We start from the raw sequence: 46535 nt of genomic DNA, 5'->3' as shown, positions 1-46535 counted from the left end.
ATAAAGCAAAGGCGCGACTGCCCGTCGCACAAATAAGGACCGCTATTTTAGCGGTCCTTATTTCTATAATCATAATATTTTAATATCTCTGTCTTGGAGGTGGGCACTTCTTCGGTTATATTTCCATCCTCGTCTTTATAAACCTCATACTCCTGATAAGTTTCAAGAATATAACCATCCTTTTTTTCACGTTTCACCAGTTTCTCTACCATCTCCGGCATGTCCTCCGGCGGCTCTACGCTGGCTTGAACCGCATGGACCGGCTGATCAGCTGTATAGGACAATTTTTTATTTATAAAAGAATATGGTGAATCCAGATAGGCACTTAAACCAATGGTAATTAGCAAACCACAGACAATTAAGTAGGTTTTTATTTTCATGCGTTCCGAGCTCCTTTAATAAATGAATTCTCGTAACCCATTTTATGCTCGTCCGATGAACATATGCCTTTAGCTTTTAAATATTTGCAGGTTTCACACGCGGCCTGAAAAATAAAAACATGAAAAATGCCAAGATGGTGATTATAGCGCCTGAAATATAAGGTAGACCAATCGCCAGCGAAAACAGCCAGCCTCCAAGCGGCGGTCCAATAATACGGCCCAACGAGTCAAAGGATGACAAAAGCCCAGTTGAACTTCCATGTCCTGCGGATGATGTCTTCGTCAGCAGTGAAGAAACACTTGGCCGGATTACGCCATTTCCTAATCCAAAAATGGTTAAATAGATTGCCGCTGTCGTAAAATTATCTACAAGTAGTATAAGCCCAAACCCAATGGCAGAAACAATCATTCCACCTTGAATAACGGCACTTTCTCCATATTTCTTTGTTAACCTGCCTACAAGTCCTCCTTGTACCAGCGCGCCGCCAAACCCCATTATCATGAAGATATATCCCAGTTGTGTTGAATCAAGACCCGCTTTTTCAGCAGCAAAATAGGCAAAAGTGGCTTCCAAACCTGAAAGGGATAAGGAAATGAATAATTGTACGAAAAATAAGACGGAAACTTCACGGGTAAAGGCTTTCCAGATGGAGCTTTTTTCTTCAGAAGCCTGTCCTGTTACGTGTTTTGACTCCTTTAATAAAAGAAATACAAGTACAAGGGTGATGGCTGCGGATCCACTAGCAAGGAAAAAAGGCATACTCAAGCTGATTTTAGAAAAAATACCGCCGACAGCCGGTCCAAAAACAAAGCCAAGGCCAACCGCAGCACCGATGATGCCCATTCCTTTTCCGCGGTTCTCTTCCGTTGTAATGTCAGCAACGTATGCCATTGCAGTAGGCATATTAGCGGATGAAAGTATTCCTCCTAAAATTCTGGCGACAAACAGCATCCAAAGCTCGGTTGAAATCGCTTGAATAAAGAATGAAAGGGCAAGACCAGTAATCCCTATCATCATGACCGGTTTTCGGCCAATTCGGTCAGATAGGCGCCCCCACATTGGTGCAAAGATCAGCTGCATCAAGGAATAGACTGCCATTAACAGCCCAAGTTCTGTAGGATTAGCCCCCATTTCCTCCGCATAAAATGGCAGGACCGGGATGATGATGCCAAACCCGACCATTACTAAAAACATGACAACAAATAGAATCGGTAAAGCAGTCTTTTTCTGCAAAGGATGTCAACTCCTTCAAATAAATCCAAATTCCACTAAATGAAACCCAATACTCATTATCACCTAGCATGCTAATATAATGCAACCATCATTTCCTGCTCTTCCTTACAAAAATGTAAGGTTCACTTCGATTTTCGTAAGGATTGATTATGGAAAAAAAGCCATTAATTTCCTATGATAAAACTAAGGATATTAGAAATGGGTGATATATATGGAATTAATATTAGAAGCAAAAGGGATAAACAAGGTGTTTGGCACAAAAAGGAACTCTTACACCGCTTTACACAATATAGATTTAAACATTACTAAGGGAGAATTCGTCGCAGTCATGGGGCCATCAGGTGCAGGGAAATCCACCCTGCTAAATGTTCTTTCAACCATTGAGAAGCCAACCTCCGGCCTCCTTCATTTCAATGGAAACAGCCTGACAAACATGAAGGAAGCAGAGCTCACTGATTTCAGAAGAGATCAAATGGGGTTTATTTTTCAGGATTATAACCTCCTGGATACTTTAACAGTGGAAGAGAATATTCTCCTTCCGCTGACCTTTAGTAAAACTCCGAAAATGGAAATGAAAAGATTAGTTCGCGAAGTGGCAAGAAAGTTCGGGATTGAAGAAATTTTGGAAAAGTTCCCGTATGAAATTTCAGGAGGGCAGCAGCAAAGGACCGCTGTATGCCGAGCAATCATCGGCCAGCCAAAGATTCTATTTGCTGATGAGCCTACCGGCGCACTGGATTCAAAGTCAGCCTATTATTTGCTGGAAACTTTATCGGAACTAAATAAGGAGCAGGAGGCAACCATCCTTATGGTTACCCACGACCCTTATGCCGCTAGCTTTTGTTCTCGTGTTGTGTTTATTAAAGATGGAACACTTTTCACCGAAATTCGAAAGGGTGAGCACTCGCGAAAGCATCTTTTCGGGCAAATTTTAGATATTCTCTCCAGTATAGGAGGCGGGCAATATGACGCTCTCTAAACTTGCTAGAAAGAATATCATCCGAAACATCCACAAATACTTGCTCTATCTTTATTCGATCGTCTTTAGTACGGCCATATACTTTACATTTGTTTCGTTTCAATACAATCAGCAGCTCCTAGATCGCACGGTTACGCTTGGAAAACTGGAGTCAGCTTTTTTGGCAGCATCTATGATTCTCATGATTTTCTCGGGTGTTTTCATATGGTATTCAAATTCGTTTTTTACGAGGATGCGGAAAAAAGAAGTCGGTTTATACGCCTTATATGGAATGAGCAAGAAAAAAATAGGCCTGCTGCTTTTTTATGAAAATATGATTATCGGGGCTCTGGCTTTAGTTATTGGTATTGGGGGCGGGATATTATTTTCGAAGTTGTTCATGATGATAATTTTTAAGTTAATGGGCTTTTCACTCGAAGTGTCTTTTACACTATCAAGCAAGGCACTGCTGCAGACAATTGTGGTGTTTCTTATCATATTATTGGTAACCTCCATCCATAGCTACCGATTAATCTATCGCTTTTCGCTTGCTGAGTTATTTAAAGCTGACCGTAAAGGAGAGAGACTCGCCAATGGATCGATCGTCACAAGTTTATTAGCCATTGTTCTAATCGGAATTTCGTACGTGTTATTCTGGAATCCTGAATCTTTCGTGATTATTAATAATACGGGTCTAAGGCTTGCAGCTGCAGTAATTTTCTTGGTTGCAGGGTCGTACTTTTTTATTAATTCCTTGGTAACATATTTGTTAAGGCTAATACAGAGAGTGCACTCGGTTTATTTGACAGGGAAGAACTTACTTGGGGTCACCAATTTATTATACCGTCTTAAAGGAAATGTCCTTATTTTGACTGTGATTTCCCTATTAACCAGTGTGACACTTTTCGCTTGCGGGACCATTCTGGGATTTTATTATCAGATTGAAAAGTTAACAAATGAGCAAAATCCATATAGCTATATGTTTAATATGAAGGATGAGCAAGTAAACAAGGAAATAGAGAATTTGATTCAAAGAGATTCATCTGGAAAGCTAAGCTATCAATACAATCTCGAGTATCTTCCTATTCAGCCGGATTTGTCCGATATGGAAAGGGTTCCTGATTTCTTTCAGACGATGTTGATTTCGGAAAAAAGCTACCAGGAATTAATGGAGAAGAGAGGGAAAAACGAATCCCTCCAAGTAAAGAGTAATGAGGCAGCTGCCTTCTTTGATGGAAACTTAGACGCAAAATCTGATCCGTACACAGGAAAAGAACTGGTGCTTCCAAGTGGTGAAAAATTAACGATTACCGCATATGAGGCGTATTCATTTGTTAATCAGGGGGAAATGCTTTTCCCACTCGTCATCAGCGATTCTCAATATGAAATATTAAAAAAGGGAACCTCACAACAGTATCTGCACATCTTTAAAATTGCTAATGAGAAATCCTTGAAAAATTTAGATGCGAAAATCAACAAGATTGTTAAACCGATGGAGTTTAATGACAATAACCCAATCTTTTCGAGCTATTACGGACAATATCATTACGGTCTTGAAACCTATGGCCTATTAATCTTTATTGGAGGATTTCTTGGTCTAGTGTTTATCGCAGCCACCGGAAGCATTATCTATTTCAAACAGTTGATGGAAGCCACATCTGATAAAGCCCGTTATCAGATTCTTGGAAAAATTGGCATTCCGGAAAAGGAAATAAAAAAGACGGTTGCACGACAAGTGGGCTTTGTGTTTTTTCTGCCATTGCTCCCCGCCATCAGCCATAGTGCAATGATTACCTATTTGATATCAGACTTTTTACAGATATCATTGCAGGTCCCCTTTACGATATTTCTTGGTGCGTATCTCGTTATTTATTTGATTTACTATCTAATGACCTTCGCCAGATATTATCGGTTAATAAAAACAAGCTCATGATGGATGAGCTTGTTTTTATAGCTTATGGAAGTTATTTGTTGCTTCAGGGAAATGTAGGGTGGCTTTTGTCCCAATACCCGAGGTGGATTCCAATGATAAATTATGGCCCAGTTTTTCAGCCGTTTTCATGGAGAGGTACAACCCCATACCAGTTGACCGATGATGTCCTCTGCCGTTTTTTCCGGTGAACCCTTTTTCAAAAACACGGGGGAGATCTTCAGCGGAAATCCCGATTCCGGAATCAAGGATGATTAGCTTCTTAGACTTTGGCTTTGTGATTATCGTAATCTTCCTGTTTTCCTTCGTGTATTTTAATGCGTTAGACAGGATTTGGCGGACAATGTAGGACAGGCCTTTTTTATCACTTAAAACAGTCATTGGCGAAATCTGTAAATCTAGTTTCATCATTCTTCCAATGAAGGTTTTTGATTCACCAATAACAATTTCCTTTATCAGCTTTTCCAAATCAATCTCTTGAATCAGATAGTCCTTGTTAAAATCGTGCAGGCGTGAAAAGTGAAGGGCCTGCTCCACATAGCTTTCGATTTTATCGATTTCTTCCTGCATGCTTGGTGAATCGATTTCTGTTTCCAAAAGGAGACGTGCAACGGCAATAGGGGTCTTGATTTCGTGAAACCATTCCGTCATAAATTCGAGCTGTTCTTTAGAAGCCTCATTACGCTCATGAATTTGTATTTCATAGCGTGTTTCTAATACTTTTAAATTTTGATAGTATTCCTGCTGTTCGTATGTAATTAAGGCAGGTGGATTTTCTAATGTAGAGGACTTCCATCTTTGGAGTTGAGCATTTTTCCTAAAATAAGTACCGATAAAATAACTGTTATAAAGGATTACAGCCAGCAATACTAAGTAAATAAGACTGCCAAAGGAGACCTTTAAGCTAGGCTCCACACTGATTAGAATGGAAACAACGGCAAGTATGAAATAGAATGTAATTAGCTGCCATTTTTCATCTAAAACGTAATATCTGAATTTCATGGAAGCATATATCCTTGTCGTTTTTTCGTTTCGATAAAATCGCTGAGACCCAAATCTTCCAATTTTCTGCGCAGACGTGCGATATTAACGGTTAGCGTGTTATCATCTATAAAATTTTCACTTTCCCATAAGGCTTGCATGATTTCATCACGAGTTACAATGGTTTCCTTCTTTTTCAATAATAAATAAAGAATCTGAAACTCATTTTTGGTTAGGTCTATTTCGCTGTTATGGTAAGAAATATTCCCCTTATTTAAATTAAGAATTAAGCCCCTATGCTCGATAACTTCTTTTTCCTCTTGCTGATAGGTGTAAGTCCTTCGCAAAATAGCATTCATCTTGGCAGTCAGTACCTCTAATGAGAAGGGCTTCTGGATAAAATCATCGCCCCCCATATTCATGGCCATGACGATATCCATATTTTGATTTCGAGAGGAGATGAAGATGATGGGCACATTGGACAGTTGTCTGATTTTGCTGCACCAATAAAAACCATCATAGATTGGTAAATTGATATCCAGCAGAACAAGATGGGGTTTAACTTCGATAAACTGTTCATCCAGGTGCTCAAAATTTGTTATCTTACTAGGTTCAAACCTCCATTTCAATAGGTGTTCAGAAATAATATCGCGTATTTTTGGATCATCCTCTACAATCATAACTTTAAACAAGATATTCCGCCCCTTCCATATGATTCTATTATACAAGGGAGAGGATGAATTTGGAAAAATTATCTTATTGGTAGGAAAAAAGTCGTGTTTTTCGATTCATAATATTAAAAAAATTTGGTATGATTACTGTGCGCAAATGCTTTTATTTTAAGATATGGGGATGAGGGACCATGCAAAAAAAGTGGGAAAAACAGATTGATCCTAATAATAAATACGGTGGAGCATTTATATTAGGTGATAGGAACATTGAAATTCCTGAAGCAGCAGTGGTTTCAGTCACAAGGGGAGAACATTTCAACATACCGCGCCTAATAATCAATGGCTTTTTAAACCAGATGATCATGAAGGCGATGAGCAAGAACGATAATTTGCTGTATGCGGAATTGAGAGGGCAATTAGAAGGCGGAATCGGCCAGACATTGACTGTCTGGAAAGCAGGTAAAGAAATGAATTCCTTCCGAACTGGAGGTATGCATAACTTTGCAAGGAAGTTTTTTAGCTGGGTGTTTTACAGTGGAAAGGTTCAATCCTACTTTTTAACATGGAAAGCAAACGGACAAATCCCGACTTATGAAGAAGCGTCAGAAATCGTAACCACCTATGGCCGACATTTTGATGGCGGTAAGCTAGTGAGAAAGGCCCAACAGCCGAAGGATTTAGACCATAAAAAACCAAGCTGATTTATGCTAGCTGTTTATTAGCTAAATGATAGATTATTTTTAGCAGTTGTTTAGCCCTGTGTGTAAACGATAGAATGTGATTGATATTAACCAAAAAAGCCGCCGATCCAATGATCGAGCGGCCGTAATCTCTCTATTTCACTGTTTTCCGCGTACTTTCCGATGCAAAGTCCGCGATGACAACAAGAATCATATAGCAAAGCAGCAGCAGGGTAATCTGCGTGTATTGAAAATAGCTCATGGCTAGTTTAAAATCCATGCCTAGACCGCCTGCACCAACGAATCCAACAACAATCGTGGTTCTCATAATCACTTCCCAGCGATATAACACATAGGTTAAAAACCTTGGCATAACAATGGGAAGAATCCCGTAAAACAATGTCTCAATCTTAGAGGCACCAGATGCAGCCAAGTTGCGAATCGGCCGTGGATCCATATCCTCAATTACCTCTGCCCATAGCTTTCCTAGAATTCCAAAATTGTGCAAAGCAAGGGCAAGTGCGCCCGGCAAAATACCCGGTTTTAAAATGAAAATAATCATCATCGCCCAGACCAATTCCGGAACGGAACGGGAAAAAATATAAACGAGACGGACCAGACCGTATAGCGGCCAATTGTACCATTTTTTCGAAATGGTCAGGTTACCGCTCGCAATATTACGCGCAGCTGGAATCACCGTTAAACAGGCTGCAATGGTCGAAAACCCAATCGCCATTACGCTCATTTCCAGCGTCTCATAGGTCAGTTTTAACGCAGAAGCCCAGCTTTCGGCATTGAAAAAGGCTGGATTGTTTTCATTTAAACCAATTAATCCTCCAAAAAACTTTCCTGCGTATTCCGCATTTTGATCAGAGAAAAGGTCAAATATATCGGCATGGTCGATAATATAAATATATATCCACGAACCTGCAATCAGCAATGACGCCAAAAGAGCGGCACGCCAGCCTGAACTGAAACCACGCTGGCGCTTTCGATCTGTTAAGCTTTTGCGGACAAAATTACTCCAAATATCCACAAGTACAACCAAGGCAATCAAATAAAATACATAGGTCCAAACTTGGTCGTATTTCAAATCTGCAAGCGAAAGTTGAATTTGATAGCCAAGACCGCCGAGACCGACAAAGCTCATAATTGCCGAAGAACGAATCGAGCATTCAAAACGGTACATCGTATAACTAATCATATCAGCCCAAACTAATGGCAAATACCCGTAAAAGAGGACCTCAAGTTTGGAGGCCCCGGCTGCCAATAAAGCTTTTATTGGCTCTATGGGTACATCATTTAGCATATCGGCGAAAATTCGGCCAAGAATCCCGCCGTATGGAATTGCTAAGGCAAATATGGCAGCAAACGGTGAGAAACCGATGGCAGACACGAACAGCCATGCCCAAACCAGTTCGTGAATCGAACGGGTAAATCCTAATATTCCTCTGAAAAACACCTTATTGGCAAGTCTAGATGCCCGTGAAGATGTTAACGTCCCCGATGCGAGGACGCCGACAATAAAAGCATAAATAATGGCTAGAGACATTCCTGCTACGGCATATGCCAAAGTAATCCAGGCGGCTTCAAGACCTTTCGATAAAACCTCAGAGCTTAAATCCGGTTGAAAGAGACCTTTAAAAATTTGCCCCAATGTTGGAATTCCGCCAGCATGGTACACCTCATCTGCATCCCATTTGACCGAAAACAAACTCCATCCGAAAACTGCCAACAAAATCAATGAAAGAATAAATCGTTTATGGAGCCGAAAGGAGGAGTTCCATTTATGCATGGCTCGAATGCTCCTTTAGACTGTACAGTTCGGTTAACATTTCATCGGTTACCTTTTCTGTAGGCAAATCAAAAAATATCGCACCGTTTTTTAAGGAAATGATTCTGTCAAAATATTTTCGTGCATATTCAACTGAATGTAGGCTGGCAATTAGCGTTTGGTTATCCTCTGAAACAATTTTAGTGAGCATCGACAGAACGTCATCAGCCCGTGCAGGGTCAAGGGAGGCAACTGGTTCATCTGCCAAAATAATCTCCGGTTTTTGAACCATTAGTCTGGCCAATGCAACACGCTGCTGCTCACCGCCGGAAAGGGTAGAGGTGATTTCATAAGCTTTATCCGCGAGACCGACACGTTCAAGTGCGCTAAGTGCCGCATCTTTTTCCTGTGGGACGAGCAGAGATATCAATGATTTCACGGTTCCCCATTCCGCTAATTTTCCCGCCAAGACGTTATGGATCACTGCTAGCGGACCGATTAGATCAAATTGCTGACGGATAACCCCAACCTTTTTCGCGAAGGCTTTTCCTTTTTTATAAGAAGAGATGTCCTGGCCGTCAATGACCATTTCACCACTTTCCAACGGTACGAGGCGGACAATTGAATTTAACAGCGTCGATTTTCCGGCGCCGCTCGGGCCAACCAATGCCACCAGTTCCCCTTGTTTAATGGTAAAAGAAAGGGAAGATAAGGCTATCTTCCGCTCATAATGTTTTGTTAAATTTTTCACATCAATCATGATTTTTGAAGTCATAGATGAAAACACCTACTATTTAATAATCTTTAATTCTTTTGCTACTTTTTCAATCTTGCTGTAGTTTTCGTTCTTAGTTTCGACAAACTTGTCAGTTTGGAATAAGTCGGCCATTTCCTTAGGCTCTCCATTGAAAGAAAGAAGGGCGTCCTTAATCTTTTGCTCCGCACCTTTGCCAAATTTCTTGTCGATATCCTTATTTATGGTCCAGTTATAGTCATAGTAAGGAGGTGTTGTGTAGAATACCTTTACCTTATTTGTATCTACTTTACCTTCTTTGACGGCTGCTTCCCAAACGGAAATATTTAAAGCGCCGGCCTGAAAGGAACCGGATTCGATTAACTTATATGTTGTGTCATGGGAGCCGGAAAAATTAGGCTTACCATTAAAGTCTTTGTTCGGGTCAATGCCCGCTTCTGAAAGGAAATAACGCGGCATTAAATGGCCGGATGTTGAACTTTCACTGCCAAACGTAAATGATTTCCCTTTTAAATCCTTCAAGGAATTAATGCCGGAATTAGGCTGAGTGATAAACACTGATTGGAATTCAGCATCCCGCGGCCGTTGAACGATGGATTTAGCCTCAGGAACAAGGTTTCTAGCCTGAACACTTGTTAATCCGCCAAACCAAGCCATGCTGATTTCACCTCGCTGGAATCCTGTTACTAACGCGGCATAATCAACAGAAGGAACGAACTCTACCTTTAGGCCAGTTTTCTCGTTTAAGTATTTAGCGACTGCATCCATGCCTTTTTGCAAGTCGGCGGCATTTTGGTCCGGAATGGCTCCGATTTTAAACACTTGATCTGTTTTTTGTTCTTTCTTGCCTTCACTAGATTTTTCATTATTGTTTTGACCACAGGCGGCTAATGAAAATACCATCATCACCAGGATCATTACAGAAAACCACTTTTTCATAAAAGATACCCACCTCAATTGTCAATTACTAAAAAATGAATAGAAATAAATATTAACCTTCCTAATTATAAGGAAATGTTAGTACGTAATAAATTCAATTTATCGATTTATTCAATGGATTAGTATCGATTATTCAAATAGATAAAACCCCTGACGGTCTGACAGGGGCACAAAATTTCAATTTATACAGTTTGCTGTGACGAAAAAATAATGTCAGCAGAAATGAATAGGTTTTGATTTAGGAGGCAATTTAAGGAAAAAAGGATAAATATATGATTGGATTAATTATCGCCATCCTCATTTTTAATTTTATCGCTTTTAAGGAAAATAGGGTTCTAACTGCCAATCAAATTGTTCACATTTGGTGCTTTACAATTGCCTTTCAAAGCACCTTCGATGTTTTGGTAGAAATTAAATACCACGCCTACTGGTATTTTGGTAAAGATGTGGAATGGGCTGGCATAATTCCGCATTTATTTGTGGTACCACCTGTTAATATGATTTTTTTAAATTGGTTTCCTTTTAAAGGACCTTTTGTTAAAAAATTATCTTTTATCATTTTATTTGTGATTGCGATCTTAGTTTACGAAATGATTACTCTATTTCCGGAACCTTGGGGCTACTTCCATTACGGCTGGTGGAAGCTTTGGCATGCTGCCATTTTAGACCCCATTTTGCTTTTAATATTATTGGGGTATTATAAATGGATATGCCGGTTGGAGAAAAGGTCGATTTGCCAACAATAGGATTGCATAGAGAGGCAGAGAAACGCTCTCTCTTTTTTTATTTTATTGATGAAATTGTATAAACAGGCTTGGCTGCTTGTACATATTCTAATAAAAACGGCATCCGCAAAAGGAGGGAGGGCAATGGGCATCTTCAAGGATGGTATCAGCATCGGAACCGTTTCAGGAGGAATCGTAAACTTTGGCGGGGCAGTGATTATTTCACCCATTTCGATTACCAATACCGTTTCAGGTTCAGGCTCCGGAAATACGGATACCGGTGGTTCAGGAAATTCAGCATTAACTGTCGCAAGCGATCTGCTTCAATCTATAGCTAATAATCAAGGATTGTTGGGATCAGGAAATACGGGACAATCCAGGGCAAGAAGTGCAGGAAATAGAGATAATAATATGGCCACAAATAGAAGACGGGGCCGATAGCAGCCCCGTCTGATTATTTTTTATGATTTATGATACTTTTAATCCTTTTGCTGTTTGAACTTGCGTCCGCTTAGCGGGTTTGATGACATTGAAGACAATGTTTAGAAAGATAGCTGTTAAGCTTCCAGCAACAATCCCGCTATTCGTAAGAATCTTAACACTCTCAGGAAGATGTGCAAATAAATCCGGAACGGTAGTTACACCTAAACCAACTCCAACAGAACAAGCAATGATTAATAGATTCTCTTGTGAAGAAAAATCTACTTTACTAAGCATCTTGATTCCAGAAGCAATGACCATCCCAAACATAGCAACCATTGCTCCGCCAAGTACAGCAGTCGGGATAACTGTTGTTAATGCCGCAATTTTCGGTACAAACCCTAGAAAAATTAAAATACCGCCCATTGTATAAATAACGCTCTTATCCTTAACCCCAGAAAACTGGACAAGCCCGACATTTTGTGAGTAAGTGGTGTACGGGAAGGAATTAAAGAATGCCCCAATCACACTTGCCAACCCTTCTGCCCGATATCCTTTTACTAAATCCTGTTCCGTTAATTTCCGGCCTGTGATATCACTTAAGGCAAAATAAACACCAGTTGATTCTACAAGACTTACAATCGCTACAATTGTCATCGTAATGATCGGTGCCAGTTCAAAAGAAGGAGTTGCAAAATGTAAAGGCGTTACCATATGAAACCACGATGCATCACCAACTGCAGAAAAATTTACTTTTCCCATGAACGCTGCAGCAATGGTACCTGCTATCAAGCCTAATAATATAGAAATAGCGCGTATGAAACCTTTAAAGAAACGATAAAGAATAATGATAAATAATAACGTACCAAATGCCAGCACAATGTTTGAAATCGAACCAAAATCAGGGCTGCCTTGACCGCCCGCAACATTATTCATTGCGACAGGAATTAGTGTCGTTCCAATAATCGTCACAACTGAACCCGTTACGACTGGAGGGAAGAAGTGAATTAGTTTACCAAAGTATTTCGCAATCAACATGACAATTAATCCGGAAACTAGGATCGAACCATAAATAGAGGACATGCCATACTGATTTCCAATGGCAATAATCGGGCCTACTGCCGTAAATGTACATCCAAGGACAATTGGAAGACCGATCCCAAAATAACGATTTTGCCATACCTGTAATAATGTAGCGATACCGCTCGTTAATATATCAAGAGAAACTAGATAGGCAAGCTGTTCGTTCGAAAGATTGAGGGCACCGCCAATAATAAGCGGAACAATAACTGCTCCTGCATACATAGCGAGAACATGCTGAATTCCAAGGGATGCTGTTTTAAGTGTTGAATTTTTCATTATACTAGCTCCTCTACTTTTTCAGATTTAAAAGTGACTTCACCGTTAGCGAGGGAAGCAACGCGGGCTAAAGATTCAACTCTTATTCCTTGGTCGCTTAGCATTTTGGCACCATCTTGGAAGGACTTTTCGATGACTATTCCTACTCCGGCCACTTGGGCGCCGCTTTGGTTGACAATATCAATTAATCCTAAGGCTGCCTGACCATTAGCAAGAAAGTCATCAATAATAAGAACTTTGTCCTCAGCATTTAAAAACTTTTGTGCAATCGAAATCTCGTTAGTTTCCTGCTTTGTAAAGGAATGAACAGAAGCAGTGATCAATCCTTTGGTTAATGTGAGTGATTTTCTTTTTCTGGCGAAAATAACTGGAATATTGAACTGTAGGCCCGTCATGACTGCAGGGGCAATGCCCGAAGATTCAATGGTGACAATTTTGGTGATACCCTCGTTAGCGAAACGCTTCGCAAACTCTTTGCCAATTTCAAGCATTAATTCCGGATCAATTTGATGGTTTAAAAAAGAATCAACTTTTAGGATTTGATCTGATAAAACTTGCCCGTCATTTTTGATTTTTTCCTGTAATAGTCTCATGTTGTACCCCCATTTTTAAAAATAAAAAACCCAAAGGCCGTCCCCACATCAAATTGAGTGAGGTAATGGCCTTTGGGCTTAGCGTCCGAAAGGAATAGAATGGAAGTACGCTTAAAAAGAAAAGCATCCGTTCTCATTACCCACTCATAGTCGAATCGTTTACGGCAATTCGGTAGAAACTTGCGGGCCATATTCCCGCGATTATATGAGTGAAGCCTTATTGAATTCATTTCAAATTATATCACGGTATATCGAGAAATCAATCACTTTTTTCGTAAAAAGCGAATAATGTGCTAATAATTTTTTTATTTTGTTCGTCTTTTAGAAACCCTTCCCGTAAGTATCATAGAAGGATTGAACAATTAACCCATTTCAGTTACTATGTAAAGTGTGCATATATATCTGAAAATTGTGAAAAGGGAAATAAATATCGCTAGAGGATACTAACCGGTTAGGATGTTTGGGCCTAATCATAATTTTCATATAAAGAATAATTGGAGGAATGAAAGATGGTTGAAAAAATCCGCCCCTATTGGCCAGCTGATGTACCTGCAAACTTTACCTATTTACAAGGTGAAAAACCACTTTTTGCTTATTTAGAGCACCATGGGAATGAGCGCCCAAATGACACTGCCTATATTTTTTATGGACAAGAGGTCACTTGGGGACAACTCTTGGAGTACGTGAATCGCTTTGCTGGCTATTTACATAAAAAAGGGGTTAAGAAAGGCAGCTGCATCGCCCTTTATTTGCAAAACTGTCCGCAATATATTATTGCTCATTTCGCCATACAAAAACTAGGTGGAACCGTTGTGCCACTGAACCCAATGTTTAAAGAAAATGAATTGGCCTATTATTTCGAAGAAGCACCGATTGAAGGGATTATAGCAGGTGCTGAAATATACCCTCTGGTCAAAAAAGCGATGGAAAAGTCCCGCAACCTGAGCTTTATCGTGACTGCTAACTATCAAGATTTTCTCCCAGAACAGCCCGAATGGAAGTTTCCAGAAGAATTGCTTGTACCGAAACAAAACCTCACAGAAACAGATAATTTCACCACGATCCTTCAAACTGAAAATCCTTACGAACAGACTGAACAAGTAGATTTATGGAATGATATTGGGTTAATGGTCTTTACCTCCGGTACCACCGGACGCCCAAAAGGAGCTATGCTCACATTTGGTAATGCCCTTTTTAAATCCGCAGCCGCTGCCCATTCAAACGTTATGAAGGACGATGAAATTTTATTGGCAAGTGCTCCATTATGCCATATTGCTGGTATGTTGATGGGTTTAAATTCAACCATTTATTCGGGGAGGCCATGTGTGTTATTTACTCGTTTTGATCCGCTTGCAACGGTTGACGCCATAGAAAAGTACCGTGTTTCCTATTGGTATAGCATCGCGCCGATGAATTGGGCCATTTTACAAATTCCAGGCATTGCCGAAAGAGACTTGTCCAGTTTAACAACCAATCTGGCCACCAGCTTTGGAGTTCAGGTCACACAAGAGCTTTCAGACAAATGGAAAGCGGTTACGAAGGGCTGCCCGTTATTCGAGGCTTCCTATGGTTTAAGTGAAACTCATACATGTGACACGTTTATGCCAAAGGATAAAGTGAAGTTTGGTTCCTGTGGAATCCCTATTTTTGATACAGAAATTCGCATCCTTCATATCGAAACAGGTGAGGAAGTGCCTGCAGGCGAGCAGGGTGAAATTGTCGTGAAAAATCCGGGTGTGTTTAAGGGGTATTTAAACCGGCCGGAAGCAACAGCCGAAACGCTTAGGGACGGTTGGGTTCATACTGGTGATATCGGACGCCTTGACGAGGATGGATATTTGTATTTCATGGGACGAGTAAAAGAAATGATAAAAAGCTCAGGCTACAGTATTTTTCCAGAAGACGTCGAAGCACTTCTCAATTTACATCCGGCTATTCGCCAATCAGCCGTTATCGGCGTGCCTGATCCTGTAAAAGGAGAAGTTGTCAAAGCATTTGTCGTACTGCAGGATTCAAATAAGGAAGGCTTGACTCCTGACGCGATCATCTCATGGGCAAAAGAAAACATGGCTGCGTATAAATATCCACGTTATATAGAATTCATTGATCAGCTGCCGGCAACATCATCCGGAAAGGTATTGCGAAAATTATTAAAAGAAGAGTAGGAGATTATACAATGGAGTTATTACAAAAATTATCAAAGGATTTACAGGAAAGAAAAGAAGCGGCACTTTTAGGTGGCGGATGTGATAAAATCGCTGCCCAGCACGAACGGGGACTATTAACTGCACGCGAAAGAATTGAAAAATTTGCTGACGCCGGCAGCTTTATGGAGCTTGGCATGTTAAATACATCCGATGTAAAGGGAACCGAACATAAAAGCTATGGGGATGGGCTAATCATTGGTGTCGGTAAAGTGAATGGCCGGTCAGCCGTTATTCAGGCTGGGGACAAGACTGTTTTTGCCGGGACGGAAGGTGCTGTTCACATGCGAAAATCCAAAAGTATCCATGAGTTTGCAGTTAAAAACGGCCTCCCAATGTTTACACTGCACGAAGGCGGAGGATTGCGGATGCCGGATGGAATGGGTTCAGACGGGTTCAGCGATAAACTTTTCCCGCGTGAGATGCTGACAGTTCACCGCCAAGTACCGACGATGACGGCCATCTTGGGAGACAGTTTTGGCGGTCCTACTTGGACTGCTGTTTCTTCTGATTTCGTCACCCAGCTGCAAGGAACCTGTATGGCGATTGCCGGACCACGGATGCTTGAGCTCGCGAACGGGCAGAGAATGATACCGGAAGAATTAGGCGGGGTCGATATTCATAACCGCTTTACCGGACAAATTGATGATGATGGGGCAACGGAAGAAGAATGCTTTGACAGGATGAAAACCTTTTTTTCCTACATGCCGCAAAACAGCGGTGAACGCCCGCAAATGAGACAGACGAATGATGATCCTTACCGCTTGGTAGATGAGGTTTTCAATATACTGCCGCAGCAAAACAACCGCGTCTATGATATGAAAAAAATTATTGAAACGATTGTTGATGATGGCATCTTTTACGAATATCAACGGAAATTCGGCAAAGGCTTGATTACATCGTTTGCCCATTTGAACGGGCATGTAGTCGGAATTATCGCCAACCAGCCAAACCAATTTGCCGGAGCACCTGGCTCGCATGAGTGTCAAAAGGCCACTGAGTTTATTTGTCTTTGTGATTCCTATCATATCCCTCTGATTTTTCTGCACGATACCCCAGGTTTCCGTATCAGCAGCGAAGCAGAAAAAGCAAAAATGCCAACAAAAATTATGGTCTGGAATCAGGCGTTAGCTTTATCAACTGTACCGAAAATCTCTGTTGTCATCCGTAAAAGTATCGGTGCTGCATACGGGAATATGTGCGGTCCGGGCATGGGCGGTGATTTAGTGGTCGCGTGGCCTAGCGCGGAAATTAATTTTACCGGACCAGAAGTCGGGGTGAATGTCGTGTTTGGCCGCGAATTGGCCCGCTCTGAAAATCCAAGTGAGGAACGGAAAAAACTTTTGGAACTTTGGTCATTTGATAGTTCACCATATAAAGCGGCAGCGAAGCATTTGATTGACGATGTCATCCAGCCCAATGAAACAAGAAAATTCCTTTGCCAGTCACTTGAATACTTATTAACCTCAAAGCGTGAAAAAAGCGAGAGGCTGCTAGCGACTTGGCCGACAGGTATATAAACTTTTGGAACCTTTCCATCGTGGAAGGGTTCTTTTTTTTGCGTCCTAAATGGGCAATCTAATAAAAAATATTTTTAAAAAAATGTCCACCTGGGGTGAACATTCTTGTGGAAATGTGATAAAGTATAGTAAATGAATCCTTTTATAACAGGGTTTATATGGAATGTAAATGTACGCCTCAGGAGGACAATTGTATTTTTTAAAAATACATAAACATCGTTTTTTATCATAAAGGAGGATTTGATATGTCCAGTAAAAAGCTAGAGCATTTTTTAAATGAAAATCTTGAGGATTTAAAGGGAAAAGGCCTATATAACGTCATCGATCCGCTTGAAAGTCCAAATGGACCGGTGATTACGATTAACGGCAAGGAACTTGTCAATCTTTCTTCCAATAATTATTTAGGATTAGCAACCGATGAACGGTTGAAAAAAGCTGCTGCCGAAGCGCTTGAAAAATACGGAGTGGGAGCAGGAGCTGTTAGGACTATTAATGGAACTCTCAAGCTTCATCTAGAGCTGGAGGAAAAATTAGCTGAGTTTAAACATACAGAAGCAGCCATAGCTTATCAATCAGGTTTTAATTGTAACATGGCTGCTATTTCCGCTGTCATGGATCAAAACGATGCGATATTATCAGATGAACTTAACCACGCCTCTATAATTGACGGCTGCAGACTGTCCAGAGCTAAGATCATCCGTTTCAACCACTCTGATATGGATGATTTGCGCGCCAAAGCCAAAGAAGCAGTCGAGTCTGGTCATTATAACAAAGTAATGGTCATTACCGATGGTGTTTTTTCGATGGACGGGGATATCGCGTTGCTGCCAGAAATTGTTAAAATTGCTGAGGAATTTGACTTGATTACCTATGTAGACGATGCACATGGTTCAGGTGTACTCGGTGAAGGTGCAGGGACGGTCAAACATTTTGGACTCTCCGATAAGATCGATTTTCAAATTGGTACTCTATCAAAAGCAATCGGAGTTGTCGGTGGTTATGTTGCCGGAAAGCAAAACTTAATTGATTGGCTGAAGGTTCGCAGCCGTCCGTTCTTATTTTCCACTTCCCTAACACCTGCTGATGTGGCTGCAAGCAAACGTGCAATCGAGATTTTAATGGAAAGTACTGAGCTTAATAAAAAGCTCTGGGAAAACGGAAACTATTTGAAAAAAGGATTAAAGGACTTGGGCTTTAATATTGGAAACAGTGAAACGCCGATTACTCCATGTATCATTGGCGATGAAAAATTAACTCAGGATTTTAGCAGACGGTTAAATGAAGAAGGGGTTTATGCGAAGGCAATCGTATTCCCGACCGTTCCTCGCGGTACAGGACGGGTCCGCAATATGCCGACAGCTGCCCATACGAAAGAAATGCTTGATAAGGCCATCGCCATTTACGAAAAAGTCGGCAAGGAATTAGGAATTATTTAAAGATTTTACTGACAGAGGATGATATAGATGAAACGTATATTGATAACGGGTGCTTTAGGGCAAATTGGTTCAGAGCTAACCTTAAAGCTGAGAGATATTTACGGGGCTGACAATGTCATCGCCACCGATATTAAGAAAAACAACAGCGAAGCGGCATTAAGCGGTCCATTTGAGGTTGTTGATGTGACTGATGGGAAAACAATGGTGGAGACTGCGCGAAAATATAAGGTGGATACGGTCATGCATTTAGCGGCCCTATTGTCGGCCACTGCCGAAGCAAAACCAGTTTTCGCTTGGAACTTGAATATGGGCGGACTGTTAAATGCGCTAGAGACAGCTCGCGAAATGAATGCACAATTTTTCACCCCAAGCTCTATTGGTGCTTTTGGTCCATCAACACCGAAAGACAATACGCCACAGGATACGATTATGCGCCCTACCACGATGTATGGTGTCAATAAAGTAGCCGGTGAACTTTTGGCGGATTATTACTTTGAAAAATTCGGTGTTGACACACGCGGTTTGCGTTTCCCTGGATTGATTTCCTATGTGGCACTCCCTGGAGGCGGTACTACCGACTACGCTGTGGAAATTTATTATGAAGCAGTAAAAAATGGGCGCTATACATCATATATCGATAAAGGCACCTATATGGACATGATGTATATGCCGGATGCATTGAATGCCATCGTGGATTTAATGGAAGCGGATGGTTCTAAGTTGAAACACCGCAATTCCTTTAACGTGTCTGCGATGAGTTTCGACCCGGAAGAAATCGCGGCAAGCATCAGAAAATATATACCTGGTTTTAAAATAAACTATAATGTAGACCCAGCCCGTCAAAAAATTGCCGAAAGCTGGCCAAATTCTATCGACTCCAGCGCAGCTAAGCAAGAATGGGGCTTCAAATACGACTATGATTTAGACAAAATGACCAAAGATATGCTTGATAAATTAAGTCAAAAATTTCAATTAAAAATCCCAAGTTAAAGAAAAACAGCGAAGCTCTCAAAGCTTCGCTGTTATCTTTTCACATAGATTAATTTGTCATTTTTCTCGGTTACTCGTCCAATGATGGAGGCATCTGCCAATCCACGTGAATGTAAGCCATCTACATAAAGCTTTGCATCTTTTTCGTTAATTGAGACAAGCAAACCCCCAGAAGTAATCGCATCACATAAAACAAGCTGCTCTTCAGGAAGTATGTCCTCGTACACAACATCATCAGATATCCATTTATGATTAGACTTAGAGCCGCCAGGGACTACACCATTTTTCGCTAATTCGATGGCCCCTTCAAGAATTGGCACCTGGTTAAATGAAATTTCAAAGCTCACATCACTCCCTCGTGCCATTTCACTTCCGTGTCCTAACAGGCCAAAGCCGGTTACATCGGTAACAGCACTTGGAGTATATGGGAAGAGCTCTTCAGCAGCGGTTTTATTCAGCATTGCCATTGTTTCTGTCACGGCTTGTTCTTGCTCCGGAGTTACGGCACTTCTTTTAATCCCGGTTGTCAAAATTCCAACTCCAATTGGTTTTGTCAATATAAGGATATCTCCTGGCTTTGCACCGACATTTTTCCAAACTTTTTCCGGATGGACAATTCCTGTCACGGATAACCCAAATTTCGGTTCCTGATCATCGATGGAATGGCCGCCAACCGTGAGGGCCCCAGCTTCTTTAACTTTATCTGCAGCACCGCGTAAAATATCTGCAAGCATATCCGCTCCGAGTTTTTTTATAGGGTAGCCGACGATATTCAATACAGTCTTCGGTTCTCCACCCATCGCGTACACATCGCTTAATGAATTTGCGGCCGCAATCTGGCCGAACATATACGGGTCGTCCACAATTGGAGTAAAGTAGTCTACTGTTTGAATCAGCGCAATCGTATCTGTTAATTGATACACACCCGCATCATCGCTAGTTTCATTCCCGACAAGTAATTCGGGAACAGGGTCTTGTTTTGGTAAAAGACGCAAAACTTGCGTCAGGTCCTCTGGACCAATTTTACAGCCTCAACCAGCCTTAGTTGATAAAGAGGTTAGGCGAATCTTTTCCTGCTCACTCATTATGTACACCTCCCATTAAATAGTATACCTATTATACTAATTGGTGCAAAATATTTGCGGAGTAATAGTTGAAAAGATAAAATATTTCTACCATATACATAATGAAAAGCAGGAGGTCATCAATGAAAAACTTTCATGTAATTGTTGAATTTTGCATGCAGTGAAACTACGCACCAAAAGCCGCGAGTTTCGCGGAGGAACTAATCACGCATTTCCGGCGTGATATTTCAAAATTGGAATTGATTCCAGCCTCGGGAGGAATCTTTGAGGTTACCGTTAATGGGGAAAAAATCTACTCTAAAGATGAAATAGGGTTATTCCCAGATACAGAAGACATTATTAAAATCATGGAGTCAAAATAACCAAAACCCTCACATTCAACTGTGAGGGTTTTAAATTGCCGGTAATTTTATTATGTAAACTGTGTAATAAAAAAGTAAATCAAGGCAGCGTAATATACCGATTTTTTCCTGAACCATTATTTATTTTTGATATAAAGATCTCTAAAACATTATTTTGAAAGGAAGCGTTTATACAATGATTAATTATAGAGAAAGGAAAGTCAATTGTGCGGGTCTTTTTTGGATGTCGTGATGGGAATGTGTAAGAATGTTTTTGCGCTGTAATGACAAGCTGTGTATTATCAGTTTTCACTTTAATCTCCGAACTGACATATTCATCTAATGATGCCTCAACAATCCAATCTGTTTCGGTTTCGTATATATCAATTCTGAATTGATATAAATCGCAATGGGTTGTAGATGGGTCCAAAAAATAATTTGTTAACCATTTTTCCATTTTCTCAAAATCTACAACAGAATTTCGAGGCAGGTTTTTCTTTTTCAAAATATTATTCCTCCTTACACGTTTCATTTTATTCAAGGAGCCGAAAAATGTTAAAAATGCTATAATAGGACAAAAGAAGGATTTTAAGGAGATATTTATTGCATGAAAGAAACCTTGCGGAGCATTCCACCTGTACATGAGCTTCAACATCACCCACAGTTTAAAGTGTTGATTGAACAAAATCAGCTTGATGCAGCAGCCCTGACTAGTCTTCTAAAAGACATTCTGGATGAGACTAGACAAGCTATCATCCGCCAACAGTGGCTAGGGCCATTGCCTGGAACGGAATCGTTTATTGATGAAATTTTTCAACAGCTGCAATATAAAATTAAAAAACAGCTTTCCTATACATTAGAAAAAGTTATTAATGCAACAGGCACGATTTTACATACCAACCTTGGCAGGGCTAGGTTAAGCAATGCCGCTATTCAACATGTAGTGGAAGTAGCTCAAAACTATTCCAATCTTGAATATAAGTTAAATGAAGGGGAACGTGGTTCTCGCCATAGTCATGTTGAAGCCTTGATTAAAGAGATTACTGGGGCCGAAGCAGCGATGGTCGTGAATAATAATGCTGCTGCTGTTTACCTCGTCTTAAGAGCCTTGGCCAAAAATAAAGAGGTCATTGTTTCAAGAGGACAGCTTGTTGAAATCGGCGGATCGTTTCGAATTTCTTCGATCATGGAGGAGAGCGGTGCGACATTAATCGAAGTTGGGACAACCAATAAAACTCATCTTTATGATTATGAAAATGCGGTGACACCCGACACGGCTATCATCATGAAAGTTCACACCAGCAATTTTAAGGTAATTGGTTTTACAAAATCGGTTGATTCAGAGGAATTAATTCAGCTTACAAAAACCCGTGAAGATGTTCTTTTCTATGAGGATTTAGGGAGCGGTGCGTTATTTGACCTTAGAAACCATGGAATTGGGGACGAGCCGGTAGTCAAAGAAGTAATCGGAATGGGTGCGGATGTTGTCACATTTAGCGGGGACAAGCTGTTAGGAGGCCCGCAGGCAGGAATTATTGCTGGGAAAAAGGCAATTATTGACCGATTGAAAAAACACCAGCTTGCACGAGTGGTGCGGGTAGATAAAATGACACTTGCGGCGCTTGAGGGTACATTATTAGATTATGCCCGTGGTGAAAAGACAATGAAAAATATTCCGGTCATCCGTGATTTATTAATGTCTGTCAATGAATTAGACGAAAGGGCAGCAAACTTTGTTACAAATTTGTTACAAAGGACAACTGCTTTTCAGGCAAATATTTTTCAAGCTACAAGTCAGGTCGGAGGAGGCACTATGCCGGATGTGGAATTGCCTGCAAGGGTTATCGCCTTAAGGCATGAATCCTTAACGGCCGAGCAGCTTGGCAGGAAGTTAAGAACGGAGTCTAAGCCTGCTATCATTGGCAGAATTCAAAAGGATGAATTTTTAATTGATTTGCGGACTGTTACTAAGGAGGAAGAGGAGCAGCTCCTAGATACATTGTTACATATTTAAGAAAAACGAAAGCATCGTTTCAGTGAATTCTGAATCGATGCTTTTTTCGATTTAGCTAATCGTTAAATTACATATCATGGCTTGAATTATGTTTTTGACGTGTATGGTTGCGATTTTTCACTTTTTTTGACCCGCTTAAAGGCTCCGGCTGGCCGGATTGTTTTGGGGCATTTCTGCGCATATCTGTCCCGTCATTTTTGTTGGTCATCATTATCCCTCCTCATCAGTTAGGATGCGGTCAATCATTCTTTTTATGTGCTGAATATTTTTTTTCGTTCTGTACAATTTAATGGGTAAACAATTTAAGGGGGAATCCTAAAGATGCAAAGAAATCCTTATAACAAGAATAAACAGGAAGCTTTTCAAGCTGCTCAGCAGGGGTTTGAGAATGCACAGGGACTTTTCGAAACGATTGTCAGCGACAGTGCCAGCTATGGACATCAATTAAAGCACTTAAAAAACGAAGTGAATGAGGCTTACCAGCAAATTGAGAATGCGCTCGAAGTGGCTTCTGAAACACAAAGGGAACAGCTTGAGAGATTCCAGCAGGATCTAAAACAAATTGTAACTGAGGTAAATGATTTTCAATAATAAGAAAAAGCGGGAATCCCGTCCCGCTTTTTCAATCCATTTCAAGCAATGAAAACATCTTTATTGATTCTTTTTACGTTTTTTATTGTTTCGTCTTTCCATTTCTGTAAGGGGTTCATTGGCCATCTCTTCATTATAGCCTGCACCCATACCTTGCGCACCAGCTGCATTCATTCCTGGTATGACATGCTTCGCCTTTCTTTTTGCCATTAACCTTCACCTCCTGTTAAAATTACTATCTCCATTCGGACGAAAATAATGACAAATAAAAGTTTTTTTGCCATAATGTAAGAGGGAATCCTTCGGATGGCAAAACAAAATTTTACATAGGTAATGATAGTTTTTTCAAAATATTCCGAACAAATTACATAAAAAACCATAAGAAAAACTTATCAATCACAATAACTTTCTTGTTATTTACTTATGTAATCGGTTGTATTAAGATTATTTTTGTGAGAAAAGTAAAAGCCGGATGGGGATTTTTCAACTTTTCGATTTTTGTATTTTTATGACGTATAAGGGGGTTACTACCATGGCGAAAAATGATGTGTTTAACGCACGATCTTCCTTTGACGTAAACGGCAAAACTTATCATTATTACCGTCTAAACGCTTTGGAAGAAGCAGGCATTGGCAACGTGTCCAAATTGCCTTATTCCGTAAAAGTATTACTTGAATCCGTGCTCCGCCAATATGATGGCCGTGTTATTACAAAAGAGCATGTTGAAAATCTTGCAAAATGGGGAACAGATGAACTTAAAGAGGTAGATGTACCTTTCAAGCCTTCCCGTGTAATCCTTCAGGACTTCACTGGTGTTCCTGCAGTCGTTGACCTTGCTTCCTTAAGAAAAGCAATGGCAGACCTTGGCGGCGACCCAGATAAAATCAATCCTGAAAAAACTGTTGACCTTGTTATCGACCATTCTGTACAGGTTGATGCATATGGTAACGAAAATGCATTAAAAGTTAACATGGATTTAGAATTTGAACGTAATGCTGAGCGTTACCAGTTCTTAAGCTGGGCACAAAAAGCATTCAATAACTACCGCGCAGTTCCTCCTGCAACTGGTATCGTTCACCAAGTTAACCTTGAGTACTTGGCTGATGTTGTACATGTTGCTGAAGTTGACGGCGAACTTGAAGCCTATCCAGATACACTTGTAGGTACTGACTCTCATACAACAATGATCAATGGTCTTGGCGTTCTTGGCTGGGGCGTTGGCGGTATCGAAGCAGAAGCAGGCATGCTTGGACAGCCTTCATACTTCCCAGTACCAGAGGTTGTAGGGGTTAAATTAACTGGTGAACTACCAAACGGTGCTACTGCTACTGACCTTGCATTAAAAGTAACACAAGTTCTTCGTAAGCATGGCGTAGTTGGCAAATTTGTTGAATTCTACGGACCAGGCGTTCCTTCATTACCGCTTGCTGACCGTGCGACAGTTGCGAACATGGCTCCTGAATACGGTGCAACTTGCGGATTCTTCGCAATCGATGAAGAATCACTTGGATATATGCGCTTAACAGGCCGCGATGAAGAAGCAATTAAAGTTGTTGAGGCATATTGCAAAGCTAACGGCTTATTCTTCTCACCAGCTGATGAGCCAGTTTATACTGACGTAGTCGAAATTAACCTTGCTGAAATCGAAGCAAATCTTTCTGGTCCTAAGCGTCCGCAGGATTTGATTCCACTTTCACAAATGAAGGAAGAATTCGTGAAAGCTGTTTCTGCTCCTCAAGGCAATCAAGGCTTCGGCTTAGGTTCTGATGAGCTTGAAAAGTCTGCAACCGTTAAATTTAACAACGGTGACGAAGCAGAAATCAAAACAGGTGCTGTTGCGATTGCTTCTATCACAAGCTGTACAAACACCTCTAACCCATATGTTCTAGTGGGTGCAGGTCTTGTTGCGAAGAAAGCTGTAGAACTTGGAATGGAAGTTCCTAAGTTTGTAAAAACTTCTTTGGCACCAGGATCTAAGGTTGTAACTGGTTACCTTCGTGATTCCGGCTTACTTCCATACCTTGAGCAAATCGGCTTTAACCTTGTTGGTTACGGCTGTACAACATGTATCGGTAACTCCGGTCCATTAAAAGAAGAAATCGAAAAAACAATCGCGGAAAATGACCTATTAGTTACTTCTGTTCTTTCCGGTAACCGTAACTTCGAAGGACGTATCCATCCACTTGTAAAAGCTAACTACCTAGCATCACCACCGCTAGTTGTTACTTATGCATTAGCTGGAACAGTTAACGTTGACTTTGAAAAAGATCCTATCGGAAAAGACAAAAACGGCAACGACGTCTTCTTCAAGGATATCTGGCCAACTACTGCTGAAGTAAATGAAGTAGTAAAACAAACTGTTACACCTGAACTGTTCCGTAGAGAATACGAGAACGTGTTTGGCGACAACGAGCGCTGGAATGAAATCAAGACAAGCAACGAGCCATTATATACTTGGGATGAGGATTCTACTTACATTGCAAATCCTCCATTCTTTGAAGGTCTATCTAAAGATCCTGGTGAAGTTGAGCCATTAACTGGACTTCGTATTGTTGGTAAGTTCGGTGACTCTGTAACAACTGACCATATTTCACCTGCAGGAGCGATCGGCAAAAATACTCCAGCTGGTAAATATTTATTGGAAAAAGGCGTTCAGCCACGTGACTTCAACTCTTACGGCTCCCGCCGTGGTAACCACGAAGTTATGATGCGCGGTACGTTCGCAAACATCCGTATCCGTAACCAAATCGCACCGGGCACAGAAGGCGGCTTCACAACTTACTGGCCAACAGGCGAAGTTATGTCCATTTACGATGCTTGCATGAAGTACAAAGAAGAAGGCACTGGCTTAATGGTTCTTGCTGGAAAAGACTACGGAATGGGATCTTCCCGTGACTGGGCTGCAAAAGGTACAAACCTATTAGGCATCAAAACTGTTCTTGCTGAAAGCTTTGAACGTATCCACCGTTCAAACCTTGTATTAATGGGCGTTCTTCCACTTCAATTCAAAGAAGGCGACAACGCAGAATCACTTGGTTTAACTGGCAAGGAAACATTTGAAGTTCAAGTTGGTGAGAACGTAAAACCTCGTGACCTTGTAAAAGTTACTGCTACTGCTGAAGATGGCAGCAAGAAGGAATTTGAAGTAGTTGTACGTTTTGACTCTGAAGTTGAAATCGACTACTACCGTCACGGTGGAATCCTGCAAATGGTTCTTCGTGAAAGATTACAAGGCTAATCCTTGAATGGTAAAACACCATGCGTGAATGCGCATGGTGTTTTTTGCGTTTTCTTATATTTGTCCAAGCACCTCACTTTTTAGCACCATATAATATCACATAAACCTATCGTGTTTTTACGAATATCATAAAGAGGAGTGGGTAATATGGCATGTGGTTGTGGCAAGTCATCTAAACAAGTAAGACCCAATAATGTAAATTATTATTCGCCAAATCGAAGAAATGTTTATAGAAGGCAACCAGATAATTTGAATAAACAAGAAGGTCAAAATCAAGTACAACAAGATAATAACAAAAATCAGAAGTAATCCATAAATCCTCATTTTGAATTTTGTTGACAATTTTGCTTATACTTGCTTAAAATTGGATTAATCAATCGTAAAGGAATGAACAAAGGACCGATGAAGTTTTAATCTTATTTTTCAGAACATGATTCGAATAAACGAAAAATGTTTGAACCTGAAGAATGGGATAAGTCTGTCCTTTTTTATGTCCTGATTATAAGCTGCTAATAACCTTCACATAGGTTTATTTTGTGTTGCTTTAATAAGACATTTCACTCTCTTCAGGTTCATGGAGGGAGTTTTTTTATGAACAAAAATTATGTTATTTTAAGTGTAAAAGGATTAGAAAAGAGTTTTCACTTACGAAGAATTATAGATAATATTCAGTTTGAAATAAAATTTGGCGATAGAATAGGTCTTGTTGGATACAACGGCAGCGGCAAAACGACATTGGCCAATCTCATCTTGGGGAAGGAAGAGCCGGATCGGGGCCACATAGAAAAATCACCTGATCTGAAAATCGGCTACCTTTCTCAATCAATTGATTATGAAGTGAATGATTTTCAGGAATCCTTAAAAATACGTGAGGTTTTTCAGCTCGCCAGCGAGTTAGGATTGAAAAAGGTTCAAAATTGGCAGGATGAAAGGCTGGAGCATTTAAGCGGCGGCGAAAAGTTAAAACTTGTTCTTTCAAGTATATGGGCTTCTAAACCGGACCTGTTAATTTTGGATGAACCGACAAACCACCTAGACTTTAAAGGTGTTAATTGGTTAATTTCTGAAATAGAAAAATTCCCGGGTTCTGTTTTGATAATCTCACATGACCGCCACTTTCTTGACCAAACTGTTAACCGGGTTTTTGAGTTGGAGGCTGGAAAGCTTCAGTTTTACCAAGGTAATTATAGTGAATACCGTAAGGAGAAGGAGCGTAAAAGAGCGAACCAACAGCATCAGTACGAAGTGCAGCAGCGCCAGATTGAGCGGGTAGAAGAGCAAATGGACCAATTAAAATCCTGGTCTGATAAAGCGCATAGAACCTCCACAAAAGAGGAAGGTTTTAAGGAATATCACCGGGTCAAAGCAAAGAAGCGTGACGCACAAATAAAGTCAAAAATGAAACGCCTGCAGAGTGAACTGGGCAAAAACAGGGTAGATAAACCTCTGGAAGAAACAAAGGTTCAATTTGAGTTTGACAGCTACGGAAAAAGAGGGAAGCGTATCATTGAGGCAAAAAAACTGTCTATGGCTTTTGATGGCAGATACCTTTTCCGAAGTTCCCAATTTTACATTAATTATGGAGAGCGGATTGGACTCCTTGGAAAAAATGGCTGCGGGAAAACAACGTTAATAAAAATTTTTATGGGATTGGTTTCACTGACCGACGGAGAATTGTGGAAGAGCGATTCGTTAAGAATTACTTACTTAAGCCAGGATGTTGCTGATTTACCTGTTGAAAAAACAGCAATCGAAGCATTGGGATTAACAGACCGGGATCACATTTTTAAAGCAAGAACTATGCTTGCCAACCTGGGGCTTAAGGAACAATTCATTACAAAACCTATTGGCACGTTAAGTCTTGGTGAACGGATCAGGGTTAAGCTTGTTGACATGCTATTGAAAGACTACGATGTCTTAATTCTGGATGAGCCGACTAATCATTTGGATTTGCCCAGTAGAGAACAGCTTGAAAAAACATTGTCTGAGTTTACTGGGACAATTATCACAGTTTCTCATGATTATTATTTTTTAAATAAACTTTGTGACCGGCTTTTGGTGTTTGATAATCAGCAAATAAAGCGATTTGAAATGGGACCGGAGGAGTTTTTTAATAAAAAGAATAAAAAAGATGAAGGGGACCAAAAAGAAACCCTAATGGTGATTGAAAACAAAATTGCTGCAGTACTAGGGGAGTTGGCACTTATTAACCGTCAAGATCCAAAGTACCCTCTATTAGATAAAGAATTTAATGAATTGTTAAAACAGAAAAGGAATCTGATTGGGTAACGGCCTCAGGGCTTTTCCCTTAACTGTCACAAAATCGCAATATGTATGCTTTGTTTCAACTGAGTTTATAGTGTAAAATCAGGGTAATTGGATTATGAAAAAAGGAGAGAATCGGGATGATGAAGAAAGTCATTGCTGCCGTGTTATTGATTTCGTTATTAACGGTAGCAATCGTCCAAGCAGTAAATAAAAAGGCAGAGAAACCCGAAACTGCAAACCCAACTGCAGCTGCTCAAAGCGGCCCGTCAATTGGCGCCAAAGCACCTGATTTTGAACTAAAAACATTGACTGGAGAAACCGTCAAGCTATCTGATTTAAAAGGTAAAAAAGTCATGCTGAACTTTTGGGCGACTTGGTGTCCGCCATGTAAAGCAGAGATGCCTGATATGGAACAGCTTCATAATGAAGCAGGTGACGATATAACTATCCTAGCAGTAAATATCGACCCGCAATTGGATGTTCAAGGATTTGTGAATGAATATAAAATAACGTTCCCAATCCTGCTTGACGCTGAGGATGCAGTAAATGAAAAGTATCAAGTCCTATCAATTCCATCAACATATTTTATTGATAGCAAAGGAGTCATTCAAAATAAATTCGTTGGTTCCATGAAGCTTGAGGAAATGAAGGAATTTACAAGCAAGTTAAAATAAACGTTGGATTAACTATCCAGCGTTTTTTTTTTGCTAATAAGAAAGTATAAACTTTCTGTCGAAAGCTTTATACTTTCTTAACGCATAAGTGCAACTAGGCCTCTGTCTTCGCCCTTAGGGGCTCGCCAATCGGCAAGTTTTCTTTATAAAAAAAATAAAGAATTAAATTTTCAAAAAGTTGTAATAATTTAAACCGTTATTGGTGATAATAACTGTTAGAATAGGACATAAGGAAGGTGATACAAATGAGAAAGCCAAGAAAACGTTCTTTTGCAGAACTAGTATCTGAAAATAAATCACAACTTTTAAAAGACCGTGCTGCAATGGAAAAAATTGAACAGCGCATTGAAGCAAAGCGCCTCGGTAAAGCTGAGTAATTAAAAAAGTTTACCATTCATTCATCTGTCCCCTTTGGACAAAATGTTAGTAAGGGGGGATTAGAATGGGTAAAGGTTATCAAACAAAACGCTTCCGTCCTACGCATGTGGGGACGCAGCCAAGACGTTCAACTGCTAATAAGGGTAATCAAATGGGCGATACATCCGGCCAACACGCCCAGGTTATGCAAACTAAAGGCGAGTAAATATAGAAAAACCAAGACCCGTGTGCAATTGCACTGGGTCTTTTTATTTTGTTAATGAAATTTTTTCTGTGATATTTTTTAGCCATCGATACAAACTATATCTGTAACATGAACAATTATTTAGGAGGAGTTTATATGCCTTATAACAACAAACCAAACCCAGATGATCGCAGTGATAATGTTGAGAAACTGCAAAACATGATCGAAAATACGATTCAAAATATGGAAGCAGCTGAAGAATCAATGGAACTTACGGACAGCGATACACAGCGCCGGCAAATTGAAGAAAAAAATCAGCGCAGACAAGAAAGCATCGAATCTTTCCGTTCAGAAATTAAGGATGAGGCTAAAAACAATCAGGGATAAAAAAGCAAAGGACCAGTTCATCAAGGACGGTCCTTTTTTGATTCGCAAATTTTATGTTATCAAGCCCGATATGTTAAGATAGAAGGGAATTTCTTATGAAGAGTTGATCCTATTGAAACATGAAATGAACCAAATAAAGAATTGGAAAATGGAACTTCAGCAAAACGGAACCATCAAGGATGAAGGGCCAATTATTGCTGCTTTGGAAAAAGAAAGAAATCCTTTAATCTTATCGGACCTATTAACCACAGCGGCATTATCAAGACTTGGACGTAATAACCAGGACAGCTTAGCCGTCCCATTGCTTAAAAAAGCTCTCCAGTTGGATCCTGATAATAAAAAGGCAATGGAATATCTTTTTCAAGCTGACTGGATAAAAATGAAGGATATCATCGCTCCACTCATATTTCCACCAATAAGGGAGACCGATAACCGAACTGCAAAGAAGAAAATTGCAGAGGAATACATAGAAATATGTAAAAGCTTTTTAGCCGAAGCAGAGGATGCACTGCACGATCTTGAATCAAAGTCTGGAACTCCTTCACGGATGGATCAGACTGAACCTTATCACCAGCTATATGTATTATTATCCTCGGCAATTGGAGAAACCGCCCAATTATTAAAGGCTGCCGAAGAATATGATCAATCGATTACTGGTGTTTTCCATACCTCCGTCTACTATGAGGATTTAAAAAATCATTTAGCCAACCTCGAAAAAATCAAAGTGAAATGGCAGGAGCTATTTATTGAAAGTAATCCTGAAAGCCAGTCTGAAAAAAAGGCGTTGGAACAGCTGAATGATATGGTTGGTATGGCCACGGTTAAAAAAAGAGTAAATGATTTCTATCAAGTATTAAAATACCAAAAACAGCGCAAAGAGCTTGGCTTTAAAATAAAGGATGAATTCAGCCTAAATATGATTTTAACGGGGAATCCGGGTACTGGAAAAACAACGGTTGCTCGGCTGCTTGCCAAAATCTATCATGAACTGGGCGTCCTCCCACAGGAAAAAGTGGTTGAGACCAACCGCTCGCAGCTTGTCGGATCCTTTGTCGGCCAAACTGAAGAAAACGTCCGAGCTGCAGTGGAAAGGGCAAAAGACGGAGTGTTATTTATTGACGAAGCCTATAGTCTGAAGCGGGAAGGCCAGAGTGGAAATGATTATGGACAAGCAGCCATCGACACTTTGGTTGCCTTGATGACAAGTGAGGAGTACGGCGGGAAATTTGCGGTAATATTAGCAGGATATACTGAAGAAATGCGCAGCTTTTTAGAGGCTAATATGGGACTTCGCAGCCGTTTCCCGCAATCTAATATGATTCATTTACCTAATTATTCAAATGAAGAGTTGATCCAAATCGCCGAAATGGCGGCTGCTGATAATGACTATTTGCTAACAGACGAAGCAAAAGTGGAAATCAAACATCGTCTTGATCGCGAGCGGGTGGACGAATCATTCGGAAATGCTAGAGCAGCTCGTAATATCGTGTTGGATGCCATTTTTAAAAAAGGATCAGAAAACATGAGCGAAGATGAAATTTTGAAATTTATCCTTTTAACAAAGGAAGATTTTCTTTTAGAACAGCCTGAGAGGAAAGAGTCCCCGCAGGATCAGCTTGATGCTTTAATAGGTCTTGGGCCATTAAAAGAAGAAATTCGTTCATTAGTTACATTTGTGAAAATGCAGCAATACCGCCGCAACAATGGTCTCCCGACCGTACCCATACAATTGCATTCCGTTTTTACCGGCAATCCAGGAACAGGAAAAACTACTGTAGCAAAAATCTATGCTGAGTTACTAAAGGAATGCGGTTTTTTAAAAAGAGGTCACTTAATTGTCACGAGTAGAGCGGATTTTGTGGCAGGATATGTAGGGCAAACGGCCGGTAAGTCCAAGAAGAAAATTAGGGAGGCTCTTGGCGGTGTTCTGTTCATTGATGAAGCCTATGCCCTCCTTGGGTCTACAGCAGGAGATTTTGGAAAAGAAGTAATCGATACGCTTGTTGATGAAATGACCAAGCATAATGATAATCTGGTTGTCATTTTAGCGGGTTATCCCGTTGAAATGAATGAATTATTGGAAAGCAACCCGGGGCTCCGTTCAAGGTTTAAAAAGTTTTTCTTTTTCCCTGATTATTCACCAGAGGAACTGCTGGAGATTATCGTTTCCTATGCTGGAAGTTATCAATACGAACTTACAGAAAGAGCTAAAGATATGCTTATACAGTCTATTGCGAAGGAAGCTTTCAAAGGAAACGGACGAATGGCAGCGAACCTGGTTGATGAAATGATTCAGGCCCAGGCCAAAAGATTAATCAATATAGAACACAGCGAAAATCTATTGGAAAAAGCACAGCTGCTTGAAGTGGAGGATGCAGAGGCGGCGCTTAAAAAGATAATGTAAAAGATACGATGAAGGGGACGAGAAAGAAATGGAAAACTATTTTATTTCTAAAAGGGAAATACATCTGTACTATGCGGACACAGATATGATGGGCGTAATTTATCACGCCAATTATCTGAAGTTCTTTGAATTGGGACGGACAGCGTTAATTGAAGACCTTGGCTACAACTATTTATCGATGGAGGAAGCCGGTTATTATGCGCCGGTTTACGATATTCAAATCACCTACAAAAAACCATTACGGTACGGCGATCAAGCATTCGTAAAAACCTGGGTCGCCCATAACGATGGAATTAAGACGATTTACGGCTATACAATCATAAATGGAAATGAGGAAGTATGCGCTGAAGGTACTTCGACCCACATTATTGTGAAAAAAGAAAATTTCCGGCCGACATCATTTAAAAAAGCATTTCCGGAATGGCACTTGAAATATGAGGAAATAAAGAAACGGGACTAATCACAGACCCAGGAGGTAATCAGGTTGGCGTTTGGCATTAAAAAACGGGACATTGATGAATGGAAAAGAAAAATTGATTCTGGAGAAATCGCCTTTCTTACTCATTATTGGCTTGACGACCGCTTCCCCGGCTATAAAACTGTCACAAAGGTCGGCTGCGAGGATTTGGATAAGCTGGCTGCCTGGGGCCAAAGATATGGGTTAAAGAAGGAATGGATCCATCACCGCAAGGACGGCTATTCTCATTTTGATTTAATCGGCCCTCGACAAAAAGATATTTTAATACAAGAGGGACAGTTAGAACATATTTGGGAATATAAAGAAAAAGGCTCACTTGAATAATAAGTGAGCCTTTTTCTTTCGCTAATAAGTATAAATTCAACTACGCCTCTTTCTTCGTCCTAAGGGACTCGCTAATCGGCGAGTTTTCATTTATATAGGAAGCACCATCAACCCGCTGATCAGCAGGAGAGCGATTATCGATGCATGAATGAAGATGGAAGGATAGATACTTTTTGTTTTTACAGTAATAATAGCAAAAAGGAATCCGATTAAAATAAACAGGATGGTTAATGTGAAGGTTTGGCTAAATAATGAAGTGTTGAAGCCAAAGGCGATGCTTGTCATGATGACCCCTATTTTATTGCCTGCAGTGAGTCTAAAATGGGGAAGGAGAAGCCCTCTCCACAACACTTCCTGCAATACAGCATAGGTAATCGAGAACAATAGAATATATAAAAAGGACTGCCCATTGACGGACATTTGGTTCATATATAAAAGGGTGGGAAAGCTTAATAAAATAATGATAGAAAGTATTATATAAAAAACTTGGGCGGATGAAGAAATAGAAGGCCTCCCAAAGTAGATGGACATTTTTCGCTTAAATTTAATTAAAACATAGTGAATCATGAAAATTGGGATTAGCAATAAAAGTTGATTAAACATCACAAAAGAAAATGCAGAAAATCGAAATCGTTCAAGGAACTGACTAGCGTAACCGACCATCAGATTTCCAAGAAAAAACGTTATCAGGACCCACGTGAAAACTCTGCTTTCTTCCTTCAAAAAGGCAATGAACAGCAACAATACAATCATGCAAGCAAAAAATGGAGTAAATATGCCTCTTGTGTAAAGAAAAGTCATGATCATAAATATAAAGCCTAAAATGATGCCAATGACATTTTTTTTCAGCACCATAAATCCCCCCATACGCCTTTTACTCAAACAAAAAGGCCCCGACCTATCGGAGCCATTGTACCATATGCTGCTGGATTTCTTGATATTTTTGCTCAGCTTTCGAAAGGCCAAACGTCCCGGCTGACTCAAGCGGCACTACACGATAATCTCGATTCGGATTCCTCGTTACAAATGTAGGATAAAATTTAGGATTTGAAAGTACAAGTGTACTTCCTTGATCCGTCGTCTGCTTGGTAACCTCAACTTCGGCCATTCCGCCAATATCTTTATAATCACCGTACTGAGCGGAAATGAAATTGCCTAAAGAGTAAACTACAAAGGTTTTTCTGCCGTCTGGATTATTAATCCATTCCATCGGCTGAAGAACATGCGGGTGGGAGCCAAAGATGATATCAGCCCCTTCTCCTGCCAGAAAGCGGGCCAGATCTTTTTGGTCAGTGGTCGGGATTCGCTGGTATTCATTACCCCAATGAATACTTACAACTACCACATCTGCATTGTCTTTGGCACGATGAATTTCTTCTTGCATATGATCGCGGTTAATCAGGTTGACTAGAAAGTCTTTTCCTTTTGGTACAGGAATTCCGTTGGTTCCATATGTATAGGAAAGAAAGGCGAGCTTAATCCCGTTTTTCTCAATAATTCTCAATGTTTCCCTATCCTTTTCATCGACAAAGCTGCCGACATAGGGGAGACCAATCGCATTTAGATAAGCCGCTTCCGACTGAATCCCGCGTTCGCCCTTGTCCAATGAATGATTGTTTGCATTGGAGACAATATCAACACCGTTCATAGCTAACGCATCAGCAACTGAGTGTGGACTATTAAAGGTCGGATAACTGGAAAGTCCAAGTTCTGTGCCGCCAAGAATGCTTTCCTGATTGGCGGTAAGTACATCGGGTTTTTCTAAAAGCGCTTTCACATTTTCAAACATTGGATCGAAATTATAGCTCGCCCCGTTAAAGGCATCCTGATATACAGGGCTATGAATTAGAATATCTCCTATGGCACCAACGGTTATTTTTTGAGACAACGAATGCTGGAGGTTTTCCATGGGCCGGGACTTGTGAATTGTTGTTGCGTAAACTTTTGCGGTATGATTAGATTGGCTTTGTTGTTTAATCAGGAGGACAGTAGCAAGGAGAGAACAGCCAATAATAATCAACAAGGACGGAATAATGGATTTTTTTTTCATCAATTCTTCTCCTATTATTATTTTGGTTTAATTGTTCTGTGTATCTTTTTATTCTTTGATAATACTATAAATTATTATCTGGCAAATTAAAACATATTTTGACAACATTTTTTTTAACGAGGATGTGATTACAATGTTTAAAGTAACGGAAGCGGCGTACCGAGTATTAATTAAAACCGTTAATAACGAGAAGAAAACGGTGGATGAGGAACTTTATCTGCGTTTAAGTATGGGGATTGGCTGAGGGGGGCCAAAGTTAAATCTGTCTCTGGAGGAGCGGAAAATTAAAGGAGACCTCACCTTTGAGTTTGAGGATTTAATTATAATCATTCATGAAAAGGATTTTGTGTATTTTGACCATACAAAGCTAGATTATGTTGAAGATGTAATGGGCAATAAAAAATTTCAATTGTTAAAGGTATAATTGAAAACTCGCCGATTGGCGAGTCCGATAGGACGGTTCATGAGGCGTAGTTGAAATTATGCATTAAGAAAAAAAGGCGGGGCCCTTTAAACGGGCTCCGCTGTCTTATTTAATCTTCCATTTCCTCAAAAAACTCGATTAATTCTTCAAAATTTCTTGTGACCTTGACGGGAGAATCTTCATTCGTTTCACCGGATAAAAATTCAATTATAAACTCGTTTACGTCATTGCTATCGGAAACAACACTAGTGTAAATATAGTCCTGGGCAGTTTTTTCCATCTTGTTTCCCTCCAGTCAGTAAGCTATCTTCCTATTTTTATTTTACTTTATAAAATTACTTACTGAATGGAAGGAATATGAAATTTATATGAAAATTTAAAAGGAACCAATGAGGTTCCTTTACAGCCATTTTATTTTCGGTTCTGTCTTATTCACGATTCTACGAATATTAGCACGGTGCCGGTAAATGACGAATGATGCCAACAGGGTGATTACAATAAGTAAAGGAATGTCCCATTTTTGTACGAACCCCATGGTAATGACATATATAATACCGATAATTCCAGCGATCATTGATGATAAAGAAACATATTTGCTAATGTAAAGACTTATAAAGAAAGCTGCTACCAGAGTCACGAACAAGATTGGGGCACTGAACAAAATGACGCCGCCAGATGTAGCAACCGCTTTACCACCCCGGAACCCCGCAAAGATGGGGTATGTATGTCCAATAACAGCCAGTACTCCTGGAATCAGTGGGTTCATATCAACATGAATTAGATAGGGCAGTGCTGCTGCTAGGGTCCCTTTTAAAATGTCAGCAATGGTAACGGCTAATCCCGCTTTCACTCCAAGTGTTCGAAATGTATTGGTTCCCCCTAAATTGCCACTGCCATGCTGGCGAATATCGGTTTTATAAAAAACTTTCCCGACAATTAAGCCAGAGGGGATGGAGCCGAGCAGGTAAGCAAGGATTAGAACAACGATAATTTGAATCATTAACTATTTCTCCTCCAAAAAAAGAATCCAGTTCTTCTATTTTACCATGTTATTTTGAAAAAACACTATCTCTTAAATAGTTTATGAGTCAAAACTCCTATAAAAATGTCTTCCCATATCATATGTCATACCGTACGATAGTATCTGGGGAGGAACAATATTTATGGCTCGAATAGAATATCAAAAAAGTAAGCCAATTTCACCAAAATGGCTGCATGGAGGATTGGCAGGAAGCATTTTCCTGATTATTTCCTCGGTTTTTTTATTTTTCTATCCTTTTGCATCAGAAGAGAAAAAGGTCTATTTTAACGGAAGCAGCCCTATTTTATTTAAAGGGGCACAGCAAGGCAATGCTTTAATTGAAGGGAACAATATCTATGTTCCATACCATTTTTTAAAAGAAAGTTTGGACCACTCCATCACCTACGATGAAAAATCGAAATCCGTCATTATTACCACTAAAGATAAAGTTGTGCAAATGCCGACCGATTCGTTAACGTATTTTGTCAACGAAAGGCCTGTTTCTTTACAGCTTTCGCCTATCAAATCGATGAACGGTGATATCTATCTGGCTCTTGACTCCATTCTTGCTTTTTACCCGATTCAGTATCATAGGCTTCCACAAACCGGTGCCATTTGGATTCAACAAGACGGGGAAACATATCAAACTGGAAGAATTATAGGTAAAGATATCAGTGGGGAAAAGCTTAGGCTTCGGACAAAAGCTTCGTGGCAATCCCCTTATACTGCAGAAATGAACAAAAAGGAAGCTGTTTCAATCGAGGGAGAAAAGGAAGATTTTTATCTTGTCAGGAAGGCTAACGGTATCAGCGGCTATATTAAGAAAGAGTATGTGAAAAAAGAAGAATCGGTGAAAATTTCGATTGTCCGTGAAAGTAAATCATTTCAACTGCCGAAAATAATCGGGCCAATCCATTTGACATGGGAAGCCGTTTATACTAAGAATCCAAATGCCGCTGCGATTCCTGAAATGGCTGGAATCAATGTGATTTCTCCAACTTGGTTTTCATTGGCGGGAGAAGATGGTTCCATCAAAAACCTAGCATCAATGGAATATAGCAAGTGGGCCCAGGCAAAGGGATTCCATGTGTGGGGAGTGTTTTCTAATTCCTTTGACCCGGTATTGACAAACAAAGCTTTCAAGGATTTTGAAACCCGACAGAACATCATTCGGCAATTGCTATATTTCAGCCAAATGTATCAGCTGCAGGGAATCAATTTTGATATCGAAAATGTGAATCCTGAGGACGGACCACTGGTTACACAATTAATAAGGGAGGCAGCCCCATATTTGCATGAAGCGGGTTTAACTGTATCAATGGATATTACATTTTCCGCCGGTAAGAATAACAATTGGTCCTCTTTCTACGAAAGGCCAAAGCTTGCCGACATTGCGGATTATTTAATAATCATGGCCTATGATGAACATACCCCAGCTACCGGCCCTGGCAGTGTGGCGAGTCTTCCATGGGTTGAGCGCAATTTGCAAATCCTGCTGACGGAGGTTCCGAAGGAGAAACTTATATTAGGGGTTCCATTGTACGCCCGGCTATGGAAAGAACAAACGAAAGCTGATGGTACGAAAGAGATCATTGCTCAGGCGCTTTCCATGGAGAAGGTGAAGGCATGGCTGACCGAGCGAGGATTGCAGCCTGCCTATGATGGGGAAAGCGGGCAAAATTATGCGGAATATTATGATGAAGCAGAGAAGGCCAATTATAAAATTTGGATTGAAGATGAAATGTCTTTAAAGAAGCGGGCTGAGATGGCAGTGAAATATCAATTAGCCGGTGTCGGAAGCTGGTCAAGACTTTTCGCTGACCAAACGGCATGGACTGCTCTTAACATCCTTTCAGAAAAAAATATCACCAAAAACGAATAACCGGCATTTACCGGTTCAGGCTGTCGAAAAACCATCGATAGCCTTTTATTTATCCACGTACTTTAACAATTAACAGCGTTAATTCGTTATAATAATATTATTTCAAAGCTTTTCAACAAGTCTGTTGATTGGCGCTCCAGGCACTTCGCTTTCCGCGGGCGGTACGGGGAGCCTCCTCGGCGCTAGCGCCTGTGGGGTCTCCCCTGCCCCGTACTCCCGCAGGAGTCTTCGTGCCTTCCGCGCCAATCAACAGGTGTTTCAATAAAGTCCTTCAACTTCAATAAAATAAGTGGTGAGTTTATATTTAGCCAAAACAGTTTAGCCAAAATGAAAATGAATTTGTTTCTATTGATGAAATTATTCCAGATGTGAAAAAAGTTCATCCTTTTTATATCAAGGACAATGGACCCTCATCTAATCCCGCATTCACTTTTAAATGGTGTTTATTGGGTATTTTTGGGGTATTTGTTCCGAAAGACAACTAGAACGAGAAAAAAACGAACATTACCTTACTGTTGGTTTTAGGCTTAAAAGTTCCATAGGATGGAAAATGTGTGTTGCAATACTTAGGTTGATTTGCCTCCCTGTTGATTGGAGTGGAGGGCACTCGACTCCTGCGGGATATAGAGGTCACTGGAGACCCCGGAGGCGCCAAAGCGTCGAGGAGGCTTCAGGACCTCCCCGCGGAAAGCGAGTGCCCGGAGCGGAAATCAACAGGCCCTTTAGCAGGGATCATCAATAAAAATTTGAAAAAAATTAAAATTCGCCTGAAAAATACCTTTTCTCGGGAATCTGAACCGGCATGTGCCGGTTTTTTGTTTTTTTATCCAATAAATTAGGGAGATTTAAAGGCAAATTCTTTACAGAAATATGGAGAATTTTCAAACCATTTGTTAATTCGTTTGAAGGTATGTATCTGTTTTTCTATAATTTAGCTAAAATAAATATAGAAACATAAAGAATAACCGGCCAATATTAATCCACTTGGTCGGTTTTATATATCAACCATGTTCACTAAGGGGTGAAAAAACATGAGGAATGAAAAGGAAAATACAAACTATCAAGAGCTGGCGGAACAATATGAAGCAATCAACAAAATGTTAGAAAACCGGTTACAAGAGGAAATCGCCAAGAACAAGGAAAAAGATCTTATTTTAATCCAGCAGGCAAAAATGGCAGCGGTGGGCGAAATGATTGCTGGCATCGGCGGCCAATGGCGCCAGCCTGTAAACAGTTTATTAATGTTAATCCAAGATATCAGAGCTGCCTTGGAATATGGTGAAATAAACGGTCAATACGTCGATCGATTTACAAGAGAAAGCATGATTCAGCTTGAAAGTATGTCGAGGACATTTAATGATTTTCGGAAATTCTATAAGCCAAATCTTGAAAAAAATCTGTTCTCTGTCAGTGAAGCCATTGAGGATGCGTTGTCAATCTTTTCAATTTGTCTCAAAAACCACGGGATCCAAGTGGACTTTATGTACAGGGGACAGCAAATGGCTTTCGGGTACCCAAATGATTTCAGTCAAATTGTCCTAAGTCTTTTAATGAACGCTAGGGACTCTTTTGTGGAGAAGGACATTAAGAACCGAAAAATAATCATAAAAATTTGCGAATCAGATAAGTATATTACGGCAGAATTTAAAGATAACGCAGGGGGAATTGAACCTTTCTTGCTAGCTAAGGTATTTGACCCTTATTTCACATCGAGAAGACATGGAACTGGACTTGGGCTTTATATGTCTAAAACCATGCTTGAAAATATGAGCGGCAATATTTCTATTGAAAATAATGGTGAGGGGGTCAGCGTTTGCATTTCGGTCCCTAAGGTTACTTCCGCTGTCAGACCAGAACTGAACCCGATTTAAGTTGGCTTCCGATTCGTTGGAAGCTTTTTCATTTTAGCTAATAAAAAAGCATAAGCGCAACTATGCCTCATGAACCACCCTTAGGGGCTCGCCAATCGGCGAGTTTTCTTTATAATTATAGTAAATTAAGATACAATAAGAAAAACAAAGTTTGTAGGAGTGAAGGTAATGGCAGTAGAATATCCAAGCCTTGAAGAAATGGGTGCTATTTTAAAAAAAGCGAAAAGGATTGCTGTGGTAGGTTTAAGCGATAAACCTGACAGGACTTCTTATCAAGTGTCCGAGGTCATGCAAGAGGCGGGATACGAGATCATCCCCGTAAACCCGACAATCGATGAGGTGCTCGGTGTAAAGGCTGTAAAAACATTAAAGGATATTGAGGGCCATGTAGATATTGTCAATGTTTTCCGCCGCTCCGAGCAATTATTCGATGTGGCAAAGGAATTTGTTGAAATCGATGCTGACGTATTTTGGGCTCAGCAAGGACTCGAGAATGAAGAAGCCTATCAATTTTTAAAGGAAAAGGGCTACACCGTCATTATGGACCGCTGCATTAAGGTTATCCATGCTTTAACAAGATCAAGATAACATGAAAAAAAGCTGCTAACGATACTGGCAGCTTTTTACTTTTTCTGTCCAAAATATAGGTGAATTAACCGTTCGAAAGACGATTGTTTAAAATTACTTAGTTGCTAAATCGAAATAAATCGCTAAAATAAAGCATAGACGCCAAATGAACTTATGGTAAAATTAAGTAACGAAACGTTTGTTCTATTATTGTTTACGGAAAGAAAAATACATTTTTTATAGATAGCAGGAATGTGTTTTTAGAATTGTTTTCTTTTTGTAGGGATGAAAGGGGTATTTTTAGTGGCAAGAAATCAACAAGCTTTTGAATACAATGATGATGCCATACAGGTACTAGAGGGACTAGAAGCAGTCAGAAAGCGTCCTGGAATGTACATTGGCAGCACCGATTCACGAGGACTGCATCATCTCGTCTATGAGATTGTCGATAACGCTGTCGATGAAGCGCTTGCAGGCTTCGGTGAACACATCATTGTCAAAATACACAAAGATAATTCGATCAGTGTCGTCGATAAAGGCCGCGGGATGCCGACGGGTATGCATAAAATGGGGAAACCGACACCAGAGGTCATCTTAACAGTACTGCATGCCGGGGGAAAATTCGGCCAAGGCGGATATAAAACAAGCGGCGGTTTGCACGGGGTTGGTGCTTCTGTCGTTAATGCATTGTCAGAATGGTTAATAGTCACCATTAAGAGAGACGGCTTTGTTTATGAACAACGTTTTGAGAATGGCGGTAAGCCTGTAACAACACTCGAAAAGATCGGCAAAACCAACCAAAGCGGAACAACGATCCATTTTAAGCCTGACACCACAATCTTTTCGACTACCACTTATAATTTTGAAACATTGGGTGAACGATTACGAGAATCTGCCTTTTTATTAAAAGGCTTAAAAATAGAAATCATCGATGATCGAAACAATCTTCATGAAGTTTTCCATTACGAAAATGGAATAGAGGCTTTTGTTGCCTATTTAAACGAGGAGAAGGATTCTCTTCATCCTGTATTCAGCTTTGAAGGCACACATAATGGCATTGAAGTCGATTTCGCCTTCCAATTTAATGATGGCTATTCTGAAAATGTTCTGTCATTCGTCAACAATGTCCGCACAAAGGATGGCGGTACCCACGAGGTTGGTGCTAAAACGGCGATGACGAGGGTATTCAACGATTATGCGCGCAAGGTTGGTTTGCTGAAGGAAAAGGATAAAAATCTTGATGGTGCCGATATTCGTGAAGGATTATCTGCGATTGTTTCCGTTCGTATCCCTGAAGAACTATTGCAATTTGAGGGTCAGACAAAAGGGAAATTAGGGACAAGCGAAGCACGGTCGGCTGTTGATTCTGTTGTTTCTGAGCATCTTTCTTACTTTTTGGAAGAAAATCCGGACATCAGTTCCCTGCTTGTTAAAAAGTCGATTAAAGCCTATCAGGCACGGGAAGCGGCCAGAAAAGCGCGTGAAGATGCCCGAAGCGGGAAAAAGCGCAAGCGCACTGAAACGGTATTGTCAGGGAAATTGACACCTGCCCAATCACGCAACCCGCAAAAAAATGAACTCTATTTGGTGGAGGGTGATTCCGCGGGGGGCTCAGCAAAGCAAGGCCGCGACCGCCGTTTCCAGGCTGTATTGCCGCTAAGAGGTAAGGTTATTAACACAGAAAAGGCCAAGCTTTCCGACATTTTTAAGAATGAAGAGATTAACACGATTATTTATGCTATTGGCGGCGGAGTCGGTTCTGATTTCAATATTGAAGATATCAACTACGACAAAATCATTATTATGACAGACGCTGATACGGACGGAGCGCATATCCAGGTTCTTTTGCTGACGTTCTTTTACCGCTATATGAAGCCGCTTGTAGAAGCGGGCCGAGTGTTCATCGCCCTTCCGCCGCTCTTTAAAGTCAGCCGCGGCACAGGCAAAAAAGAAATCATCGAGTATGCCTGGAATGAAGATGAACTGCAGACAGCCATCAAAAAGGTCGGCAGAGGTTATATTATTCAGCGTTATAAAGGTCTTGGCGAAATGAATGCCGACCAGCTTTGGGAAACAACGATGGACCCAGAAACTAGGACGCTGATTCGTGTGAAAATTGATGATGCTGCTCGTGCAGAACGCAGGATCACCACGCTAATGGGCGATAAAGTTGAACCGCGCCGCAAATGGATTGAAAGTAACGTCGCGTTCGGATTGGAAGAAGACGATACGATCCTAGAAAATGAAAATATCTCTGTTGCAGAAGAGGGGGTTGAAGGATGAGTGCAAGTGAAAAATTCCGCGACTTACCTCTAGAGGACGTCCTTGGCGACCGTTTTGGCCGCTATAGTAAATACATTATTCAGGACCGCGCTTTGCCAGATGCTAGAGACGGTTTAAAGCCGGTTCAGCGAAGAATTTTATATGCCATGCATGTCGAGGGCAATACCCATGACAAAGGCTTCCGGAAAGCCGCCAAAACCGTTGGTAATGTTATTGGTAACTACCACCCGCATGGCGATTCGTCTGTTTATGAAGCGATGGTGCGGATGAGCCAGGACTGGAAGGTTCGAAATGTCCTGGTAGAAATGCATGGAAATAACGGTAGTGTTGACGGGGATCCGCCGGCAGCGATGCGTTATACTGAGGCGCGGCTTTCGGCAATTGCTGCTGAATTATTGCGTGATATCGAAAAAGATACTGTTGATTTGATTCCTAACTTTGATGATACATCTAAGGAACCAACCGTTTTGCCGGCAGCGTTCCCGAACCTGCTCGTAAACGGATCAACAGGGATTTCAGCCGGTTATGCGACTGATATTCCGCCGCACCACCTTGGTGAGGTCATTGACGGTGTCATCATGCAAATGGATAACCCAGCCATCACGGTCGATGAATTAATGACAGTGATAAAAGGACCGGATTTTCCAACCGGCGGAATTATCCAAGGAATCGACGGGATTAAAAAAGCTTATGAAACTGGTAAAGGAAAAACCATCGTTCGCGGGAAAGCGGAAATTGAAGATGTCCGCGGCGGCCGACAGCAAATCGTAGTCACGGAAATTCCATACGAGATCAATAAAGCCAATCTCGTGAAAAAAATCGATGAATTCCGTCTCGACCGTAAAGTCGAAGGAATCTCAGAAGTTCGTGATGAAACAGACCGAACCGGCCTTAGAATCGTCATAGAACTTAAAAAAGATGCCGATGCAGCAGGAGTTTTGAACTATTTATATAAAAACAGCGACCTGCAAATTTCCTACAGCTTTAACATGGTCGCTATCCATAATAGACGGCCAAAACAAATGGGGCTTCGCGAACTGCTAGACGCCTATATTCAACATCAAAAAGAAGTCGTGACAAGAAGAACAACATTTGATTTAAACAAAGCAAGGGAACGTCAGCATATTGTTGAAGGCTTGATGAAGGCCTTATCCATACTTGATGAAGTGATTGCTACAATTCGGGCATCAAAAGATAAGCGTGATGCAAAAGATAACTTAATTGCGAAATACGCGTTCACAGAGCTTCAGTCAGAAGCAATTGTCTCTTTACAGCTTTATCGCTTAACAAATACCGACATTACGGCTTTAAGAAATGAAGCGGAAGAATTGGCCAAAAAAATCGAAGAACTGACTAGCATATTAGAAAGTGAGAAAAAGCTTCTTTCCGTTATTAAAAAAGAGTTAAAAGAAGTGAAAAAACGCTTTGCTGATGAACGCCGTACGAAAATTGAAGCAGAAATTCAAGAGCTGAAAATCAACCTAGAAGTTATGGTGCCAAGTGAAGATGTCATTGTGACCGTTACTGAACATGGCTATGTCAAACGGACGAGCCAGCGCTCTTATGCCGCTTCCAATGGACAGGATTTTGCCATGAAGGAATCAGACCGAATCTTAGCGCAGCTTGATATGAATACCCAGGATGTTCTGCTCCTATTCACGAATAAAGGGAATTACTTATATTGCCCAGTTCACGAACTTCCTGATATCCGCTGGAAAGACATGGGTCAGCACATCGCGAACATTATTCCAATTGACCGCGATGAAGATATTGTCCAAGCCATACCAGTAAAGGATTTTGAGACAAACGCGTTCCTTGTCTTTATCACCAGAAACGGTATGGTTAAGAAAACTGAACTGAAGCAATATCATGCACAGCGCTATTCCAAACCGCTGGTGGGCGTGAATCTGAAAGATGATGATCAGGTAATTGATGTCCATTTAACAGATGGTACAAAGGAAATATTCCTGATTTCACATTTAGGTTATGCCTTATGGTTTGACGAGGAAGAAGTAAGCATTGTTGGACAGCGGGCCGCCGGGGTGAAAGGAATAAATCTGAAAGATGGCGATTACGTGGTTGGCGGTCAGGTTCTTGAGCCAAATAGTACCGAATCCATTGTCGTGGCCACCCAGCGCGGTGCATTGAAACGAATGAAGCTACGTGAATTTGATAAAGCATCCCGAGCAAAACGGGGCGTTGTGATTCTTCGTGAACTAAAAGCCAATCCTCACCGAATAATGGGCTATGTAGCTGCTAAGGATCAGGATGAAATATTTATACTGACAGAAAAAGGCTATATTGAAACAATAAAAACTTCAGACATTAAATTTAGTGACCGCTACTCCAATGGCTCTTTCATTCTAGATGAAGGAGTAAATGGAAAGGTGACAAGAATTTGGAAGGTCGAAGGTAAAGAAATCCCAGCTGAATAATAATATTTTCAAAAGGACTCTCTTAAAAAAGAGGGTCCTTTTTTTCATCTTTTTTCCATTCTTGGGCATACTAACAAATAATCAATAG

The 46535-nt window shown here is 40.6% G+C and carries 42 protein-coding genes, 1 pseudogene and 1 riboswitch; of the genes and pseudogenes, 26 read left to right on the top strand and 17 right to left on the bottom strand.

The features are described 5' to 3' along the window. Positions 1-47: 47 nt before the first annotated feature. The gene (locus tag ACNQGS_RS25160; protein ID WP_491489715.1) at positions 48-380 is read right to left on the bottom strand and encodes a hypothetical protein; all 333 of its coding nucleotides are present in this window, start codon (positions 378-380) and stop codon (positions 48-50) included. 76 nt (positions 381-456) lie between these two features. After that, positions 457-1614 carry an MFS transporter gene (locus ACNQGS_RS25155; RefSeq protein ID WP_423802311.1) on the bottom strand — a complete coding sequence of 386 codons (1158 nt, stop codon included), beginning with the start codon at positions 1612-1614 and terminating at the stop codon, positions 457-459. Between the two features lie 211 nt (positions 1615-1825). On the opposite strand from ACNQGS_RS25155, the gene ACNQGS_RS25150 reads away from it, so the two are divergent. Together ACNQGS_RS25150 and ACNQGS_RS25145 are read left to right on the top strand one after the other, a co-directional pair. Continuing rightward, positions 1826-2593, top strand: a complete 768-nt coding sequence (locus tag ACNQGS_RS25150) for an ABC transporter ATP-binding protein (RefSeq protein WP_491489714.1) — start codon at positions 1826-1828, stop codon at positions 2591-2593. Continuing rightward, complete coding sequence (locus ACNQGS_RS25145; RefSeq protein WP_491489713.1) at positions 2580-4505, top strand: FtsX-like permease family protein; 1926 nt, start codon at positions 2580-2582, stop codon at positions 4503-4505. The genes ACNQGS_RS25150 and ACNQGS_RS25145 overlap by 14 nt, the downstream gene beginning before the upstream one ends. Positions 4506-4520: 15 nt before the next feature. Here the strand turns inward: ACNQGS_RS25145 and ACNQGS_RS25140 are convergent, their stop codons facing one another. After that, positions 4521-5504: a sensor histidine kinase gene (locus tag ACNQGS_RS25140; RefSeq protein WP_491489712.1), complete on the bottom strand. Its 984-nt coding sequence runs from the start codon at positions 5502-5504 to the stop codon at positions 4521-4523. Beyond that, complete coding sequence (locus ACNQGS_RS25135) at positions 5501-6175, bottom strand: response regulator transcription factor (protein WP_491489711.1); 675 nt, start codon at positions 6173-6175, stop codon at positions 5501-5503. Before ACNQGS_RS25135 ends, ACNQGS_RS25140 begins: the two co-directional genes overlap by 4 nt. Positions 6176-6345: 170 nt before the next feature. On the opposite strand from ACNQGS_RS25135, the gene ACNQGS_RS25130 reads away from it, so the two are divergent. Then, positions 6346-6855, top strand: a complete 510-nt coding sequence (locus tag ACNQGS_RS25130) for a hypothetical protein (RefSeq protein WP_491489710.1) — start codon at positions 6346-6348, stop codon at positions 6853-6855. A 133-nt stretch (positions 6856-6988) separates the two neighbouring features. Here ACNQGS_RS25130 and ACNQGS_RS25125 read toward each other — a convergent pair whose 3' ends face one another. Genes ACNQGS_RS25125 through ACNQGS_RS25115 form a run of 3 tightly spaced genes read right to left on the bottom strand, consistent with a single transcriptional unit; the run spans position 6989 to position 10301 of the window. Further along, positions 6989-8629: a PhnE/PtxC family ABC transporter permease gene (locus ACNQGS_RS25125; RefSeq protein WP_491489709.1), complete on the bottom strand. Its 1641-nt coding sequence runs from the start codon at positions 8627-8629 to the stop codon at positions 6989-6991. Beyond that, a complete protein-coding gene (gene phnC / locus ACNQGS_RS25120) occupies positions 8622-9383 on the bottom strand; it encodes a phosphonate ABC transporter ATP-binding protein (protein WP_491489708.1) in 762 nt (253 codons plus the stop codon). Before phnC ends, ACNQGS_RS25125 begins: the two co-directional genes overlap by 8 nt. Before the next feature lie 15 nt (positions 9384-9398). Then, complete coding sequence (locus tag ACNQGS_RS25115) at positions 9399-10301, bottom strand: putative selenate ABC transporter substrate-binding protein (RefSeq protein ID WP_491489707.1); 903 nt, start codon at positions 10299-10301, stop codon at positions 9399-9401. Between the two features lie 272 nt (positions 10302-10573). Between ACNQGS_RS25115 and ACNQGS_RS25110 the strand changes: the two genes are divergently transcribed. Both ACNQGS_RS25110 and ACNQGS_RS25105 read left to right on the top strand, forming a co-directional pair. Further along, positions 10574-11047, top strand: a complete 474-nt coding sequence (locus tag ACNQGS_RS25110) for a hypothetical protein (RefSeq protein ID WP_491489706.1) — start codon at positions 10574-10576, stop codon at positions 11045-11047. A gap of 123 nt (positions 11048-11170) precedes the next feature. Then, the gene (locus tag ACNQGS_RS25105; protein WP_491489705.1) at positions 11171-11467 is read left to right on the top strand and encodes a hypothetical protein; all 297 of its coding nucleotides are present in this window, start codon (positions 11171-11173) and stop codon (positions 11465-11467) included. Between the two features lie 27 nt (positions 11468-11494). Here ACNQGS_RS25105 and ACNQGS_RS25100 read toward each other — a convergent pair whose 3' ends face one another. Together ACNQGS_RS25100 and ACNQGS_RS25095 are read right to left on the bottom strand one after the other, a co-directional pair. Further along, on the bottom strand, positions 11495-12805 hold the full coding sequence (locus tag ACNQGS_RS25100) for a nucleobase:cation symporter-2 family protein (protein ID WP_423802322.1): 1311 nt from the start codon (positions 12803-12805) through the stop codon (positions 11495-11497). After that, positions 12805-13398, bottom strand: coding sequence for a xanthine phosphoribosyltransferase (locus tag ACNQGS_RS25095; RefSeq protein ID WP_491489704.1), 594 nt, complete (start codon positions 13396-13398; stop codon positions 12805-12807). Before ACNQGS_RS25095 ends, ACNQGS_RS25100 begins: the two co-directional genes overlap by 1 nt. A 127-nt stretch (positions 13399-13525) precedes the next feature. Beyond that, positions 13526-13627, bottom strand: a riboswitch (purine riboswitch). 280 nt (positions 13628-13907) lie between these two features. On the opposite strand from ACNQGS_RS25095, the gene ACNQGS_RS25090 reads away from it, so the two are divergent. From ACNQGS_RS25090 to ACNQGS_RS25075, 4 genes are all read left to right on the top strand, one after another. Next, positions 13908-15563, top strand: coding sequence for a class I adenylate-forming enzyme family protein (locus ACNQGS_RS25090; protein ID WP_491489703.1), 1656 nt, complete (start codon positions 13908-13910; stop codon positions 15561-15563). A gap of 11 nt (positions 15564-15574) precedes the next feature. After that, a complete protein-coding gene (locus ACNQGS_RS25085; protein ID WP_491489702.1) occupies positions 15575-17122 on the top strand; it encodes an acyl-CoA carboxylase subunit beta in 1548 nt (515 codons plus the stop codon). A gap of 245 nt (positions 17123-17367) precedes the next feature. After that, positions 17368-18558, top strand: a complete 1191-nt coding sequence (locus ACNQGS_RS25080; RefSeq protein ID WP_491489701.1) for a glycine C-acetyltransferase — start codon at positions 17368-17370, stop codon at positions 18556-18558. A gap of 27 nt (positions 18559-18585) precedes the next feature. Next, entirely contained in the window at positions 18586-19548 is a 963-nt protein-coding gene (locus ACNQGS_RS25075) for an L-threonine 3-dehydrogenase (protein ID WP_491489700.1), read from the top strand. 32 nt (positions 19549-19580) lie between these two features. On the opposite strand, the gene selD is transcribed toward ACNQGS_RS25075, so the two are convergent. Continuing rightward, positions 19581-20633 carry a selenide, water dikinase SelD gene (gene selD / locus ACNQGS_RS25070; protein ID WP_491489699.1) on the bottom strand — a complete coding sequence of 351 codons (1053 nt, stop codon included), beginning with the start codon at positions 20631-20633 and terminating at the stop codon, positions 19581-19583. A 176-nt stretch (positions 20634-20809) separates the two neighbouring features. On the opposite strand from selD, the pseudogene ACNQGS_RS25065 reads away from it, so the two are divergent. Next, positions 20810-20995: pseudogene (locus tag ACNQGS_RS25065) on the top strand (Rdx family protein); the annotation flags it as partial. Between the two features lie 79 nt (positions 20996-21074). Here the strand turns inward: ACNQGS_RS25065 and ACNQGS_RS25060 are convergent. Further along, complete coding sequence (locus ACNQGS_RS25060; protein ID WP_464494179.1) at positions 21075-21479, bottom strand: Hsp20/alpha crystallin family protein; 405 nt, start codon at positions 21477-21479, stop codon at positions 21075-21077. Positions 21480-21581: 102 nt separating this feature from the next. Between ACNQGS_RS25060 and selA the strand changes: the two genes are divergently transcribed. Next, positions 21582-22988 (top strand): L-seryl-tRNA(Sec) selenium transferase, encoded by a 1407-nt coding sequence (gene selA, locus ACNQGS_RS25055; protein ID WP_491489698.1) that lies wholly within the window; start codon positions 21582-21584, stop codon positions 22986-22988. A gap of 67 nt (positions 22989-23055) precedes the next feature. Here the strand turns inward: selA and ACNQGS_RS25050 are convergent, their stop codons facing one another. Then, entirely contained in the window at positions 23056-23196 is a 141-nt protein-coding gene (locus ACNQGS_RS25050; protein ID WP_213115690.1) for a small acid-soluble spore protein P, read from the bottom strand. A gap of 113 nt (positions 23197-23309) precedes the next feature. Here ACNQGS_RS25050 and ACNQGS_RS25045 point away from each other — a divergent pair, with 113 nt between their 5' ends. Next, positions 23310-23579 (top strand): DUF2524 family protein, encoded by a 270-nt coding sequence (locus ACNQGS_RS25045; RefSeq protein ID WP_491489697.1) that lies wholly within the window; start codon positions 23310-23312, stop codon positions 23577-23579. Positions 23580-23639: 60 nt separating this feature from the next. Here ACNQGS_RS25045 and sspO read toward each other — a convergent pair whose 3' ends face one another. Continuing rightward, positions 23640-23789 (bottom strand): small acid-soluble spore protein SspO, encoded by a 150-nt coding sequence (gene sspO / locus ACNQGS_RS25040; protein ID WP_213140096.1) that lies wholly within the window; start codon positions 23787-23789, stop codon positions 23640-23642. 322 nt (positions 23790-24111) lie between these two features. Here sspO and acnA point away from each other — a divergent pair, with 322 nt between their 5' ends. From acnA to ACNQGS_RS24995, 9 genes are all read left to right on the top strand, one after another. Then, positions 24112-26817 (top strand): aconitate hydratase AcnA, encoded by a 2706-nt coding sequence (gene acnA / locus ACNQGS_RS25035; RefSeq protein ID WP_491489696.1) that lies wholly within the window; start codon positions 24112-24114, stop codon positions 26815-26817. Positions 26818-27408: 591 nt separating this feature from the next. After that, the gene (gene abc-f, locus ACNQGS_RS25030) at positions 27409-29106 is read left to right on the top strand and encodes a ribosomal protection-like ABC-F family protein (protein ID WP_491489695.1); all 1698 of its coding nucleotides are present in this window, start codon (positions 27409-27411) and stop codon (positions 29104-29106) included. 116 nt (positions 29107-29222) lie between these two features. Further along, positions 29223-29759 (top strand): peroxiredoxin family protein, encoded by a 537-nt coding sequence (locus tag ACNQGS_RS25025; protein WP_491489694.1) that lies wholly within the window; start codon positions 29223-29225, stop codon positions 29757-29759. 245 nt (positions 29760-30004) lie between these two features. Then, complete coding sequence (locus tag ACNQGS_RS25020) at positions 30005-30136, top strand: FbpB family small basic protein (protein ID WP_066304847.1); 132 nt, start codon at positions 30005-30007, stop codon at positions 30134-30136. Between the two features lie 65 nt (positions 30137-30201). Next, a complete protein-coding gene (locus tag ACNQGS_RS25015) occupies positions 30202-30342 on the top strand; it encodes an acid-soluble spore protein N (protein WP_217034550.1) in 141 nt (46 codons plus the stop codon). A gap of 135 nt (positions 30343-30477) precedes the next feature. Continuing rightward, complete coding sequence (tlp, locus tag ACNQGS_RS25010; RefSeq protein WP_491489693.1) at positions 30478-30708, top strand: small acid-soluble spore protein Tlp; 231 nt, start codon at positions 30478-30480, stop codon at positions 30706-30708. A 124-nt stretch (positions 30709-30832) separates the two neighbouring features. Beyond that, entirely contained in the window at positions 30833-33112 is a 2280-nt protein-coding gene (locus ACNQGS_RS25005) for an AAA family ATPase (RefSeq protein ID WP_491489692.1), read from the top strand. 28 nt (positions 33113-33140) lie between these two features. Then, a complete protein-coding gene (locus ACNQGS_RS25000) occupies positions 33141-33572 on the top strand; it encodes an acyl-CoA thioesterase (protein WP_423802337.1) in 432 nt (143 codons plus the stop codon). 24 nt (positions 33573-33596) lie between these two features. Then, positions 33597-33914, top strand: a complete 318-nt coding sequence (locus tag ACNQGS_RS24995; protein WP_491489691.1) for a hypothetical protein — start codon at positions 33597-33599, stop codon at positions 33912-33914. Between the two features lie 90 nt (positions 33915-34004). On the opposite strand, the gene ACNQGS_RS24990 is transcribed toward ACNQGS_RS24995, so the two are convergent. The 4 genes from ACNQGS_RS24990 to plsY all read right to left on the bottom strand — a co-directional run bounded on the left by ACNQGS_RS24990 (position 34005) and on the right by plsY (position 37388). Then, positions 34005-34766 carry a CPBP family intramembrane glutamic endopeptidase gene (locus ACNQGS_RS24990; RefSeq protein WP_491489690.1) on the bottom strand — a complete coding sequence of 254 codons (762 nt, stop codon included), beginning with the start codon at positions 34764-34766 and terminating at the stop codon, positions 34005-34007. Positions 34767-34812: 46 nt separating this feature from the next. Then, positions 34813-35964 (bottom strand): CapA family protein, encoded by a 1152-nt coding sequence (locus tag ACNQGS_RS24985; RefSeq protein WP_491489689.1) that lies wholly within the window; start codon positions 35962-35964, stop codon positions 34813-34815. 533 nt (positions 35965-36497) lie between these two features. Then, positions 36498-36668 (bottom strand): hypothetical protein, encoded by a 171-nt coding sequence (locus tag ACNQGS_RS24980; protein WP_491489688.1) that lies wholly within the window; start codon positions 36666-36668, stop codon positions 36498-36500. 120 nt (positions 36669-36788) lie between these two features. After that, the gene (plsY, locus tag ACNQGS_RS24975; protein WP_213140086.1) at positions 36789-37388 is read right to left on the bottom strand and encodes a glycerol-3-phosphate 1-O-acyltransferase PlsY; all 600 of its coding nucleotides are present in this window, start codon (positions 37386-37388) and stop codon (positions 36789-36791) included. A 163-nt stretch (positions 37389-37551) separates the two neighbouring features. Between plsY and ACNQGS_RS24970 the strand changes: the two genes are divergently transcribed. The 5 genes from ACNQGS_RS24970 (at position 37552) to parC (ending at position 46447) form a co-directional block, all read left to right on the top strand. Continuing rightward, entirely contained in the window at positions 37552-39291 is a 1740-nt protein-coding gene (locus tag ACNQGS_RS24970) for a glycosyl hydrolase family 18 protein (protein ID WP_491489687.1), read from the top strand. Between the two features lie 1031 nt (positions 39292-40322). Continuing rightward, positions 40323-41162: a sensor histidine kinase gene (locus ACNQGS_RS24965; protein WP_491489686.1), complete on the top strand. Its 840-nt coding sequence runs from the start codon at positions 40323-40325 to the stop codon at positions 41160-41162. Positions 41163-41330: 168 nt separating this feature from the next. Next, entirely contained in the window at positions 41331-41750 is a 420-nt protein-coding gene (locus ACNQGS_RS24960; protein ID WP_491489685.1) for a CoA-binding protein, read from the top strand. A gap of 282 nt (positions 41751-42032) precedes the next feature. Then, entirely contained in the window at positions 42033-44012 is a 1980-nt protein-coding gene (parE, locus tag ACNQGS_RS24955) for a DNA topoisomerase IV subunit B (protein WP_423802345.1), read from the top strand. Next, positions 44009-46447: a DNA topoisomerase IV subunit A gene (gene parC / locus ACNQGS_RS24950; protein ID WP_491489684.1), complete on the top strand. Its 2439-nt coding sequence runs from the start codon at positions 44009-44011 to the stop codon at positions 46445-46447. The genes parE and parC overlap by 4 nt, the downstream gene beginning before the upstream one ends. Positions 46448-46535: the final 88 nt, after the last annotated feature.

The sequence above is a fragment of the Neobacillus sp. PVCKKU3 genome (genome assembly GCF_058323225.1).
Note: the sequence above shows the minus strand (reverse complement) of the source record. Positions and strands in the feature narration are given on the sequence as shown.

Excerpts from the sequence above, each read along its gene's own strand:
- ACNQGS_RS25050 (WP_213115690.1), bottom strand. The coding sequence starts at position 23,196 with ATGACCAACAAAAATGACGGGACAGATATGCGCAGAAATGCCCCAAAA.
- ACNQGS_RS24960 (WP_491489685.1), top strand. The coding sequence starts at position 41,331 with ATGGCAGTAGAATATCCAAGCCTTGAAGAAATGGGTGCTATTTTAAAA.
- ACNQGS_RS25150 (WP_491489714.1), top strand. The coding sequence starts at position 1,826 with ATGGAATTAATATTAGAAGCAAAAGGGATAAACAAGGTGTTTGGCACA.
- tlp (WP_491489693.1), top strand. The coding sequence starts at position 30,478 with ATGCCTTATAACAACAAACCAAACCCAGATGATCGCAGTGATAATGTT.
- ACNQGS_RS25145 (WP_491489713.1), top strand. The coding sequence starts at position 2,580 with ATGACGCTCTCTAAACTTGCTAGAAAGAATATCATCCGAAACATCCAC.
- ACNQGS_RS25005 (WP_491489692.1), top strand. The coding sequence starts at position 30,833 with ATGAACCAAATAAAGAATTGGAAAATGGAACTTCAGCAAAACGGAACC.
- ACNQGS_RS25080 (WP_491489701.1), top strand. The coding sequence starts at position 17,368 with ATGTCCAGTAAAAAGCTAGAGCATTTTTTAAATGAAAATCTTGAGGAT.
- ACNQGS_RS25090 (WP_491489703.1), top strand. The coding sequence starts at position 13,908 with ATGGTTGAAAAAATCCGCCCCTATTGGCCAGCTGATGTACCTGCAAAC.
- plsY (WP_213140086.1), bottom strand. The coding sequence starts at position 37,388 with ATGATTCAAATTATCGTTGTTCTAATCCTTGCTTACCTGCTCGGCTCC.
- ACNQGS_RS25095 (WP_491489704.1), bottom strand. The coding sequence starts at position 13,398 with ATGAGACTATTACAGGAAAAAATCAAAAATGACGGGCAAGTTTTATCA.
- abc-f (WP_491489695.1), top strand. The coding sequence starts at position 27,409 with ATGAACAAAAATTATGTTATTTTAAGTGTAAAAGGATTAGAAAAGAGT.
- ACNQGS_RS25075 (WP_491489700.1), top strand. The coding sequence starts at position 18,586 with ATGAAACGTATATTGATAACGGGTGCTTTAGGGCAAATTGGTTCAGAG.
- ACNQGS_RS25020 (WP_066304847.1), top strand. The coding sequence starts at position 30,005 with ATGAGAAAGCCAAGAAAACGTTCTTTTGCAGAACTAGTATCTGAAAAT.
- ACNQGS_RS24970 (WP_491489687.1), top strand. The coding sequence starts at position 37,552 with ATGGCTCGAATAGAATATCAAAAAAGTAAGCCAATTTCACCAAAATGG.
- ACNQGS_RS25130 (WP_491489710.1), top strand. The coding sequence starts at position 6,346 with ATGCAAAAAAAGTGGGAAAAACAGATTGATCCTAATAATAAATACGGT.
- ACNQGS_RS25100 (WP_423802322.1), bottom strand. The coding sequence starts at position 12,805 with ATGAAAAATTCAACACTTAAAACAGCATCCCTTGGAATTCAGCATGTT.
- ACNQGS_RS25115 (WP_491489707.1), bottom strand. The coding sequence starts at position 10,301 with ATGAAAAAGTGGTTTTCTGTAATGATCCTGGTGATGATGGTATTTTCA.
- ACNQGS_RS25110 (WP_491489706.1), top strand. The coding sequence starts at position 10,574 with ATGATTGGATTAATTATCGCCATCCTCATTTTTAATTTTATCGCTTTT.
- ACNQGS_RS25015 (WP_217034550.1), top strand. The coding sequence starts at position 30,202 with ATGGGTAAAGGTTATCAAACAAAACGCTTCCGTCCTACGCATGTGGGG.
- ACNQGS_RS24965 (WP_491489686.1), top strand. The coding sequence starts at position 40,323 with ATGAGGAATGAAAAGGAAAATACAAACTATCAAGAGCTGGCGGAACAA.
- ACNQGS_RS25085 (WP_491489702.1), top strand. The coding sequence starts at position 15,575 with ATGGAGTTATTACAAAAATTATCAAAGGATTTACAGGAAAGAAAAGAA.
- parC (WP_491489684.1), top strand. The coding sequence starts at position 44,009 with ATGAGTGCAAGTGAAAAATTCCGCGACTTACCTCTAGAGGACGTCCTT.
- ACNQGS_RS25045 (WP_491489697.1), top strand. The coding sequence starts at position 23,310 with ATGCAAAGAAATCCTTATAACAAGAATAAACAGGAAGCTTTTCAAGCT.
- sspO (WP_213140096.1), bottom strand. The coding sequence starts at position 23,789 with ATGGCAAAAAGAAAGGCGAAGCATGTCATACCAGGAATGAATGCAGCT.
- ACNQGS_RS25160 (WP_491489715.1), bottom strand. The coding sequence starts at position 380 with ATGAAAATAAAAACCTACTTAATTGTCTGTGGTTTGCTAATTACCATT.
- selA (WP_491489698.1), top strand. The coding sequence starts at position 21,582 with ATGAAAGAAACCTTGCGGAGCATTCCACCTGTACATGAGCTTCAACAT.
- ACNQGS_RS25125 (WP_491489709.1), bottom strand. The coding sequence starts at position 8,629 with ATGCATAAATGGAACTCCTCCTTTCGGCTCCATAAACGATTTATTCTT.
- ACNQGS_RS25025 (WP_491489694.1), top strand. The coding sequence starts at position 29,223 with ATGATGAAGAAAGTCATTGCTGCCGTGTTATTGATTTCGTTATTAACG.
- ACNQGS_RS24980 (WP_491489688.1), bottom strand. The coding sequence starts at position 36,668 with ATGGAAAAAACTGCCCAGGACTATATTTACACTAGTGTTGTTTCCGAT.
- acnA (WP_491489696.1), top strand. The coding sequence starts at position 24,112 with ATGGCGAAAAATGATGTGTTTAACGCACGATCTTCCTTTGACGTAAAC.
- ACNQGS_RS25140 (WP_491489712.1), bottom strand. The coding sequence starts at position 5,504 with ATGAAATTCAGATATTACGTTTTAGATGAAAAATGGCAGCTAATTACA.
- ACNQGS_RS25000 (WP_423802337.1), top strand. The coding sequence starts at position 33,141 with ATGGAAAACTATTTTATTTCTAAAAGGGAAATACATCTGTACTATGCG.
- ACNQGS_RS24985 (WP_491489689.1), bottom strand. The coding sequence starts at position 35,964 with ATGAAAAAAAAATCCATTATTCCGTCCTTGTTGATTATTATTGGCTGT.
- phnC (WP_491489708.1), bottom strand. The coding sequence starts at position 9,383 with ATGACTTCAAAAATCATGATTGATGTGAAAAATTTAACAAAACATTAT.
- ACNQGS_RS25105 (WP_491489705.1), top strand. The coding sequence starts at position 11,171 with ATGGGCATCTTCAAGGATGGTATCAGCATCGGAACCGTTTCAGGAGGA.